We start from the raw sequence: 56,394 nt of genomic DNA on the forward strand, positions 1-56,394 counted from the left end.
CAACGGGCTGTCCTCCGCCGCGATCATCCACCCCGGCCAGACCCTCAAGCTCTCCAGCGCGGCCGGCCAGGGGGCGGCACCCGGCAACGACCTCGTGCCGAGCACATTCCTCCACTACACCTACCCGGACCATGTGGTGTCCTCGGCCAACGCGAACAAGCGCGCCCTGCTGGGCGCCGGTGTTCCCTCACGGTCCCAGATGCAGGCGATCATCGCCGACACGGCGCGGCGGATGGGCGTGGACCCGAGCCTCGCGCTGGCGCACTCCTTCGCGGAGTCCAGCTTCAACCATGCCGCCGTCTCCCCCGCCAACGCCATCGGCGCCATGCAGGTCATCCCGTCCTCGGGCACCTGGGCCTCCGAGCTGGTGGGGCGCAAGCTCAACCTGCTGGACCCCTACGACAACGCCACCGCGGGTGTCGCCATCATCCGCCAGCTGCAGCGCAACGCCCCGTCGGTGGACATCGGCATCGCGGCGTACTACCAGGGGCTGGGCGGGGTGACGCGCAACGGCATGTACCCGGACACCAAGCGGTACGTGTCCAAGGTCAAGGGGTACATGCAGCGGTTCTGACCCCCGCGTCCCCGGTGCGTCCGGTCTCCCGGTCTACCCTGTAATGGTGAAGGAACGCCGCACCGACCCCCTGAACGGGACCGTTATCGAGGGACGGTACGAGATACGGTCCCGCCTGGCCCGGGGCGGGATGTCCACGGTGTACCTGGCGGTCGACCGGCGCCTGGACCGCGAGGTCGCCCTGAAGGTGCTGTATCCGCACCTGGCCGAGAACCCTGCGCTGGTGGAACGGTTCGAGCTCGAGGCCAAGACGGCGGCCAGGCTGTCCCACCCCCACGTCGTCAACGTCCTGGACCAGGGCGTGGACGAACGCCCCGACGGGGACCTCGCCTATCTGGTGATGGAGTACGTCCCCGGGTACACGCTCCGGACCGTGCTGCAGCGCCGCCGGGCGATGACCCCCCGGGTGGCCCTGGCCTACCTGGAGGCGATCGTGGACGGGCTCGCGGCAGCCCACCGGGCCGGACTGGTCCACCGGGACATGAAGCCGGAGAACGTCCTGGTGTCCCGCGACGGGCAGATCAAGGTGGCCGACTTCGGCCTCGCCCGGGCGACCACCGACTTCACGGGCATCGGTGCGGCCCTCGTGGGCACCGTGGCCTACATCTCCCCGGAGCTGGTGAGCGGATCCCCCGCCGACGAACGCAGCGACATCTACGCGGTCGGCATCATGGCCTACGAGATGCTCACCGGGCGGCAGCCGTTCGTCGGCTCCTCCCCCATCCAGGTCGCCTATCAGCACGTCAACAACGAGGTCCCGCCGCCCTCCGGCCGTATCCCCGGACTCGCGGACGCCCTCGACCGGTTCGTGTTGTGGTGCACCGCCCAGAACCCGCGGGACCGGCCGGCAGACGCCGGGGTCCTGCTCACCGAGATCCGGCACCTGCGCTCGACGATGGCGGACGCGGACCTCGATTTCGAGCCACCGGTCATCGCGGCCGGCATCGCCGGGGAAGGGTCCACGGAGGCGTTCGGGCGGGTCGGCGCGGATCCCGACGACGAGGCCCGGGCGGGGGGTCAGGCCACCGAGGCCTTCGGCGCCGTGCCCCCCGCGGTCAACGCGGGGGCTCCCGCCATGGACGACGCGTACCGGGACGCGGGATACGGGGTGGACGGGGGCCACGACGAGGACACGGACGAGGTCCCCGGGGATGCCACGGACGTGATCGGTGACGCCGGTGCCACGGAGGGCCTGGACCCGGGAGTCACCACGGTCCTTCCCGCACCGGGCACCCAACGCACCTCGGTCCTGCCCAGCCTGCCACCGGACCCGGGTCGCCGCCCCGGCGGTTCCGGGCACCCGGGCGCCGGTGCACCGACGGACCCGCCCCAGGATCGTGGCACCGTCCCCGGCCCACTGCTTCCCCGCTCCTCGGGCAGGTCCCCCAGGCCGCCCTCCACGCGGCAGCAGCGACGCCAGGCGATCCGGCGTGCCCGCACCCCCACTGAGGACCTGGGGCGGCGGAGCGGGACGCGGATGTGGATCTGGGCGGCGGTCGTGCTCATCCTGACCGCGGTCCTGGTCCTGGCCGGCTGGTTCTTCGGTTCAGGGCCGGGCGCCCTGGTGGTCGTCCCTGACGTGGAGGGGCACAGCAAGGCCGCGGCGGTGGAGGAGCTGCAGCAGACCGGGGTCGGTTACTCGCTGGCCAGCGTCCACCATGACGTGGTGGCCGAGGACAGCGTGATCTCCACGGATCCGGGTCCCGGTACCGAGCTGCGCAGGTTCAACACCGTGCTGGTCACCGTGTCTCTGGGACCGGAACTGTTCGACGTGCCGGACGTCACCGGCCTGGCACGCGAGGAGGCCGCACGGGCACTCGACGGGGCGGGTTTGAGCCTGGGCCGGGTCTCCACGGAGCACTCGGACACCGTGGACAAGGGGCTGGTGATCCGCCAGGAACCGGACGCCGGGGCGAGCCTGCGCGGCGGACGTCCGGTCGCCGTCGTGGTGTCGGACGGGCCGGCCTCCGTCACGGTGCCCGACGTCACCGGCCAGCCCACGGGACGTGCCCGCGGAATCCTCGAGGACGCCGGCTTCACCGTGGAGGAGACGCGGATCCTCGGGGAACTCTTCGGAGACCGGGAGGGCACTGTCCGCAGTCAGACCCCCGAGCCCGGCAGCCAGGCCCCTTCGGGCTCGACCGTGCGCATCGTCATCCTCTGAGGCGGCTGCGCCGGGGCGTCACGCGCGGACGCCCCGGCGGAGGGCAGCCGTCCGCCCGTTCAGACCCCGCGGCCGGACCGGGACAGTGCCTCCGTGACCAGGAAGGCCATCTCCAGGGACTGCTGGTGGTTCAGCCGGGGGTCCACGAGGGACTCGTAGCGATCGGCGAACGCGGACTCGTCGATCGGGTCGGAGCCACCGAGGCATTCGGCCACGTCGTCACCCGTCATCTCCACGTGCAGCCCGCCCGGGTAGGTTCCGGCGTCACGGTGGACCTCGAAGAAGCCGCGCACCTCGTTCATGACGTCGTCGAAGCGGCGGGTCTTGTAGCCGTTCGCCGCGGTCACGGTGTTGCCGTGCATCGGGTCGGTGACCCACAGCGGCGTGGCGTCCGAGTCCCGGACCGCCTCGACCAGCGGGGGCAGGTTCTCCCGGATCCTCTCCGCGCCCATGCGCGTGATGAACGTCAACCGTCCCGGCTCCCGCTCGGGATCCAGCTTGTCGATGAGTGCGAGGGCGTCCGCGGGCTTCGTGGTGGGCCCGAGCTTGACCCCGATCGGGTTGCGCACCTTGGAGAGGAACTCGACGTGGGCGCCGTCCAGGTCACGGGTCCGCTCGCCGATCCACAGGAAGTGCCCCGAGGTGGCGTACGGCAGTCCCGAGCGCGAGTCGATGCGGGTCAACGGACGTTCGTAGTCCAGCAGCAGGGCCTCGTGGGCGGTGAAGAAGTCGGTGCGGCGCAGGGCCTCGAAATCAGCGCCGGCGGCATCCATGAACCGGACGGCACGGTCGATCTCCTGGGCGAGTTCCTCGTAGCGGGAGTACGCCGGGTTCCGCATGAACCCCTGGTTCCAGGCGTGCACGGACCGGAGGTCCGCGAAGCCGCCCTGCGTGAAGGCGCGGACCAGGTTCAGGGTCGAGGCGGAGGTGTTGTAGGCCTGCACCATCCGTCGGGGATCGTGCCGGCGCGACTCGGGCGTGAAGTCGAAGCCGTTGACGATCTCACCACGGAAGGACGGCAGGGTCACGCCGTCGCGGGTCTCGGTGTCCGAGGAACGCGGCTTGGCGAACTGGCCGGCCATCCGGCCCATCTTCACCACCGGCAGGGAGGCGCCGTAGGTCAGAACCACGGCCATCTGCAGGATGGTCTTCACGCGGGCACTGATCTTGTTGGCCGTGGCGCCGGCGAAGGTCTCGGCGCAGTCACCACCCTGGAGCAGGAATGCCTCACCCCGTGCTGCCGCGGCCAACTGGGTCCGCAGCACGTCGACCTCACCGGCGAACACCAGCGGAGGGGCGGAGGACAGTTCCGTCATCACCTCGGCGAAGGCGTCCCGGTCCTCCCAGGTGGGCTGCTGGGTGATCGGCTTCTCCCGCCACGTGTCCAGGCCGGGATAGTCGGCGGCCCCGTTGGACTGGGCTGAGCCGAAGGCCGGGGTATCGGTGCGGGGATCAGAAATCATGCTCCAAGGGTACGGAACGGTTGCCGTTCCCACGTCCACGTGACGATCTCCTACCCCTTCGCCGGCGCGCGGCTCCCGGATGCCGGCCCGGTGGCACGCTCAACCGGCGTCGCGGCCGTCCGCCGGGGGCGCGTTCTTCACCGTGGCGGCGTACACGTCCACGTACTCCTGTCCCGACAGGCGCCGGATGGCCTCCATGATCTGGTCGGTGACCTGACGCTCCACGAAGCGGTCGCCGGCGCGGTCGTAGTACTCCGAGAAGTCGAGCGGGGGGCCGAAGATCATGCCCACGCGGCGGATGTTCGGAATGGTCCTGCCGATCGGCTGGACCTTGTCCGTGCCGATCATCGCGATGGGCACGACGGGGACCCGCGCCTTCAGGGCCAGCTTCGCCACGCCGAGCTTGCCCCGGTACAACCGGCCGTCCGGGCTGCGGGTGCCCTCCGGGTAGATCCCGAGCAGCTTCCCCTCCTGCAGCACCTCGAGCCCGGAGCGCAGGGAGTCCAGTGAGGCCTGGCCGCCGGCACGGTCCATCGGCAGCTGATGGGTGGCCTCGAAGAACTTCCGGGTCAGCCACCCCCTGACACCCTTGCCCGTGAAGTACTCCATCTTCGCCAGGAAGTGGACCTGCCGGCCGAGTTGGGACGGCATGAAGATCGAGTCGGAGACCGAGAGGTGGTTGCTGGCCAGGATCGCCCCACCCTCCTCGGGGACGTTGCCCAGGCCCTTCACCCAGGGCCGGAACACGAGGTTCGTCACGGGGGCCACCACGAAGGTCTTGGCGAACCAGTAGAACACGATGGTCTTCCTCTCAGGTGGTGGCGTGGACCGTTCCCAGTCTAGGGAGCGATCGCGGGGGGCGGGACGCTACGCTGGGGACATGATCGCCCACCAGCGGGCGCTGTCCCTCCACGGCGCCGACGACGGCCCCCTGGCCGCGTCCGCCGGGTCCGGGTCGACGGGGGTCGCCCTGTTCCACGGGTTCACCTCGGGTCCCGTCTCCGTGACCGGTTGGGCCCGCGCCCTGGCGTCGGCGGGTGCCTCCGTGGAGGTCCCGCTGTTGCCCGGCCACGGGACCCGGTGGCAGGACCTCCGGGTCGTCACGGCCGAGGAGTGGCGGGCCACCGCGCGGGACACGGTCGACCGCCTGTTCGCCCGGCACGACCGCGTGGTCGTCGCCGGTCTGTCCATGGGCGGCGCGCTCGCGCTCGATGCGGCCGCGCACCGGTCCGTGTCCGGCGTCGTCGTGGTGAATCCCGGGCTGCGCTTCGCCTCCCCGGCCGCTCCCCTGGCGAGGGTGCTCAAGTACGCCGTCCGCAGCGTGGCACCGATCGCCAACGACGCCGCGCGCCCCGGGGTGGACGAACAGGCCTACCCGCGCACCCCGGTGGCCGCCGTCCAGCAGGTCGGCGCCCTCCAGGCCGCCGCCCGGGCCGGACTGCCGGCGATCACGGCACCGGTCCTGGCGTTCCGGTCCACGACTGACCGCGTGGTGCCCCACTCCTCCATGGCCGCCCTCGCTCGCGGCCTGGCCCCCGGGCTGCTGACCGTCAGGCCGCTGTACAACAGCTTCCACGTGGCCACCCTGGACTGGGACGCGGGGGTCATCGAGGACGAGTCGGTCAGGTTCATCGCCGGGTTGGCATGTGGACGGGCCGACGTCCGTGGCTGAGCCCCTGGACCGCGACCACGAGGGCAGCGACCCCGAGCACCGGGACCCGGACGAGGTCGACCGCCGGTGGCAGGAGATCATCGCCGGGCTGGGCCCCCTGGACGCCGGTGCCCGGGATACCGCGTGGCCGGAGCCCACCGCGGCGGGATCGGCCGGACCGGATCCGGACGCACCGGACCGCGAGGAGCCCCCGGCCCCCGGCCGGGCGTGGGGTCCACGCGACTTCCCGGAGGACGAGGACGACGGGGACTTCATCCCGCCCGAGCCCCCCGCGCTCGGCTCCGGCAACCCGGTCGTCGTGCTGAGCTTGATCGGGGTGGCCGGCGCACCCGCGGCCCTGTTGCTCGCGGCGATCCTCTGGCCCTCGGTGCCCGGACTCGTGCTCGCGGTGCTGATCGCCTCGTTCGTGGCGGGCGCCGTGGGACTGTTCTTCGCACTCCCCCGGGACGCGGACCGGGACGGCCCCGGCGGCGACGGTGCGCAGGTCTGATCCGCGCGACCGGTCACCGGGCGGCGGTGGCCGACTCCCTCACGGACCAACCGGAGCGCTCCAGCGCCAGGCCCGCCGCGCCGAGCCAGCCGGCCCGGTTGCCCAGGCTGGCGACCATGACGGACGGGACCGGACGCCGTCGCCCGCCGGGGATGTGGCGGGCCAGTTCCGCCCGGGCCGGCTCGAGAAGGAGGTCACCGGCGACCGCCACTCCGCCGCCGATGACGAACCGGGAGGGGTCCAGCACGGCGGCCAGCGTGGCCAGGCCACGGCCCAGCCACCGGCCCGTCTCCTGCACGGCCCGCACGGCGCGCGGGTCCGCGGACAGGGCGTCGTCGAGGACCGACCGGGCGGAGGGACGTCCGGCGCGGGCAGCCAGGGCCTCGGCGGAGACGAGCAGTTCCCAGCATCCGGTGTTCCCGCAGGGGCACGGCAGCCCCGAGGGGTCCACGGTCATGTGCCCGAACTCCCCGGCCATGCCGTGCGCGCCGACGTCCACCACCCCCTCCTGGACCAGCGCGCCCCCGATGCCGGTGCCGATGGCGACCATGACCATCCGGTCCGGCCCGCGGACCGGGTCCGGACCCGCCGGCGGGGCAGCCGGGTCCCCCAGCCGCGCCTCCGCCCAGGCCGCCGCGTCCGCGTCATTGACGACCGCGGGCCAGGGGACGGTATCGCGGGACGGGCGGGCGGCTGCCTGAGCACTGGAAGGCCGTCCCGTCGCCTCCGACAGGGCAGCGCCCAGGTCCTGGGGCAGGGGCCGCTGGCGCCACCCCATCAGGTGCGGGCTGAAGACGGCGGTGCCGCTGCGCGGGTCGATCCAGGCGGCGGCGGAGACCCCCCACGGCACGGGCAGACCCGGCCAGCTGGCGTCCAGGGCCCCGAACAGCTCCAGCGCCGTGCGGGCGCACAGGGCGCTCAGGCCGGCCCCGTCCGCCTCGAGGTGGTGAGCGACCCGGATCTCCGTGAGCGCGGGCACCAGTCTGCCCCGGCCGTCCAGCAGGACCGCGCCGGCCTTGACCGCCCCGCCTCCGACGTCGAGCCCGATGGCCGCGGCGACGGGAGCCCCCGGGTGTGCAGATCCGCCCATCGTGCCGGCCACCGCCTTCCGGACCGTCGGTCCCACCGTTCCTGCTGACAACCGAAGTTACCCATGAGTAGAATATTTCCTGTGGCGCAGGACACACCGGTCCGACCCCTCCGGTAGGGTCAGAGGACACGGGGACCCCCGCCCCGGAGGGCCTGCACCCGGGACCACCACTCTGCCACGCAGGCGGCTACCGTCGATCACCAGGAGCGAACGTTGAAGGAATACACCTCCCCTCCCGTCGTGGACGTCCCCCGGGACATGAACATCACGGACCTGGTGGAGCAGCAGGTCCTGGCCGATCCGCGGCGCCCCCTGTTCGCCCGGCAGACCGCCCCGGCGCAGTGGACCGACGTCAGCGCGGAGGAGTTCCGCGAGGATGTCCGCACCCTCGCACGCGGCCTGGCCGCCGCCGGGCTGGAGCCGGGCGACCGGGTGGGGATCATGGCCCCCACCCGCTACGAGTGGACCCTGATGGACGTGGCCATCTGGTACGCCGGCGCCGTCACCGTCCCGATCTACGAGACGTCCTCCCCCAGCCAGGTCGCCTGGATCATCTCCGACGCCAACGTGCGGGCGGTGGTCTGTGACACGTCGCGGCACCAGGGCGTGGTGGACACCGCCATCCGCCAGGAGCAGCTGGATCCGCTGGTCTCCAGCTGGCTGATCGAGGACGACGGTCTCGACGAACTGCGCGCGCTGGCCGAGCGCGGACCGGACGAGACCACCATGGAGTCCCGCCGTTCCGCCGCCACCCTGTCCGACCTGGCGACCATCATCTACACCTCGGGCACGACCGGCAAGCCGAAGGGTTGCGAACTGACCCACGGCAACTTCGCCGAGCTGAGCCTGCAGACCCTCGGGACGAACCTGGGCGAGGTCGTCAACCCGCAGGCCAGCACCGTGATGTTCATCCCCTTGGCCCACGTGTTCGCCCGTTTCATCTCCGTGCTGGCGCTGGCGGCGGGCACCAAGGTGGGCCACACCTCCGACCTCAAGCAACTGGTCCCCGACCTGCAGTCCTTCCGGCCCACCTTCCTGCTGGCCGTGCCCCGGGTCTTCGAGAAGGTCTACAACTCCGCGCAGCTCAAGGCGGAGACCGGGGGCAAGGGCAAGGTCTTCGCGGCCGGCGCCCAGGCCGCCATCGACTACTCCACGGCGAAGAGTGCCGGCAGGGTGCCCCTGGTGCTGCGCGTCAAGCACGCGGTGTTCGAGAAGCTGCTCTACGGCAAGATCCGCGAGGCCATGGGCGGGCAGGTCACCCACGCGGTGTCCGGCGGCGGCCCACTGGGTGCACGCCTGGGCCACTTCTTCCACGGCATCGGCGTCAACATCATGGAGGGCTACGGCCTGACCGAGACCACGGCACCGGTCACGGTCAACGTCCCGCACGGGGTGAAGATCGGCACCGTCGGCCCTCCGATCCCGGGCAACGGGGTGCGCATCGCCGAGGACGGCGAGATCCTGGCCAGGGGTGTCTGCGTGATGCGCGGCTATCACAACCGTCCGGACCTGACCGAGAAGGATTTGGTGGACGGCTGGCTGCACACCGGGGACATCGGGGACCTGGACGACGAGGGGTACCTCACCATCACCGGTCGGAAGAAGGACATCATCGTCACGGCGTCCGGGAAGAACGTGGTGCCGGCGCTGCTGGAGGACCAGATCCGGGCCGACGCGGTGGTCTCCCAGTGCGTCGTGGTGGGTGACCAGCGGCCGTTCGTCTCCGCCCTCGTCACCCTGGACGCGGACATCCTGCCGCGCTGGCTGGGCCAGCACGGTGTCCCGGCGGACACGCCGATGGACCAGCTCGCCACGCACCCCGTGGTCCTCGACCACGTCCAGTCGGTGATCGACAGGGCCAACGAGACGGTGTCCAAGGCGGAGTCGATCCGGGCGTTCCGGATCGTCCCCGTGGACTTCTCCATCGAGTCCGGCCAGATGACGCCGTCCCTGAAGATCAAGCGCAACGTGGTCCTGGAGGACTTCGAGTCCCTCGTCGAGGAGATCTACGGGGCGCCGAAGCCGGTCTCGTCCTAGAGGCGGCCGCTGTCCGGGACGTCGAGTCCGAGCAGCGCGTTCTCCACGACCTCCGTGAGTGCCGGGTGGATCCAGTACTGGCCGCGGGCCATCGCGTGGGCGTCCAGGCCCATGCTCATGGCCTGCACCAGGGGCTGGATGAGATTCGGCGCGTCCCGTCCGATCAGGTGGGCCCCGAGGAGCAGGCCCGTCTGGCGGTCGGCGATGACCTTGCACAGGGAGGTGCCGTCCTCCATGGCCCAGCCGTACGCCACGTCGCCGTAGTTCTGCTCCTTGACGGTGATCCTCTCCGCGCCGTACTGCTCGACGGCCTCCGCCTCGGTGAGACCGACCGCGGCGACCTGAGGCCGGGAGAAGACCGCCGAGGGCACCGGACCCAGCGTGTTCGGCCGCAGGTCATCCGGGTGCTCCAGGTTGTGGCTGACCACGCGCTGGTCGTGGTTCGCCACGTGCTTGAGCTGGTGGGGACTGGAGACGTCACCCAGGGCCCACAGCCCGGGCACCGGCTCACCGCCGGAGAGCAGCCGCTGGTACTCGTCGACGGCGAGCCGCCCGTCGGGATGCAGGTCCAGCCCGGCGGCGGCCGGGTCGAGCCGGTCGCTGTTGGGGACCCGGCCATAGGCGATGAGCACGGCGTCGGCGTCCACCTCCCAGGTGGTGTTGGTGGGCCCGTCGAGATGCACGGTCACCCACCCGTCCAGCCCCTCCTCGATCCGGGACAGGGTCCAGCCGGTCTCGACCCGCCACTGGGTCGAGGCCATCTCGGTGAACCGCTCGGAGATGGTCGCATCGTGATGGCGCAGCAGTCGCGGTGAGCGGTTCACCTGGACCACGGAGGACCCCAGGCCGGAGAAGATCGAGGCGAACTCGGCGGCGATGTACCCCCCGCCCAGCACCACGATCCGCTGGGGCAGCCGGGGCAGGCGCATCACGGTGTCCGAGGTGTGGACCTGGGGCAGGTCGCTGCCGGGGACGGAGGGGACGACCGCCCTCGAGCCCGCGGCGACCACGATGTCCTGGGCCTCCAGGACCCGCCCGCTGGCCGTGGTCAGCTGGCGGGTCCCGGTGAACCGCGTCTCCTCCGGGATGACCGTGGTGTTCTGCAACTCGACGTCCCGGTAGTGCAGGCCCCCGGCGGAGATGGCGTCGATGCGCGAGAAGATCCGGTCCCGGATCCCGGGCCAGTCGGTCCCGCCGATCCCCAGGTCCACGCCGAGCCGGCTGGCCTCCTCCGGCACCACGGCCAGCGACGCCGGGTAGGCGAACATCTTGGTGGGGATGCAGCCGACGTTGAGGCAGGTGCCCCCGAACGTGCCGGAGTCGATGATGGCCACGCGCTTGTCGTCCCAGTACGGGGTGACCAGCGAGTTGCCGGAGCCGGAGCCGATGATGGCGAGGTCGTAGGTTTCGGTGCCCATGGCTCTCAGCCTAAGGCTCCGCGGGCACCGCCCCGGTCACTCGCCCAGTGTCAGCAGCAGGTCACCACCCTCGACCGCCGTGGTGCCGCCCAGCACCACGCGGGTCACGGTGCCGGAGGCATGGGCCGTGATGGCGGCCTCCATCTTCATGGCCTCGATGGTGGCCACCGTGTCCCCGGCCTCCACGGTGTCACCCTCGGCCACGGTCACGGAGACGACCCCGGCGAAGGGCGCGGCCACGTGCCCCTTGTTGGCGGGGTCGGCCTTCTCGGCCGCCCGGGCGGTCGACTCGACGGAGCGGTCGCGCACGGTGATCTGCCGCGCCTGGCCGTTGAGGGTCACCATCACGGGCCGCATGCCCTTGGCATCGGGCTCGCCGATCGCCTGCAGCGTGGTCAGCAGGCGCACGCCCTTGCCCAGGGAGATGACGTGCTCACGGCCCCGCACCAGCCCGTACAGCCAGTCCCGGGTGTGCAGGACGGAGGTGTCCCCGTAGGTCGCGCAGTTGGCCTCGTACTCCTGCGTCGGCCCCGGGAACAGGAGCCGGTTCAACGTCGCCTGGCGGGTGGCACCGGGTTGCTCCAACGCCGCGCGGTCCTCCGCGGAGAGCTCGGTCTCCGCGCGGCGACGGCCTCGGTTCTGCAGGGCCCGGGTCCGGAACGGCTCGGGCCAGCCTCCGGGCGGGTCCCCCAGCTCTCCGGAGAGGAAGCCGATCACGGAGTCCGGCAGGTCGAAGTCCTGGGGACTCTCCGCGAACTGGGCCGGGTCCACGTCCATGCCGACCAGCTGCAGGGCCAGGTCCCCGACCACCTTGGAGCTCGGGGTGACCTTGACGATGTTGCCGAGCATGTCGTTGGCGGCCTCGTACATCCGCTCGATCTGCTCGAAGCGGTCGCCCAGGCCCAGGGCGATGGCCTGCTGGCGGAGGTTGGACAGCTGGCCGCCCGGGATCTCGTGCCGGTAGACGCGTCCCGTCGGTGCCGACAGCCCGGACTCGAAGGGGCGGTAGACCTCACGGATGGTCTCCCAGTACGGTTCCAGCGCGGCGGCCTGGTCCAGCCCGAGACCGGTGTCCCGCTCGGTGTGCTCCAGGGCCGCCACCAGGGCGGACATCGGCACCTGACTGGTGGTCCCGGCCATGGACGCGACGGCCGTGTCCACCGCGTCCACCCCCGCCTCGGCGGCGGCGAGCAGGGTGCCCAGCTGACCACCGGCGGTGTCGTGGGTGTGCAGGTGGACGGGCAGGTCGAACTCGGCGCGCAGGGCACCGACCAGCTCCCGGGCAGCCTGCGGCCGCAACAGTCCGGCCATGTCCTTGATGGCCAGGACGTGGGCCCCGGCGTCGACCATCTGCCGGGCCAGGCCCAGGTAGTAGTCCAGCGTGTAGAGCTCCTCCGCGGGATCCAGCAGGTTGCCGGTGTAGCACAGGGCCGCCTCGGCCACCGCCGTCCCGGTGGCCCGGACCGCGTCGATGGCGGGGGCGATCTGCCGGACGTCGTTCAGCGCATCGAAGATCCGGAAGATGTCCACACCGGTCTGGGCGGCCTCGGCCACGAAGGCATTGGTCACCTCCACGGGGTAGGGCGTGTAGCCGACCGTGTTGCGCCCGCGCAGCAGCATCTGCAGCGGGATGTTCGGCAGTTCCTGGCGCAACCGGGCGAGCCGGTCCCAGGGGTCCTCACCGAGGAAGCGCAGGGCGACGTCGTAGGTGGCCCCACCCCAGGCCTCCACCGAGAACAGCCCGGGCAGGGTGTGCGCGACGGCCGGAGCGGCCGCCAGCAGATCACGTGTGCGCACCCGGGTGGCCAGCAGGGACTGGTGGGCATCACGGAAGGTCGTGTCCGTGACGGCCAGTTCCGTCCGGCCGCGCAATTCGGCCGCGAACCCCTCAGGGCCCTTCTCCAGCAGCACCTGGCGCCAGCCGGCGGGCGGCTGGTGCGGCGAGGGGCCGTCGAACGGGCTGCGATCCGGCTCCTGGGACTTGTCGCCCGGGAAGGCCGGCAGCTTGTCCCTGGGGTCGATCCCGTCCACCCGGGGCCCGTGGGGCTGGTTCACCGTGACGTCGGCGAGGTACTGCAGGGCCTTCGAACCACGGTCCTGGCTGCGGTTGACCTGGGCCAGCTCGGGGTGGGCGTCGATGAAGTCCGTGGCGACGTCGCCCGCCACGAACGTGGGGTCGTCCAGCACGTTCATCAGGAACGGGATGTTGGTGGCCACCCCGCGGACGCGGAACTCGGCCAGGGCGCGCCGTGCGCGCCGCACCGCCGTCGGGTAGTCCCGTCCACGGCAGGTCAGCTTCACCAGCATGGAGTCGAAGTGCGGACTGATCTCGGCACCGGTGTAGATGGTGCCACCGTCCAGGCGCACGCCGGAGCCGCCGGCGGACCGGTAGGCGGTGATGGCGCCGGTGTCCGGCCGGAAGCCGTTGGCAGGGTCCTCCGTGGTGATCCGGCACTGCAGGGCGGCGCCACGGATCCGCAGCTCGTCCTGGCGGATCCCGAGCTGCTCGAGCGTCTGGCCGGCGGCGATGCGCAGCTGGGAGGCGACCAGGTCGACGTCGGTGATCTCCTCGGTGACGGTGTGCTCGACCTGGATCCGGGGGTTCATCTCGATGAACACGTGCTGACCGGTACGGTCCCCCGCGGTGTCGACGAGGAACTCGACGGTGCCGGCGTTGACGTACCCCATGGCCTTGGCGAACTTGACGGCATCGGCGTAGAGCGCCTGGCGGATGGACTCGTCCAGCTGCGGGGCCGGGGCGATCTCGATGACCTTCTGGTGGCGGCGCTGCATGGAGCAGTCGCGCTCGAACAGGTGCACGGTCTCCCCCGTGCCGTCCGCCAGGACCTGGACCTCAATGTGCCGGGGCCGCAGCACGGCCTGCTCCAGGAACACCGTGGCGTCGCCGAAGGCGGTCTCGGCCTCGCGCATGGCCGCGTTCAGTGCGTCCGGCAGCTGGGCGGCGGTCTCGACCCGGCGCATGCCGCGGCCGCCGCCGCCGGCCACGGCCTTGACGAAGATGGGGAAGCCGATGTCCTCGGCCTGTGCGACGAGCCACTCGGCGTCGGAGCTGGGCTCGGAGGACTTCAGGGTGGGGATGCCCGCCGCCTTGGCGGCCCGCAGGGCCTCCACCTTGTTACCGGTCAGCTCCAACACGTCCGCGGGAGGACCGACGAACGCGATCCCGGCCTCCGCCGCGGCCCGGGCCAGCCCGGCGTTCTCCGACAGGAAGCCGTACCCCGGGTAGATGGCGTCACATCCTGACTCCTTGGCCACCCGGATGATCTCGTCCACGTCCAGGTAGGCGCGGATCGGGTGCCCCTCCTCCCCGATCCGGTAGGCCTCGTCCGCCTTCTGCCGGTGGATGGAGTTGCGGTCCTCATACGGGAAGACCGCCACGGTCCGGGCACCCAGCTCGTAGCAGGCACGGAAGGCGCGGACCGCGATCTCCCCTCGGTTGGCGACCAGCACCTTGGAGAACATTCCGTCGGTGGCGTTGGATGACATGGAGCCTCCTGGGCTGCCCGGCGGGTCTGCCGGGACACGATCAGGCGCGGTCAGCGCACGGTGGAGCCACTTCCTTGTGGCTTGCATCACCCGTCAGTGTCGCATACGACCCCGGCACCCACTACGTGAGACCCGTCACAGTGTCGTCAGCACTAGGATGGACCACGGTCCCGGGCCACCCACCCTCTGGTCGACAGTCAGGATTCCACCGCCGTGCAGATCATCTCCATCTCCAGCCTCAAGGGCGGGGTCGGCAAGACCTCGGTCACCCTCGGACTGGCCTCGGCGGCGCAGGCGCAGGGCATCCCCACCCTCGTGGTGGACATGGACCCCCATGCCGATGCCACGACCGGACTCGGGGTCCGGCAGGACGCCGGCACCGAGGACGTGGGCACCCTGCTCTCCCACCCCCGGCGGGTGTCCCTGACCGATCACGTGGTCGCCTCGGGCTGGACCGGGTCCACCGCGGCCCCGGCGGCCGACGGCGACGGCGCGGGCGGTCCCGACGGCGGCGCGCCCCGGATCCTCGACGTCGCGCGCGGCTCCTCGCGGACCTCGCTGTACGAGCGCCCGACGACCCGTCAGCGCGAGCTGCGCCGGCTCACCCAGCTGGTCGAGCCCGTGACGCGCTACGCACTGGTCCTCATCGACTGCCCCCCGGCCCTCAACGGCGTCACGCGGATGGCCTGGGCCGCCTCGACGGACGTGCTGCTGGTGGCCGAGCCGAGCCTGTTCTCCGTGGCCGGCACCGAACGCACCCTGCGGGCCCTGGACCTGTTCCGCAAGGAGTACGCCCAGGGCGTGACCTCCACCGGAGTGGTGGCCAACCGCGTCCGGCCGGCCAGCGTGGAGCACCAGTTCCGCCTGGGCGAGATGGAGCGGATGTACGGCGACCGGTTGCTGCCCGTGGCCATCCCGGAACAGGGTAACTGGCAGCAGATCCAGGGCGCAGCCTGGCCCGTCCACGCCTGGCCCGGCGAGATGGCCGCCCAGTCCGCGGCACTGTTCGATGAGCTGCTCTACGCCGTGCAGCGTCCATTGAAGGACCGCCGCAGCCAGCGCCGGCACTGAGGCGCGCCCCCCTGCCGGAGCACGATCGCCGTCAGACCGCGACGACCCCGTGCCTGCCGGCGGCAGGGACGGGGCCGTCGTCGGGAAGAGGCGGTGGGACGCCCCTCAGGAGGCGGACTTGCGCTGGGCGCGACGCTGGGAGAGTTCGTCCCCGGGGAAGTCGCCGGGGGTGTCATGCAGGCGCTCGGAGGGCAGCTGGGCGAGGGAGCCCTCGACCTCACGCCAGACCCGGCCGACGGCGATGCCGAAGACACCCTGCCCGCCCTGCACCAGGTCGATGACCTCGTCGGCCGACATGCACTCGTAGACCGAGGCACCGTCGCTCATCAGCGTGATCTGTGCCAGGTCGTCCACGCCGCGCTCGCGCAGGTGTTCCACGGCCGAACGGATCTGCTGCAGCGAGACCCCGGTGTCCAGCAGCCGCTTGACCACCTTGAGCACGAGGATGTCCCGGAAGGAGTACAACCGCTGTGTCCCCGAGCCGCTGGCTCCCCGGACGGTGGGCACCACGAGGCCCGTCCGGGCCCAGTAGTCCAACTGGCGGTAGGTGATCCCGGCCGCCTTGCACGCGGTGGGGCCGCGGTATCCGACGCCCTCGTCGAGCACCGGCAGGTCTTCGGTGAACAGCATGCCCTGCGCCGGGGTGCGCGCAGCGGCGGGATGCGTCACGTCCGGGGACTGCCCGGCCTCGCCCTTGGGACTCACTGGAACCCTCCTGGTCTCAGGTCCACACTGGGGAAGGAAGGAGCCGCCGGTCCGGACCAGCGGAGCGCGACGGGCATCGACCCGGCCCGGCACCGCTGACCGATGCGAATGGACCGGCAGGCAATGTGGAACCTCTGCTGACGACGGTAGGCCCGTGGAGGGCCACGGTCAAAGACCCAGTCGCTTTCGCCGCGAACGTGTCGTCTCCCGCGGAGGGCCGGGGCAGCCGGCCCGGTGACGTCCGGGGCGCTGTCAGGACTGTCCCGGACCGCCGTCGGCGAAGTCCTCGGGGTCCACGGAGTCGAGGAACTCGCGGAACTTACTCAGCTCGGCATCGCGGTCCGCGGACCGGGACACACCGGTGGCGGACTCGTCCGTTGTCTCCTCGTCCTCGTCCTCCAGCGCCTGCTCGGGGTCCACCCCGGCATCCTGGAGGACCTCCGCCGCGCACAGCACGGGCACCCCGGCACGCAGGGCGCAGGCGATGGCATCGGAGGCCCTGGCATCCACCCGGGCGCCGTTGTCCAGCACGAGCTCGGCGTGGAAGACGGCGTCCCGCACCGAGCTGATCCGGACGGACTCCAGGGCGGTGCCCGCCGCGGCGATGACGTCGACGAGCAGGTCGTGGGTCATGGGGCGCGGCGGGGTGATCCCCTGTTGCCACAGGGCGATGGCGCTGGCCTCCGGAGCCCCCACCCAGATCGGCACCAGGGTCCCGGTGCCGGGGTCCTGGAGGAGCACGAGCGGCTGGTTGCCGGGCAGCTCCACCCGGACTCCCAGCACCGTCATCTCCACGTCGGGCAGGGCCATGTCCGCCTCACGAATCCAGTTCGGCGACCGCGGCGCCCACCAGGGCGCTGTGCAGTCCCAGGCAGGCCTCGCTGATCTCCCGGGCGGTCTCGGCCACCCGGGCCCCGGCCGCGGAGTCGCGGCGGCTGGCCAGGGGGGCCGTCACCCGTTCGATGAGACCGAGCTCTCGGTCCGCTGCCGCCCGGAACGGACGCAGGTGCCGGGGCTCCAGTCCGTGGGCGGCCAGCACGACGGCGGACCGGGTGGCCTTGAGGCAGTGCTCGCTGTACCGCCCGTCCTCGTCGGCGGCGATCATGCCGTACTGCTCGAGCGAGTCCAGCAGGTCGGCGCTGGCACCGGAGATCCCCTGCAGTTCGGCCCGGGTCAGCGGCCGGGTGTGCCCCGCCAGTTCCTGGGCGAGCTGGTCCGAGACCGAGCGCGGGGTCAGCGTGAGGCCGCCCGGCAGCGACTCCGGATGGTCACCGCGGTCCACCGCGTCGAGGTAGTCCTTGATGACCTTCAGCGGCAGGTACTGGTCGCGCTGGAGTGCCAGGATGAAGCGCAGGCGGTCGACGTCCGCGTCCGTGTACTTCCGGTAGCCCGCGGCGGTCCGCCGGGGGGTGATCAGGCCCTTCTCCTCCAGGAAGCGGATCTTGGAGGCGCTGGCCTGGGGGAAGTCCTCCTTGAGCTCGCCGAGGACCTCACCGATGTTCATCACGGCGCGGCTCGCACCGGTCCTGGCGGTCGAGACGGTGCGGCGGGAGGCTGCTGCGGTCACGGAGGGTTCCTCGGGTCTTCTTTCGGTGGCGTTCGTCGGTCTGATCCGGCCCGGGTCAGGCGCTGAGCCGCTGGGTGCCGGCGTAGAACGTCAGCCTGAACTTGCCGATCTGCACTTCCATCCCCGAGCGCAGGGCCACCGAGTCCACCCGGTCGTGGTTGACGTAGGTGCCGTTGAGCGAACCGGAGTCGACGACGACGAAGCCCTCTCCCTGACGGCGGAACTCGGCGTGCTTGCGGGAGACGGTGACGTCATCGAGGAAGATGTCCGCGTTCGGGTGACGTCCCGTGGTGGTCACGTCCTGGTCCAGCAGGAACCGTGCCCCCTGGTTCGGGCCGGCGTGGGCCACCAGCAGGGCCGATCCGATGGGCAGGGCGTTGATCGCAGCGCGGTCCTCCGCGTCGAGCGCGCGATCGACCGGACCGCCGAGGTCAGGCAGTCCGATGCTGGTGGTCTGCGCCTCTGGCTCGGTACCCGGTTCCCTGCCGCCCGGGTGCTGGGTGCCTGACATTGCTCCTCCGAGGTGGTGTCCGACCCGCTCTGCGGCGGGCCGGACGTAGTGCTTCCGTGACCTGACTAGCCTACCTGCTGACGGTAGCCCTCTGCATCGAGCAGGGCCTCGACCTGCGCCGGGTCCTTCACCGAGACCTCCATGAGCCAGCCCTCGCCGTAGGGGTCGGCGTTGAGCTTGGCGGGATCGGCGTCGAGCTCCTCATTACGGGCCGTGACGGTCCCCGTGACGGGCGCGAACAGGTCGCTGACGGACTTGGTGGACTCCACCTCGCCCACGGTCGACTCCGCCTCGATCTCCGTGCCGACCTCCGGCAGGTCCACGTAGACCACGTCGCCGAGGGCGTCCTGGGCGAAGTCGGTGATGCCGATGCGGACCACGCCGTCCGCGTCGGGACCGGAGACCCACTCGTGCTCGGCACTGTAACGAAGCCCGTCGGGGATGTTGCTCATGATTCCTCCAGGTGATCGGGGACGCTGGACCGTCCTGAGCGGGTCCACGCGGTACAGCACTGAGACTACTGGGGTCCCGTGCCGGGCGCCAATGGCGTCCGGCCACCCTCGACGACGCGCCCCAACAGGGTCACCAGGCGCTCCCGCTCCCCTTCCGGCACCGGCGCCAGGATGCGCTCCTGGACGCGCAGGACCAAGGGGTCGACTCCCTCCAGGAGTGCTCGGCCGGCCGGGGTCAGCGCCACCTGGCGGGTCCGCCGGTCGAACGGATCGGCCGTCCGCTCCGTCCAGCCTCGCGCCTCCAGCCGGCCCAGCACGTCCGAGGCGCTGGAACGGTCGACCGCCGAGGCCTCGGCCAGCGCGCCCTGCCCCATCCCCCCGGCCCGCCGGAGCTCGTCCAGCACCGCGAACTGGGGACCGGTGAGCTGCCCGCCCACCTCCTCGGACCACAGCACCGAGTGCCGCTGCTGGGCCAGCCGGATCAGGTGACCGGGCCGGCGGTCCCGGCCCGACGGACCGACGTCGGCCACCAGCGCCAGTCGTGCCGTGAACCAGTCCCGGGCCCCGGACGGCAGGGGCTCCAGGAAGCGCGACTGGACACGTGCCACGGGCGCGGCGAGTCCCGCCAGCGCCGCGCCGGAGGGCGCGGTCAGCGTGATGACCTGCCGGCGGCCGTCGCGGGGGTCCCGGGACTGCCGGATCCACCCCTGGTCCCGGAGCCGTCGCACGATCCCCGCCGTGGTGGACCGGTCAAGCCCGGCCCGGAGGCCGATCGTGTTCTGGTCCAGGCCGTCGTCGGCTGCCGTGAGGGTGGCCAGGAGGGAGTACTGGGAGGGGGTGAGCGTCGAGCCGACCTCCTCGGACCACAGGACGTTGTGCACCTGCTGGCACCGGCGCAACAGGTGTCCGACGAGCGCCCCCCTCCCTGGGCCCCGGTCCCGCCCGTCCCCTTCCGTCGCCACCATGCACTGCCTTTCCGAGTAGGTTCCATCTGCCGCGTCCATGCGTAGGCGGACGATGCACCGCCGGGCGCCCGGACCTCGCCGGACGACGGGTGCGGATGCGACCGCCCCAGCATACTGTGGCTCCAGTCACGCGACTGCGTTATGATCGCCACGGAATCATTCAGCACACGGACGATTGGTGGGCACCCCGCCACGCACCTGTCCCCTCCGGCGAGAAGGAGCCTCATGCAATATCACCTGAACGGCTACCGCTACGGCGATCCCACCATCCAGCCCGCGGCCACCGGTCGTGAGGGAGGACAGGGCCCCCTGCCCGAGGAGGTGGACGTCCTCGTCGTGGGAACCGGGCCCGCCGGCACCGTCCTGGCCGCCCAGCTGGCCGAGTTCCCCGAGATCACCACGCGCGTGGTGGAACGCCGTCAGGGCCCGCTGCCGGTGGGCCAGGCCGACGGCGTGTCCTGCCGGACCGTCGAGATGTTCGACGCCTTCGGGCTCGCATCCACGCTGGTGAACGAGGCCTACTGGGTCAACGAGACCACCTTCTGGTCCCCCGACTCCGCGGACCGCACGGGCATCGCCCGCACCGGCCGGGTCCAGGACGTCGCCGACGGGCTGAGCGAGTACCCCCACGTCATCGTCAACCAGGCCCGGATGCAGGAGATGCTGCTGGAGAAGGCCGCCAAGTCCCCCTCCCGGCTCGAGGTCGACTACGGCTACAAGGCCCTGGGCGTCGAGGTCCCCGAGGACCCGGAGGCACTCGTCACCGTGACCCTCGAGGAGACGGACGAGCACGGCAAGGGCACCGGCGTGACCCGCACGGTCAGGGCGCGCTACGTGGTGGGCTGCGACGGCGCCCGCTCGGCGATCCGCACCTCGATCGGCCGCGCCCTGCACGGGGACGCCCAGAACCACGCCTGGGGCGTCATGGACATCCTGCCCGTGACCGACTTCCCGGACGTGCGCAAGAAGGCGGTCATGCAGTCCTCGAGCGGCGCGCTCCTCCAGATCCCCCGCGAGGGTGGGCACCTGGTGCGCTACTACGTGGACCTCGGCGACATCCCCGAGGGTGACCGCAGCATCCGGGACCGCACCACCTACGAGGACATCCTCTCGGCGGCGCAGAAGGCCATCCGTCCGTACACCCTGGACGCCCGCGACGTGGCGTGGTGGAGCGTCTACGAGGTGGGCCAGCGCGTCACGGACGGCTTCGACGACGTCACCGAGCCCGGCAGCCGCGACCCCCGCGTGTTCATCGCCGGCGACGCCTGCCACACCCACTCGGCCAAGGCCGGCCAGGGCATGAACGTCTCCATGCAGGACACCTACAACCTGGGCTGGAAGCTCGCCGCGGTCCTGCAGGGCCGGTCCCCGAGGTCGCTGCTCACCACCTACTCCGAGGAGCGCCAGACGATCGCCCAGGACCTCATCGACTTCGACAAGCGCTGGTCGAGGATGATGGGCTCCAAGGTCGCGGACCCCGACCACCCCGAGGCCGGCGGGGTGGCCGCCACGGACGTCGAGGCCCACTTCGTGGCCGGAGGCGTGTTCACCGCCGGCCTGTCCACCGTGTACCGCCAGTCCCTGCTGACCGGCGGGACGGCACACCAGGACCTCGCCACCGGGTTCGAGGTCGGGACCCGCTTCCACTCGGCCCCGGTCATCCGGGTAGCCGATGCCAAGCCCGAACAGCTGGGCCACGTGCACGAGGCCGACGGCCGGTGGCGCCTGTACGCCTTCGCCGACGCCGCCGACGCCGCGGACGCCGGGTCCGAGGGCTCGGCGCTGCGCGGGCTCATCACCTTCCTGGACGAGTCGGCCTCCTCCCCCGTCCGCCGCTTCACCCCGGCCGGCTGGGCCGACGACGCCGTGTTCGACGTCCGCGCGATCCTGCAGCAGGAGCACCTGGACGTCGACCTGAACGCCCTCCCGCAGTTCCTGCTCCCCGCGAAGGGGAGGTTCGGCCTGCGCGACTACGAGAAGGTGTTCTCGGCGGAGCGGACCAACGGCCGCCTGCTCGGTGACGTGCCCGGGCTGACGGCCACGCAGGACATCTACGACCTGCGCGGCATCGACCGCGAGCGCGGTGCCCTCGTGGTCGTCCGACCGGACCAGTACATCGCGCAGGTGATGCCGCTGGAGGCCCACGAGGAACTCGCCGGGTTCTTCGCGGCCTTCATGGTCGAGCAGTCCTGACCCCTTTCCGGCGTCACCCGTGAGGGCCGGCCCGCCCCGTGGCGGGCCGGCCCTCGGCGCACCCGCCCGGTGTCCACCGGCACGGGAGACGGCGCCGCGGGCTCAGTCGCCGTCCGGCATTCCCGCCACGTAGGCTGCCTGGCCCACGTGTTGGAGCGCATCGGCGAAGATGCTGACCAGGCGCGCCCCCCGCGTGACCGGCGGGTGCCAGCCCTCGTCGACGACCACGCCGAGGTCGTCGGACCGCAGCCGGCCCAGGTAACCCGTCGCGGCCCCCGTGACCGCGGCGAGGTAGTCCCGGAGCAGGCCCTTGTCCGTCACGACGACGGCGCGGGCCTCGGCCGACGAGTGACCGAAGCCGTGGCCCTCGGCCGGCACCGTCGGCCCGAAGCGGCCGGGCCAGTCCCCTGCGGTCCACGTCTCCTCGACGCCGGCGAGCGCGGCGACCTGGGCGTCGGTCTCGCGGCCGGCATGCCAGACGAGCCAGGCGATCGAGTTCGGGTGCCCACCGGGATGCGCATTGAGCCGGGTGGGGTGCACCTCACCCCAGAACAGGTCGAGCTGGTCGAGGGGCCTGCGGGCCAGGTCGGTGAGGATGTCGGTGGCGTCCATGGCGCCAGTCTGGTCCATGGGCGGGCTCCCCGTCAGGACCGGGCCGGCACGGGTCCGGCGTAGGCGGCCGAGATCCGGTGATAGGCCGGCGACCGCCACGCCACCCCCGCCGCGAGGACCATGACCAGTCCCGCGACGAGGAAGACGAGCGCGATCCCCCGGGCCGTCCCCGTGCCCAGCAGTGGTTCCAGGGCCGCGCCGCCCTCGGCACCCCGGGCGAAGGGGATGATCCAGACCTCCGCGATCGGGGCCACCACGAAGGCCGTCACGGGTGCCGCCGCCGACTCGACGGCCGCGGCGAACCCGAAGACCCGTCCCTGGCGGTGCAGCGGCACGACCTTCTGGATGACGGTCTGCTCCGCGGCCTCCACGGCCGGGATGCCGAGCATGTACAGCCAGATGCCCAGGACGTACAGCCACCCCCACTCCCGGATGGTGAACAGCGAACCGATCACCCCCATGATCGCGACGATGCCCAACAGGGTGCGGATGGGGTTGGGCCCCAGCCCGAGGCGTCCGACGAGGACCCCGCCGAGGATGAAGCCCGTGGCTCCGAGGGCGAACCAGGCGCCCCAGAGCTCGACCGTGAACAGTTCCAGGCCGTAGGGGTCCATCAGGGCCAGGTACACGCCGCCGATGAAGTTGTTGAACGTCGTGAACAGGATCAGCGCGACCATGCCCGGAATGTCCCGGATCGCGGACCAGGCGCCCGCGAGGTCGAACCCCCCGTGGGCGTCGGAGGGAGCCGGTGCGGCCTCCTCGGGCAGGCGCAGGATCGCCAGGTGGGCCAGGGCCAGGGCCGAGAGGACGACGGCGACCAGCACGGTCGGGCCCATCCCCAGCAACCCGATCGAGAGCCCGGACAGGACGGAGGTGGCGATGAAGGCCAGCCCCTGCACCATGCCCACGTAGCCGTTGGCGTTGGCCCGCCGGTCCTGGTCGATGAGCAGGGTGACGGTGGTCGACAGCGCGATGTTCCGCAGGTTCTCGACGACGGCCCCCGCCAGGACGGACAGGGCGAACGCCCAGAACCACGGGCGGTCCAGGGCGCTGCGCTCCTCGGCCGGTGCCACCAGGAACAACAGTCCGGCCACGGCGAACATCGCCAGCGTGACGGCTCCCGCGAACCGCATCACCGGAAGCTTGCGGAACCGGTCCACGTAGGTGCCGAAGCTGATCCCGGTGGCGGCCAGCAGCAGCATGTAGGCGCCGCCGATCACCCCCGTGGCGATCACGTTCCGCGTCTCGAGGTAGATCCAGAAGGTGATGGCGAACCACAGGTAGCTGGTGGTGAGGTTGGCCAGGGCAGTGTTGGCCAGGATGCCGGCGAAGGTGCGGTTGCGCTCCCCCGCCGTACGCACCGGGCGCGTCTGCATGCGCACAGCGTACGCCCACCGGTGGGCCGGGGGCGACGGGCCGACGTCGTGGTGCCGAGTCGGCAGAACCGGGCACGGAATCTCCGGAATCAGGTGTGCTTTCGGTCACACGTGGGTACCGTGTCCCCATGAGCATCGACATTCCCTCAGCAGAAGACTTCGCCGAGCTCACGCAGCACCGGCACGCCGCGAGCGTGTCGTTGTATGTTGCGTCGTCCGGGGCCGACGACGCCCGGGCGCCGATCGGCCGGAACCCCGAGGCGGCCCAGGTGGCCCTGCGCACGATGGCCACGGAGGCTCTGGCCACGCTGCCCGGGTCCGTGCCCGCCGAGGACCGGGAGCGCGTCAGCGCCGAGGTGGCCGCACTGGAGGAGGACCGGGACTTCTGGTCCACCCAGGCGCGCTCCATCGCGGTGTTCGTCTCGCCGTCGGGGTTGCGCGCCTTCCGGCTCATGAACAACCTGAACAGTCACTGCAGCGTCGGCGACCGGTTCGACGTCGGCCCCCTCATCCGGGCCACGACCTTCGCCCACAGCGGGTACGTGCTGGCACTGACGAAGGGATCGGTGCGGCTGCTGGCCCTGGAGGCCGACGCCTCCTGCCATGAGGTGCCGCTGACCGGGCTGCCCGACGACCTCGGCCTCGAACTGCAGACCGCCGACAACGAGGGCCGCATGGACCGCCAGCGCGCGGACGGGAACCAGCGGCCCAAGGTCCAGCGCCGTGACTACTGCTCGACCGTCCAGGAGGCGGTCCTGCGCCAGATCAACGGGTCCGCCCACCCGCTGGTGCTGGCGGCCAGCCCCGACCTGGAACCGGCCTACCGGGAGGTCAACACCTACCAGCGGCTCGTGGAGGAGGGCATCGGCGTCAACCCGGCCTCGCTGTCCCTGGAGGACCTGGGGAAGCGCGGCCGTGAGGTGCTGGACCGCAACTACGCCACCCAGCTGGCCGCCTGGCGCGAGCGCTTCGGCACGCAGCGCGCCCATGGCCGGGCCAGTGCCAAGCTGCGGGAGATCGCCAGGGCGGCGACCGCGGGCCGGGTGGACGTGCTGCTGTTCGATCTCGCGGCCGAACGCGAGGGCACCATCGACGAGTACGGCGAGGTGACTGTCGCGGAGGAGCCCAGCGCCCACACCTACGGCCTGGCGGACGAGGTCGCGGCCCGGGTACTGCGTACCGGCGGAACCGTCAAGGCCGTCCGCTCGGCAGACCTTCCCGACGGCGCCCTGATCGCGGCGACGTTCCGTTCACCGGCCTGAGCCGCGCCGAGGGCGGGTGCTGACCGGATCGTCCCGGTCGGCACCCGCCCTCCCCGCTCGGCAGGTCAGTGGACTCCGCGCATGGCCCGGTGCACCGGGCGGGAGATGACCAGCATGACCACGCCGATCGCGATGGTCACGGCACCGAGGATCCCGAAGTAGGTGCCCTCCGTCTCAGCGGTGTAGTAGCCGGCGAGCGCGCCGGACAGCGCGGTGCCCAGGGCCACCGAGAGGTTGTACAGGGCCACCATCATCACCGGGAACGCCGCGGGCGCGAGCTTGGTGGACAGGGACAGCCCCACCGGGGAGACCATGAGCTCACCCATGGTGGCCACCAGCATGATGAACCCGATCCACAGCACCGGTACCGCTCCCGTGCCGACCATCGGCAGGAACAGCAGGAAGGCGGCGCCCATCAGGGCGATGCCCACCCCGAACTTGACCGGGGTGTTGGGCTGGCGGCGGCCCAGCTTCGTCCACAGTGCGGCGAAGACGGGGGCCAGCAGGATGATGAAGAACGGGTTGAAGGACTGCACCCACGGGATCGGCATCTCCCAGTCGCCCAGCATGCGGTCGAGCCGCGTGTCCGAGTAGAGGGTGATGACGGTGAACTGCTGCTGGAACAGGGCGAAGAAGGCGGCCGAGCCGATGAACAGCGGAATGAAGGCCAGCACGCGACTGCGCTCCTCGCCGGTGGTCTTGGCCGACGTGAGGATGACCGCGAAGATCGCGATCGCGGCCACCACGGAGAGGACGACGACGACGTCGGCCAGGTTCGCGGCGTTGACGAGCCCGGTGGCCACGGCCACCGCGATCACCGCCAGGGCCACGACGGTGATGCCGATCCACCGGCCGTACTGGCTGCGCGGCAGCGGGCTGGGCACGTGGTGGACGTGCTCCGGCAGGCTCTTGCGGGTCAGCGCGTACTGGGTCAGGCCGATGGCCATGCCCACGGCCGCCAGTCCGAAGCCGACGTGGAAACCCCAGGTCTGGGCGGTCCAGCCGGTCAGCAGGGGCCCGACCAGGCCACCGATGTTGATGCCCATGTAGAAGATGGAGAACCCTGCGTCGCGCCGCGGATCGGCCCGCGTGTAGAGGTTGCCGACCAGGTTGGCGACGTTCGCCTTCAGCCCGCCCGAACCGAGCCCCACCAGGACCAGGCCCAGCGCGAGCCCGGGGACGCCCGGGACCAGGGCCAGCGCGATGTGCCCGCACATGATGAGCACCCCGCTGATGAACATCGTCCGTTCCGAGCCCAGCAGCCGGTCGGCCACCCAGCCGCCGATGATGCAGAACACGTAGACCATGCCGCCGTAGGCACCGACGATGCCGGTGGCCACCGCCTCGTCGATCCCCAGGCCGCCCTCGGCGACCGTGAAGTACATGTAGATGAGCAGGATGCCCTGCATCCCGTAGAACGAGAAGCGCTCCCACAACTCGACGCTGAACAGGTTGGCGAGCGGGCCCGGCTGGCCGAAGAACGTCCTGCCCGAGGGGTTCCGCTCAGCGGCGGTGGGTTCGATGGTTTCTGGAGAATGCACCCATACACTTTCCTCCTCTCCTCTGGCAAGTGCAAGTTCACCTGATGGACCCGCTGGACCTGACGGCCGGGGACGTTAGATTCGGGGCATGGACTTTCCGTTCTACACCGTCGGTCACTCGACCCGGACGCTGGAGGAGTTCCTGGACCTGCTGCGCTCGGTGGACGTCCGGTTGCTCGTGGACGTGCGGCGACTGCCCGGTTCGCGCCGCTACCCGCACTTCGACCAGGAGGTCCTCGCGGCATCCCTGTCCGGGACGGGCATCGAGTACCGGCGCCTGGCCTCCCTCGGCGGCCGGCGGTCACGCGACCGGTCCGTCCCGGAGGAGGTCAACGGCTTCTGGGAGAACCGCAGCTTCCACAACTATGCGGACCACGCCCTGTCGGAGGAGTTCAGGACGGGACTGGCCGAGCTGCGGGCGTGGGGTGCCGAGCGGACGGCGGCGGTGATGTGCTCGGAGGCGGTGTGGTGGCGGTGTCATCGCCGGATCATCGCCGACCACCTGCTCGCGGCGGGCGAGGCCGTGCACCACCTCATGGAACCGGGCAAGGCTCCCCCGGCCCAGCTCACCGCCGGTGCCGTGGTGGATCCCGACGGCGGCCGGGTCACCTACCCCGCGCGGTGAGCCGCCGGCGCCGGCGCGGCGAACCGGTCCACGAGGCGGACGCTCTCCGGGTGCGTGCTCGACCGCGCCACGCTCCGCGCCTCCGCGCGCAGGTGCTCCTCCCAGTCCGCCCCGTAGCGACCGGCGCGGAGCAGTGCCTTGGTGGGGCCGACCACGTGGTCCGCGTTGGCCGCGAACGCGTCCTCGGCCTCCGTCAGCCGGCGGGCGAAGCCGGCGGCCGGGACGGACTGGCTGGCCAGCCCCCACTCCACGGCCTCCGCCCCGCCCAGCCGGCGTCCACCCAGGGTCAGCTCAACCGCCCGGTGATATCCGACGGTACGCGGCAGCAGGTAGGACACCCCGGTGTCCGGGGTGAGCCCGACGCCGGCGAAGGCCCCGACGATCTTCGCCTCGTCGCTGGTCAGTACCCAGTCCGCGGCGAGCAGCAGGCCCAGGCCGGCCCCGGCCGTGGCGCCGTTGACCCCGGCGACCACCAGCAACCGCGTGCGGGACAGGGCGGTCATCAGGGTGCTCGTCGCCGTCGCCAGGGACAGCAGGAGCTCGTGCCGCTCCCCGGCCGGCACCGAGGCCATGGATCGGACGTCACCGCCAGCGCAGAAGAAGCGGTCGCGGCCCGTCACGGTCAGCACCTGGACCCGGGGATCTGCCTCGGCGCGTTCGAGTTCCGTGACCAGGGCCTCCGCGAGGGGCTCGTCGAGGGCGTTGCCGGCGGCGACGCGGTCCAGGACGAGCCGGACCACCCCCGAGCGGCGTTCGACCCGCAGCGGCGACGTCACGACTGCACCCTCGGCACCGGGGTCTCGGTGCGCTCGGCACGCAGTTCGCGCTTGAGGAGCTTGCCGGACTGGTTGCGGGGCAGTTCGGCGACGAAGTCCACGCGCTTGGGCACCTTGTAGTCGGCGATCCGGTCCCTGACGTGCGCTCGCACGGCCTCGGCGGTCAGGGCGGCACCGTCCTTGAGGACCACGACCGCGGTGATGGCCTCGATCCAGCGCTCGTCGGGCAGGCCGATGACGGCCACCTCGGCCACCTCGTCGAGCTCGTAGATGCAGTCCTCGACCTCCCGTGGAGCCACCATGACCCCGCCGGTGTTGATCACGTCCTTGATGCGGTCCACCACCTGGATGTACCCCTGGGCGTCCCGGGTGACCTGGTCCCCGGAGCGGAACCAGCCCTCGGAGAAGGCCTCGGCGGTGGCCTCGGGCTTGTTCCAGTACCCGTCCATCAGCTGGGGGGAGCGGTACTGGATCTCCCCGGGCTCGCCGGGTTCGGCCACGCGCCCCTCGGCGGTGACCACCCGGGCCTCGACGAGGTAGACCGGCCGCCCGCAGGAGGCCGGTCGGGCGTGGTGCTCCTCCGGGCGCAGCACGGTGCACAACGGGCCCAGCTCGGACTGGCCGAAACAGTTGTAGAACCCCAGTCCCGGGAACCGGGACCGCAGCCGGCCCAGCACGGTCACGGGTATGATCGAGGCCCCGTACTGGGCCTTCGTCAGGGAGGACAGGTCACGGGTGTCCAGCTCGGGATGGTTGGACAGCGGTACCCACACCGTGGGGGCCAGGAACAGGGAGCCGATGTGCTCCTCCTCCACGTAGCGCAGGATCTCCGGCACGTCCGGCTTGGCCAGCAGGCGCACCGTGGCCCCCAGGGAGAGATACGGCAACAGGAACACGTGCATGGCCGCCGAGTGGTACAACGGCATCGCCACCAGCGGCCGGTCCTCGGCCGTGAAGTCCAGGGCGATGACCGAGGAGACGTACTCGGCCATCAGCGCCCGGTGGGTCATCATCGCCCCCTTCGGGGCCGACGTCGTCCCCGAGGTGTACAGCAGCTGGAGCAGGTCCGTCTCGACCGGGCCCGTGCCGGGCTCCGCCCCCGCACCCGGGCCGGAGCCGGGTCCCTCGCCCTCAGCGGTCTCCAGGAGGGACTGCTGCCCCGTGCCGGAACCGGGGAACATCGGCAGGACGGTCTCGACGCCGGCCGCACGGCCCCCGTCCAGGACCTCGCGGACCAGCGGGGCCAGGGCGTTGTCCGCCACGATCAACCGCGCCCCGGAGTCCTCCAGGATGTAGGCGAGCTCACCGCCCTTGAGGGCGAAGTTCACCGGGACGTGGACCACGCCCGCCTGGGCGCAGGCCAGGAACAGCACGAGGTACGCGTCCGAGTTCACCCCGTAGGCCGCCACCCGGTCCCCCGGTGCGAGCCCGAGGTCCCTCAACCGGTGGCCCACGCGGTCCACGGCCGCCCCCAGGTCGCGGTAGCTCCAGTGACGGTCCTGGAACCGCAGCGCGACGGTGTCGCCGAAGGTGGACACGGCGCGGCGCACCAGGGCACCCACCGTGTTCTGCTGGGCCTGCTGGACGGCCGCCCCCACGCCCCTGCCGGTCTCGGTGTCGGTGTCGGTCGATGTCATGGTCAGAGCCTCTCGATGATGGTGACGTTGGCCTGGCCGCCGCCCTCGCACATGGTCTGCAGCCCGTAGCGGCCGCCGGTGCGTTCTAGTTCGTGCAGCATCGAGGTCATCAGCCGGGCCCCGGTGGCCCCGATCGGGTGGCCCAGGGCCATCGCCCCGCCGTTGACGTTCACCCGGGTCATGTCGGCCCCCGTCTCGTGGGCCCATGCCAGCACCACGGCGGCGAACGCCTCGTTGATCTCGATCACGTCCAGGTCATCGAGGCTCATCCCGGTCCGTTCCAGGGCGTGCCGGGTGGCACGGATCGGGGCCGAGAGCATCATCACCGGGTCATCGCCCCGGGCCGAGACGTGGTGGATCCTGGCCCGCGGGCTCAGACCGTACCGCTCCACGGCGGCCTCGGAGGCGATGAGCAGGGCCGCGGCCCCGTCGGACATCTGCGAGGCGGACGCGGCGGTGTGCAGCCCGCCGGGCACGATCGGCTCCAGCGAGGCCATCTTCGCCACGTCCGGGACCCGGGGACCCTCGTCCGCGGTGACCCCCGGCGCCTGGGGCACCGGGATGATCTCCCGCTCGAAGCGCCCCGCCGCCTGGGCGGCCAGGGCCCGCTCGTGCGAACTCACCGCCAGCCCCTCCAGCGCCTCACGGCTGAACCCCCACTGGGCGGCCATCATCTCCGCGCCCCGGAACTGGGAGATCTCCTGGCCCCCGTACCGGTCCGCCCAGCCCACGGACCCGGTGAACGGGTCCGGGAACCCCAACTCCGCGGCCGCCTGGTTGGCGTGGGACAGCGGGATCGTAGACATCGACTGCACCCCGCCGGCCACCACCAGGTCACTGGTGCCGGACATCACCGCCTGGGCGGCATAGTGCACCGCCTGCTGGCCGGAACCGCACTGGCGCTCCACCGTGGTCCCGGGCACCGCTTCGGAGCCCCCGGCCGCCAGCCAGGCGTTGCGGGCGATGTCCATCGCCTGCGGACCCAGCTGGTCGATACACCCCAGGATCACCTCGTCATACTCGGCCGAGTCGATCCCGGCCCGTCGGACGATCTCCGCGATCGGCGCGGCGGCCAGGTCCAGGGGGTGGACTTGCGCCAGGCCCTTCCCGCGCCGGCCCACCGGGGTCCGCACGGCATCGATGATGTAGGCCTCGGCCACGATTGCTCCTCCAGGTCAGGATGGTCGGCACGCAGTGGCGACGGGACTCACGACGTGTGATCCGACCCACGTGTATGAGGATGTCCAACCACTGGAGATCTGTCCAGAGCGAGGGAAGGAAAAGTTACCGGCCGGTTCGTGGGTGCGTCCCCGTCCGGTCGGCGGTGGCCCCCGACGTGGAGTTCGGGACGCTGAGGGTGAGCGCGGGTCAGCAGCAGGCGCTGGCCCGGACGGGCAGCAGCACCGGGACGGTCGCGGGTGTGGGCGGGATGTCGATGGATGCGGTCGTGGGGGCCGGAGTGCAACAGCCCTGATCGGCAGTGCCGGCGACGGGGGTCGGGACGTCACAGGACCCGCCCAGGTCGGTGGAGCACACCCCGGTCTCGGGCAGCTCCAGCTCCACGTGGTTGGCGGCGGCCTGGTCCCCGGCCAGGGAGGCGGCGATGGAGCGGACCTGTTCGTAGCCGGTGGCCATCAGGAAGGTCGGCGCCCGCCCATAGCTCTTCATGCCCACGATGTAGAACCCCGGCTCGGGATGGGCGAGCATCTTCTCCCCATGCGGCGCGACCGAACCGCAGGAGTGGAACTCCGGATCGATCAGCGGGCCCAGTCGCCTCGGGGCCTCCACGGCCGGGTCCAGGTCCAGGCGCAGCTCGGAGAGCATGCCCAGTGCGGGACGGAATCCGGTGGCCGGCACCACCACGTCCACCACCAGCCGTTCGTCTCCGGCCGGGGTGGAGGCCTGCACCATCATCCCCAGGCCGGTGGTGGTGAAGGCGGTGATGGTGAAGGACGGGTGCACCCGGATGGTCCCGGTCTCCACCAGGTGGCGCAGCCGGGTGCCCAGGGCCCCGCGGGCCGCCAGTTCGTCGCGGTCCTCGCCGCCATAGACCCGGGTGACGTCGGCCGAGCGGACCGCCCAGGAGATCCGGGTGCCCGGGGCGTCCTGGGCCAGGGCGCCGAGCTCGAGCAGGGTGTTGGCCGCCGAGTGCCCGGCCCCGACCACCAGCACGTGCTGACCGGCGAACCGGGCCCGGTCCCGGCCGGTGACGTCCGGCAGCGCGGTGGTGATCCGCCCTGCCGCGCGGGCAGCGGTCTCCCCGGGTGCCTCCAGTCCGGCCTGGCCCAAGGGGTTGGGCTGGCCCCAGGTGCCGGTGGCGTCGATCACCGCGGACGCGAACACGTCTTCCACGGTGCCGTCCGCGTGCTGGATGCGGACCAGGAAGGGTGTGTCCAGGCGGCCGGCGGTGCGGGTCTTGTCCATCCCGGCCCGGGACACCGCGATCACGCGGGCACCGGTGCGGATCCGGGGTGCCAGGGCCTCGGTGGCGGCCAACGGCTGAAGGTACTGCTCGACCAGTTCGGTCCCGGTGGGCAGGGCCTCCGGGTCCGGGGTGACCCATCCGGTGGGCTCGAGCAGGCGGGCCGCGGCGGCGTCGACGTTGTACCGCCACGGGGAGAACAGTCGGGTGTGGCCCCAGGCCCGGATGGCCGCCCCGACGTCTGGGCCAGCTTCCAGGACCAGTGGGTCCAGGCCGCGCTCGACCAGGTGGGCGGCGGCGGCCAGGCCCACCGGTCCGGCGCCGATGACCACGACCGGAAGCCCGGTGGGGTCCGCGCTGATGTCGGTCGTGCTGGAGCTGCTGGCTGTGGTGGTGGGGATGGTGGTGTCAGCCATGAGTGGGCTCCTCGACGAGTGCGGTGGCGATGGACTCGGCATCATTCAGGGCGGCCAGGTAGCGCTCGGCGTCCAGGGCCGCGGCGCAGCCGGTGCCGGCCGCGGTGATGGCCTGGCGGTAGCGGTGGTCCACCGCGTCCCCGCAGGCGAAGACCCCGGTCAGGTTGGTGTGGGTGGTGCGGGCGTCCACGACGATGTACCCCTCGGCGTCCAGCTCCAGCTGGTCGGCGACCAGTTCGGTGCGGGGCAGGTGGCCGATGGCCACGAACACCCCGGTCGCGGCGAGATCGCGGGTGTCCCCGGTGATGGTGTCGGTCAGGGTGACCCCGGTGACCTTGTCGGCGCCGTGGATCGCGGCGACACGGCTATTCCAGGCGAAGTGGATCTTGGGATTGTCCTTGGCGCGGGCGGCCATGATCTTCGAGGCCCGCAGGGCGTCCCGGCGGACCACGACGGTGACGGAGCGGGCGAAGCGGGTGAGGAACAGGGCCTCCTCCATGGCCGAGTCCCCGCCGCCGACGACGACGATGTCCTGGTCGCGGAAGAAGAACCCGTCACAGGTGGCGCACCAGGACACCCCGTGCCCGCTGAGGCTCTTCTCCTCGGGCAGGCCGAGCTCCTTGTAGGCCGAACCGGTGGCCACGATCACCGCCGGGGCCCGGTAGGTCATCCCGGTCAGGGTGGTGACCTCCTTCAGGTGCCGGGACAGGGACACGGACGCGGCGTCGTCGTACTCGATGATGGCCCCGAACCGGATGGCCTGCTCCGCCAGTCCGGCCATCAGCTCCGGGCCCTGGATCCCGCCGGGGAACCCGGGGAAATTCTCCACCTCGGTGGTGTTCATCAGCGCCCCGCCGTGGGTGACGGATCCGGCGATCACCCGCGGGGCCAACCCGGCCCTCGCGGCGTAGATCGCGGCGGTGTACCCGGCCGGACCCGAGCCGATGATGATCAGCTGGTCCGTGGCCTGCTCAGTGCTCGTGGTGTCCGTGGTCGTGGTGCTCATGGGATGGTTCGCCTTCAGTTCGCGGTGGACTCGGCCGGGAGCAACTCGGCGATGAGCTGCTCGATGCGGGTCTTGATCTCGTCGCGGATGGGGCGCACGCCCTCGACGCCCCGACCGGCCGGGTCGTCCAGCTTCCAGTCCTCATAGCGCTTGCCCGGGTAGAACGGGCAGGCGTCGCCGCAGCCCATGGTGATCACCACGTCGGAGTCCTGCACCGCCTCATAGGTGAGGACCTTGGGCTGGTTCGCGCTGATGTCGATGCCCTCCTCGGCCATGGCCTCCACGGCGGCCGGGTTGACCGACTCGGCGGGCGCGGAGCCGGCGGAGCGGACCTCGATCCGGCCCTCGGCCAGATGCTGCAGGTAGGCGGCGGCCATCTGGGACCGCCCGGCGTTGTGCACGCACACGAACAGCACCGACGGCTTCTGGGCGGTCGGGGTGGTCTCTGCAGTCATCGGGTCATCTCTTCTCGGTCGGTGGGTCACGGAGCAGTCGGTCATGAGGAGGTCAGGGGCCGGGGGTACCGGTGAGGTCGGTGAGCAGGGTGCGCACGCGGGCGTCGATATCGTCGCGGACCAGGCGCATCCGCTCGGCCCCTTCGATGCCGCGGGTGGAGGGCTCGTCGGTATGCCAGGTCTCGATGGTCCCTGCCATACCCTCCACCGGGTCGACCTTCGCCTCGTCCCCCAGGACGATGACCCGGTCCACGCGGGCCAGCAGGTCTACGTCGATGGGCTTGGGCTGGCCGCCGGACATGTCCGCCCCGACCTCGGCGACGACCTCGGCCGAGAGGACGTTGATCGCCTCGCCCGGTTTAGTTCCGGCGGAGTGGACTTCCACGCTGCCGGCGGCGTGGTGGTCCATCAGGGCCGCGGCCATCTGGGACTTGCCACCGTTCTTGGCACACACGAACAACACGGCCGGCCGGGACGCGGACTCTGAGGTGGTCATCTCTGGCTCTCCTGTCGGGGATGAGGGTTCAGGCGCGGGTCGCGGCGACGGTCTCGGCGCGGACCGGGACGGTGGGGTCCCCGGGGAACAGCCTGCGCCCGGCCCACAGGGACACGTAGACCAGCCCCACCAGCACGGGAACCTCGATCAGCGGGCCGACGACACCGGCCAGGGCCTGGCCGGAGGTCACCCCGAAGGTGCCGATGGCCACGGCGATGGCCAGCTCGAAGTTGTTGCCCGCGGCGGTGAAGGCCACCGTGGTGGACTTCGCGTAATTCAGCCCCACCGCCTTGGAGGCGATCAGGGCGATGCCGAACATCAGCACGAAATAGGCCAGCAGCGGCAGCGCGATCCGGGCCACGTCCCAGGGGTTGGAAGTGATCGCCTCGCCCTGCAGGGCGAACAGCAGCACGATGGTGAACAGCAGCCCGTACAGCGCCCAGGGCCCGATCTTGGGCAGGAACTCCTCCTCGTACCAGGTGCGCCCCTTGGCCCGCTCCCCCAGCACCCGGGTGAGGAAACCGGCCAGTAGCGGGATGCCCAGGAAGACCAGGACGCTGAGCACGATCGCCCAGACGGAGAAGTCGGCAGACGTGGTGGGCAGGCCCAGCCAGGAGGGCAGCACCTGGAGGTAGAACCACCCCAGAGCACCGAAGGCGATGACCTGGAAGACGGAATTGATGGCCACCAGCACGGCTGCGGCCTCCCGGTCCCCGCAGGCCAGGTCGTTCCAGATGAACACCATCGCGATGCACCGGGCCAGCCCGACGATGATCAGTCCGGTGCGGTACTCGGGCAGGTCCGGCAGCAGCAGCCAGGCCAGGGTGAACATCAGCGCCGGGCCCACGAGCCAGTTCAGCACCAGGGAGGTGACCATCAGCCGCTTGTCCCCGGCCACGCGGTGGGTCTCGTCGTAGCGGACCTTGGCCAGCACCGGGTACATCATCACCAGCAGCCCGATCGCGATCGGCAGGGAGACCTCCCCGATCTTCACCGCCTCCAGGGCGGTGTTGAGCCTGGGCACGAAGCGGCCCAGGGCCAGGCCGACGACCATGGCCAGCCCGATCCAGGCCGGCAGCCAGCGGTCCAGGAAGGACATCTCCTTCATCACGCCGTGCTGGGCGGCCGGCGGTGCGGTGGTGGGGACGCTCATGAAAGCCCATCTCTCGTATCGACCAATATCGATGCGAACCCTACCGGGACATATTGGCGTTCGTCAATGTAAGATGGGGTGATGGTCGCGACCACTACTCTTCCCGCCCTAGAGACCACCGGCCGCCGCGCCGAGGCCGCCGGCACGCCGGGGTCGGTGGCGTGTTGTTCCCTGTCCGATGGGCCGATCAGCGCCGAGCAGGCCCAGCGGGCCGCCGGGATGCTCAAGGCCCTGGCCGACCCGATGCGGTTGCGCCTGCTCTCCCACGTCGCCGCCCAGGGCTGCGAGGCCGTGTGCTCCTGCGACCTCACCGAGGAACTCGGCATCAGCCAGCCCACCGTGAGTCACCACATGAAGAAGCTCGTCGACGCGGGACTCCTCATCCGGGAACAGCGCGGGCGGTGGGCGCACTACACCGTGGTCCCAGCCGCCTTCGCCGAGCTGCGTCGGATGCTGGAGATGGGCTGACCCGCCCGCCCCGCCAGCCATGGGAACCATGAAGTCCGGCGAGGTCGACGTCCTGGTGGTCGGCGGGGGTCAGGCCGGACTGGCCGCCGGGTTCTACCTGCACCGTCTGGCCCGCGACGCCGCCCGGGGACGCGTCGGCCCCGCTCCCAGCTTCGCGATCCTGGATGCCAACGACCGCCCCGGTGGGGCATGGCAGTACTACTGGGACTCCCTGGAGCTGTTCTCCCCGGCTGCCTATAGCTCGCTGCCCGGTTACCAGATGCCACCCTGGGCCGGGGTGGGCAACCCCTCGGCCGCCCACGTGGTGTCCTACCTGCGCGCCTACGAGCAACGGTACGAGCTGCCGGTGCACCGGCCCGTCACCGTCCAGGCCGTCGAAGACGGCCCCGACGGGAATTACCTCACCCGCACCGACCGGGGCACCTGGACCAGCCGGGTGGTCATCAATGCCACGGGCTCCTGGCGCCGGCCCTTCATCCCCCGCGTCCCCGGGGCAGAGCAGTTCACCGGGAGCCAGTTGCACACCACCGGTTATCGCGGGCGGGAGCCCTTCGCCGGTCAGCGGGTGATGGTGGTCGGCGGGGGCAACTCCGGGGCGCAGATCGCCACCGACCTGCTGGACGCCGCCCAATCGGTGACCTGGGCGACCCGCCGGCCACCCCGGTACCTGCCCGACGACGTCGACGGCCGGGCCCTGTTCGCCGTGGCCACCGCCCACGTCCAGGCCGCCCGCCGGGGTGAACCCAGCCCCGGCGGGGTCGGATCCCTCGGAGACATCGTCGCCGTGCCCCCCGTCCGGGCAGCCCGGGACGCAGGGCGGCTGGAGGCCGCCTCGATGTTCTCGGCCTTCACCCCCACCGGCATACGGTGGGACAACGGCCGCCGGGCAGAGGTCGACGCGGTCATCTGGTGCACCGGCTTCCGCCCTGACCTGGGCCACCTGCGCCCTTTGGGCCTGAGCACGGAGTGCACCGTCCCGGCCACCACGGGCACCCCGCCCACGCGCTCCCGCGATCGGCCCGGGCTGTTCTTCCTCGGCTCCGGGGACTGGTGCGGCCCGGCCTCGGCCACCCTGATCGGTGTGGGAGCCCCCGCCCGTGCCACCGTCACTGTCGCGACCGACCACCTCACCGGCCCCCTGGAAGACAACCGGAAAGATTAGTCCCACGGTCTTGACCTTGGAGTGGACTCCAAGGTTTATCGTTGTCGCATGACGACCCAGACAGTGGTTCAACGCGGCATGCGGATCGGTGAACTCGCCGCAGCGACCAGCCTGAGCCCGGACACGATCCGGTACTACGAGAAGGCCGGCCTGCTACCCGACCCGGCCCGTACCCCGGCCGGGTACCGCGCCTACGGCCCCGAGGCCGTCGATCGGCTGCACTTCATCCAGGGCGCCCAGCGGCTCGGCCTGCGGCTCGAGGACATCCGCAACCTCCTGGCCATCCGGGACACCGGGAGCTGTCCGTGCGAACCGGCCGGCGACCTGCTGACCCGACGCCTGGCCGAACTGGACGAGAAGATCAGGCACCTCGAGGCCCTGCGCACCGAGATGGCCGCCATGCTCGATGCCCTGCCCACCGAGGACTGTCCCCAGCCCACCCCCGGCACGTGGCTGACACCGGAGAGGAGGTGCTGAGAGATGAACGACTGCTGTGACGACCCGACCTGCCCGCCAGAGTCCTGCGGCTGCGGCTGCTAGGCCACCGGCCCGGACCATCCCGGGAACGCCGACAGCCCGGACCCAATATTGGGTCCGGGCTGTCGGCGATCTCTTGAGAGATCACATGGTCGGGCTAGCGGGATTCGAACCCACGACCTCCTGACCCCCAGTCAGGCGCGCTACCAAGCTGCGCCATAGCCCGTGAGGAGAACGCCCACGGCGTTTTCCACCGGACCCACTCTACCCCATCGCGAGCGGTGCCGTGGACACGCCACGATTGCGTGAGCCGCGGCCGTGGGACCGGCCTCCGTCCGCCCCCGGATCAGGTGAGCCGGACGATCATCTTGCCCCGGTTCTCACCGCGCATCATGGCCAGGAACGCCTCGACGGTGCGGTCGAGACCGTCCATCACCGTCTCCTCGAAGACGACCTCCCCGGAGGACAACCACCCGGTCATCCGCTCCCGGAACTCCTCCACCGCCCCGGGGTGGGCGGCGGCCACCTCCGTGACGATGAAGCCCTGCATGCGCAGCCGACGGGTGAGGACGTGGCCGAGGTTGTCCGGCCCGGCCGGGCGCTGCGTGGCGTTGTACCCGGAGATCTGCCCGCACAGGGCGATCCTGCCGAAGTCGGCCATGACGTCCAGGGCCGCCTCGAGGTGGTCCCCGCCCACGTTGTCGAAGAACACGTCCACCCGGTCCTGGCCGACGGCCCCCGCCAGCTGCTCCCGGATCGGTGCGTCCTTGTAGTTGAGCGCCACGTCATAGCCGTACTGCTGGGTGAGGGCGGTCGTCTTCTCCGTCGTGCCGGCCGAGCCGACCACCCTGGCCGCCCCGAGCAACCGGGCGATCTGCCCCACGGCGGTGCCCACGGCACCGGCGGCGCCCGAGACCAGGACGGTGTCCCCTTCCCGAAGCCCGGCGATCCTGGTCAGGCCCAGGTACGCGGTCATGCCCGGCATGCCGAGGATGCCCAGATGGGCCGAGTGCGGCAGGCCCTCGAGCTCGGGGACGGGCCGGAAGTCCTCCGCCCCGGCCTGGACCCGGTCCGTCCAGCCGTGCTGGTGCAGCACCAGGGTGCCCGGGGGCAGGTGATCGGCCGCCGACTCCACCACGCGGCCCACCGCGCCCCCGGTGATGGTCTCCCCCACCTGGTACGGCGTGACATAGCTGCGTGCCGCGCTCATCCGGCCGCGCATGTACGGGTCCACGGAGAGGAACTCGTTGACCACGCGCACCTGCCCGGGCCGCAGGTCTGCGTACTCCACCGACTCCGTGGCGAAGTCCTCGGGCGTGGGCCATCCCTGCGGGCGGGCGGCCAGGCGGATCTGGGTACTGGTGAACGTGCTCATGGACTCACTCCTGGTGGCGTGTCGGTCGCTTCCGGCACCGACCCTACGCCCGGACCGGCACGCACCCCCGACGTGTCCGCGGCGCGCGGACACCTCGGTTCCCGCGGACGCCGAACAGGGTCCCCGAGGCGGGGCCCCGCGGTCAGAACGTGTACGTGCGCTCGCCCACCCGGAACTCGACGGTGTCCAGGTTCTGCACGCGTTCCTTGGCCTCGGCCGCGACCTGCTCCATGGTCTCCTGCAGCACGGCGGGATCGACCTCCGCGACCTGCTCCCCGTAGTGGACGACCAGCGTGCCCTCGTCCCCCTTGATCTCGAAGGACTCCATGTCCGGACCGGAGGGCATGGACCGGAAGAACTCGGTCACCCTGGAGTTGTCCCCCAGGAGGATGCCGTCGAACCCGGACAGGGAGGACCAGTCGAAGTCCCGGACCTGCTCCACCGTGAGGTCGCCCATCTGCCGCGCCTCGGTCCACAGCCGCTCGGCCTGGGCGGTGACCTCGCCGGCCTGGTTCGTGATCTCCTCGACCTGGGCACAGCCGGCCAGTGACATCATCAGCAGGACAGCCGCACCGGCGGCCCGACGTCTCGAGGTCTTCATCCCGGTATCTTCTCACGGCAGGATGTGACCATGAGCGGCACCTGTGTGGTCGTGGGCGGCGGGCCCGCGGGAATGGTCCTGGGCCTCCTGCTGGCCCGGGCCGGCATCGGGGTGACCGTGCTGGAGAAGCACGGCGACTTCCTCCGGGACTTCCGCGGCGACACCGTGCATCCCAGCACCCTGACCCTGCTCGAGGACCTGGGGCTGTTCGAGGCGTTCGACGCCCTGCCGCAGACCCGGCTGGATGGCGTCGGCTTCCCGGCCCCCGACGGCGGCTCGGTACGTCTGGTGACCCTCGGACGATTGCGGGTGCCCCATCCCTACATCGCGATGGTCCCGCAGTGGGACCTGCTGGACCTGTTGGCCCGGGCGGCCGGCGAGGAACCCACCTTCGCCCTGCGGATGAACACCGAGGCCGTGGACGTGCTGCGCGAGGGCGGTCGCGTCACCGGGGTCCGGTACCGGTCCTCGCAGGGGGCCGGGGAGCTGCGCGCCGACCTCGTCGTCGCCTGCGACGGCCGGGGGTCGGTCCTGCGGCGTGCGGCCGGGCTCCCCGTGCGGGAGTACCCGGTTCCCTTCGACGTGTGGTGGTTCCGGCTGCCCGCCCTCGGGGACCCGAGGACCTCCCTGCTCCCCCGGTTCCGCGCCGGCGCCGCCGTCGTCGCCATCCCGAGGCGGGGGTACTTCCAGGTCGCGTACCTGGGCCGGAAGGGCGGCGACGCCGGGCTGCGCCGCCGGGGCGTCGAGGCACTCCGCCGGGAACTGCACGGCCTGTTGCCCCCGGAGGCCGATGTCCGCGCCCTGACCTCGATGGACCAGGTCAAGCACCTGGACGTGCGGGTGGACCGGCTCCGGCGGTGGCACACCGCCGGCCTGCTGTGCATCGGGGACGCGGCGCACGCGATGTCCCCCGTCGGCGGGGTCGGGATCAACCTGGCCGTGCAGGACGCCGTCGCGACCGCCCGTCTGCTGGCCCCCGCGATCCGGACGGGCCGCGTGGGCCCCCGCGTGCTCGCCCGGGTGCGGCGTCGTCGACTGATGCCGACCGCCCTCATCCAGGCGGTGCAGCGGGTCGCGCACGCCCGGTTCGTCGAACCCGTCCTGGACGGCACGTGGACCGCTCCGTCACCACGGTTCGTCTCCCTGGTCCGCCGGTTCCCCGCGCTGACACTCCTGCCGGCCTACCTGATCGGCGTCGGCCCGTTGCCGGAGCGGGCCCCGGACTGGGCCCGCCGCCCGTCGCGGCCGCGGCCGGTGTCCCCGGCCCGCCGGGTGGCCGCGGACTAGTGCTTGCGGCCGCGCTTCTCGCGGACCCGCATCCCGAGTTCGATCGGGGTCCCCTCGAAGCCGAAGGTCTCCCGCAGCCGGCGGATGATGAACCGCCGGTAGCCCGGGTCCAGGAACCCGGTCGTGAACAGCACGATGCGCGGGGGCCGGGTGGAGGGCTGCGTGGCGAACAGGATCCGGGGCTGCTTGCCGCCGCGCACCGGGTGCGGGTGGGCTGCCACGAGCTCGCCCAGGAAGGCGTTCAGCTTGCCGGTGGGGATGCGCCGGTCCCAGGACTCCAGCGCGGTGTCCAGGGCGGGCACCAACCGGTCCTTGTGCCACCCGGTCTTGGCCGAGAGGTTCACTCGAGGGGCCCAGGCCACGTGGGCCAGGTCCTGCTCGATCTCCCGGTCCAGGTAGAAGCGGCGGTCCTCGTCCATGAGGTCCCACTTGTTGAAGGCCAGCACCAGTGCCCGGCCGGAGTCCACGACGGTCTGCAGGATGCGCACGTCCTGCTCGGACAGCACCTCGGAGGCCTCCAGCAGGACCACGGCCACCTCGGCCTTGTCCAGGGCGGACTGGGTCCGCAGGGAGGCGTAGTAGTCCGCACCGTGGGCCATGTGCTGGCGGCGGCGGATGCCGGCGGTGTCCACGAACCGCCAGAGCCGGCCACCGAGCTCGATCAGCTCGTCCACGGGATCACGGGTGGTGCCGGCGGTGTCGTCCACCACCACGCGGTCGGATCCGGCCAGCTTGTTCAGCAGCGAGGACTTGCCCACGTTGGGCCGTCCCAGCAGGGCCACGCGGCGCGGGCCACCGCGCGGGACGAGCCCGCCGTGGGCGGACTCCTCCGGCAGGACCGCCAGGGCCGCATCCAGCAGGTCACCGGTCCCCCGGCCGTGCACCGCGGAGACGGGGTGGGGCTCGCCGAGGCCGAGGCCCCACAGGGTGGCGGCGTCCGCCTCCTGGGTGATGTCGTCGACCTTGTTGGCCACGAGGATCACCGGCTTCTTCTTGCGCCGCAGCAGCCGGACGACGGCCTCGTCGGTCGAGGTCGCGCCGACGGTCGCGTCCACGACGAACAGCACGGCGTCGGCCACGTCCACGGCCAGCTCGGCCTGCTCGGCCACGCGCTGGTGGATGCCCTTGGCATCGTGCTCCCACCCGCCGGTGTCCACCACGGTGAACACCCGCCCGTTCCACTCGGCCTCGTAGCTGACGCGGTCCCGGGTCACCCCGGGCACGTCCTCCACCACTGCCTCGCGGCGGCCGATGATCCGGTTGACCAGGGTCGACTTGCCCACGTTGGGCCGGCCGACGATGGCCAGCACCGGGGGCACGGGCTCGTCCTCGGGTTCGGCGTCGCCCTCCTCCCAGCCCTGGAGCAGGGCGGCGTCCTCGTCGTCGAGCTCGTAGTCCTGCAGGCCGGCGCGCAGGGCCTCGGCCCGCTGGCGCGCGTCCTCGTCCGAGAGGGCGGCCAGCCGCTCGGCGACGTTGTCCTCGCCGGCGGGCACGTACTCGGCCCCGTCCTGCGGCCCGGTGCCGGTGGTGTTCTCGGTGCTCATGCGCGGTTCCCCTTCGGGGTCGTCGGTGCTGCGGTGTCTGGTGTGGTCACCGGTGCGGCGGTTCCGGCCGCCTCGGTGCCGGGGGCGTGGTGGGCGTCGCCGAAGACGCCCTGGCCGGACTGGCCGGCGATCTCGGCCAGGACGGCCTGCACGGTGGACTCGAGGTCGAGCTCGGAGGAGTCGACGAGACCCACCCCCGCGGCGGGGGTCATGAAGTCCACCACGGTGGAGTCCTTCGCGTCCCGGTCCACCACCTGGGCGGTCAGGTCCTGCCGGCCGACGGTGCCGCCGAGCTGCTCGCCGCGCCGGGCGAGACGGACCTCCGCGGAGGCGGTCAGCAGGATGCGGGCATCGGCGTCCGGGGCCACCACGGTGGTGATGTCCCGTCCCTCGGCCACGATCCGGCGGTGGGAGTCGATCAGCTCGCGCTGACGGGCCACGAGCAGCTCGCGGACGGCCCGGTTGGTGGCCACCACCGAGACGACGGCGGAGATGCCCGGTGCGCGGATGGCCTCGGTGATGTCATGGGTGCCCACCACCACGCGGTCGACGTCAGGGTCCACGGACAGCCCCAGGTCGATGTCCTGGACGGCACTGACGACGGCGTCGTCGTCCTCGAGCACCCCGGCCTCCCGGCAGTGCCAGGCCACGGCGCGGTACATCGCCCCGGTGTCGAGGTAGGCCGCGCCCAGCCGACGTGCGACCTCGCGGGACACGGAGGACTTCCCCGACCCCGAGGGACCGTCCACGGCCACCACGAGGCGACGCGATGCCGCCCCCGTCGTCTCGTCCACCATTCAGACCACCTTCCATCCCCGCGCGGTCAGCGCGTCCGTCAGTTCCTGCCGGCGTCCGGGCAGTACGGAGATCTCCAGCATGCCCACCTGGTACCCGGCCGAGTGGTCCATGCGCAGGTCCTCCACGTTGACGCCGGCGGCGCCGACGTCCTGCAGGACCGCCGAGATCTGGCCCGGGGTGTCGTCCACGATCACGGTGACCACGGCGAAGGCCTGCGGCGGACCGCCGTGCTTGCCCGGGATCCGGGCGTGCCCGGCGTTGCCCTCGGCGATCAGCTGCGCGATGTCCAGTCGTGCACCGGGCGCCGACGGGTCCTCCATCGTGCCGATCAGCCGGTCCAGGTCCTCGCGCACCCCGTAGAGGATCCGCAGGATCTCCGGCGCGTTCGCGGCGAGGATCTGCACCCACAGCTGGGGGTCGGAGGCGGCGATGCGCGTGGTGTCCCGCAGTCCGTTGCCGGCCAGGGCGAGCGAGGCCGCCGGGGTCTCCTGGAGCCGGGAGGACACCAGGGAGGCGGCGATCTGCGGCAGGTGCGAGATCAGCGCCACCGAGGCGTCGTGGTCCTCGGCGCTCATCCGGTGCACGGTGGCGCCCAGGCTGCGGGCGATCTCCTCGGCCGCCGCGACGGCGGACGGGTCGGTCGCCTCGGTCGCGCAGACCACCCAGGGGGCCGCGGTGAACAGCTGGCCGCGGGCCGCCACCGGGCCGGAACGCTCGGAACCGGCCATTGGGTGGGTGCCCACGTAGCGGGCCGCCTGGGCGGGGGCCAGGGTCCCGTCGGCGACGGCGGCCTGCACCTCCGCGGCGATCGCCCCCTTGACCGAGGCGATGTCCAGCACGACGGCCTCCGGGAACCGGCGCAGCGAATCGATCACGACCTGCCCGGTCACGTCCGGGGGCGAGGCCACCACGACGGTGCCCGGCTGCCGGACGTCCGGCGCGTCCGTGGCGCCGTCGGGCCCGGCCGGGAAGGGGTCGCCGGCGCCGATGTCCACGGCCACGGCCTGCGCGGAGGGCGACGGGTCGGCGAGCCAGACCTCGGCGCCCGCGGCACGCAGGCCCAGACCGATCGAGGCGCCCAGCAGTCCGGTGCCCCTGATGAGGACCGGTTCCGTCAGGACCCGGGATGTCAGCAGGGCCCGGGCCATCACAGTCCGACCGAGGCCATCAGGTGGCCCATCTCCTGCCGGCCCATCTGCCGGACCGTGCCCTGTTTCTGGTCGCCGAGGGCGATCGGCCCGAACTTCACGCGCACGAGCCGTTCGACCGGGTAGCCGACCTCCTTGAACATCCGGCGCACGATCCGGTTCTTCCCGGAGTGCAGCACGACCTCCACGAGCACGTGCCCCGGGGTGGAGTCCACCAGCTTGAAGGAGTCCACCTGCGCGAAGCCGTCCTCGAGGTGGATGCCCTCCTTGAGCTGGGCCCCGACGCCCTTGGCCATCGGCCCGGGCACCTGGACGAGATAGGTCTTCGGGACCTCGTAGCGGGGGTGGGTCAGCCGGTTGGCCAGCTCGCCGTCATTGGTCAGCAGCAGCAGCCCCTCGGTCTCGGTGTCGAGCCGGCCGACGTGGAACAGGCGCTCCTGGCCCTTCTTGAGGTAGTCGGAGATGCACGGGCGCCCCTCGGGGTCGTCCATGGTGGAGACCACGCCGCGGGGCTTGTTGAAGGCGAAGTAGCGCAGGGTGGTGTCCAGCTGCAGGCGGATGCCGTCCACGTGGATGACCGAGGTCTCGGGATCCACGCGGACACCGGTCTCGGTCACGACCTTGCCGTCCACCTCGACCCGTCCCTCGGCGATCAGGTCCTCGCAGACGCGCCGGGAGGCCACGCCGGCGGAGGCCATCAGCTTCTGGAGGCGCACCCCGGACGGGTCGTGGACCTCGGAGAAATTCTGCTCGCGCCGAGCGCGGTTCGGACGCTGCGGCTTGCGCGCGGCGCCCAGGTTGCGGTCGTATCCATCCCGCGAGTCGTCGCGGAACGGCCCGCCCTTCTGGCCCGGTTGCGGGGTGCGGCCACCGCCGCCGGCAGGGCCGCCGCGGGCAGCCCCCTTGCCGGAGTGCCCCTTGCCGGCCGATGCGCCGTAGCCTTTGCCGGGCTTACCGGTCTTGCCGGGCCTTCCGGGACGCGATGCGCCCTGGCCGCGGCGGCCGCCGGAGCCCTGGGGTCCGCCGGAGGAGTTCTGGTGTCCGGGGGTACGTGGAGTCATGATGTCCTTTCAGTGCCTCACGGCATGTGCAGGGGTCGGAGTGGGTGGGGATCACGGGACCTCGGGTCACCGGTCACGGCACCACGACCGTGCCCCACCGAACACTCCATCATAGTCCAGCCCTTCCCGCGCAAGGTCACGCGGGCGCGGTGATCTTGCGCACTGCCGAGGGCCCACCGGGTGGACGCGGCCGTGCTTCAGCCGCGGAAGCCCTCGTCCTGCTCGGCGAGGGCCGCGAGGTCGTCCAGGCCGGGCAGGTGCTCGGAGAGCCTGGGCAGCTCGTCGAGGCTTCCCACCCCGAGGGTCTCCAGCAGGTATCCGGTGGTCCGGTACAGCACCGCTCCGGTGTGGGGATCCGTTCCCGCCTCGGCCACCAGTCCCCGGCTGACCAGGGTGCGCATCACGGAGTCCGAGTTCACGCCGCGGATGCCGGCCACGCGGGACCGCGTCACCGGCTGGAGGTAGGCCACCACGGCCAGGGTCTCCAGGGCCGCCTGCGTGAGCCGGGCGGTCTGGCCCTCGACGACGAACCGCTCGACGACGTCGGCGAGGGCGGGCCGGGAGTAGATGCGCCAACCGCCGGCCAGCTCGCGCAATTCGAAACCGCGCCGGGGCCCGCCGGAGCGTCCGTCGTAGTCGTCCGCCAGGGCCGACAGGGTCGCGGCGACCCTCGCGGGCTCCGCGTCGGTCGCCTGGACCAGCTGTGCCACGGTCACCGGCTCGTCCACCACCATCAGCACGGCCTCGAGCTGCTCGCGCAGGTCCGCCGGGTCGTCACCGGCCGGGTGGGTGGGCAGGTGCGGCCCGGGCCCCTCCCGCTCGGCCGGGGGCGCCGGCGCGGGCCGTGGTCCCGGTTCACTCATGCGTCGTCTCCTCGTCCAGGTTCTCGTCGTGCTCCTCGTCCCACCCGGCGCCGGGATCCGCCAGCACGTCCGGGGCATCCGGGTCCCACACCACCACCAGCTCCCCCAGCGGCGTGTCCTGGTGGAACGTCACGGCCCGGTCCCGGTACATCTCCAACAGGGCCAGGAAGCGGGCCACCACCACCAGGGTGGTGCCGGCGTCGTGGACGATTTCACGGAAGGTGAGCCGGCCGGACGCCCGCAACCGGGCCGCCAGGATGCCGCTCTGCTCGCGCACCGAGACGGGCGGGGCGTGCAGGTGGCCGAGCCCGACGGCGTCGGGTTCGGCCGGGGTGCGGGAGAGGACCTGCTCTGCCAGCGCACCGAACTGCTCCGGGCTCACCGTCCACACCAGCGGGGGCAGGACGGAGGCGAACCGCGGGTCCAGCGTCGTCTGGCGTGGGAAGCGCCGGGACTCGGACTCCATGCGGCTGCGCATCAGGGCGGAGACGTCCCGGAACGCCTTGTACTGCAGTAGCCGGGCGAACAGCAGGTCGCGCGCCTCCAGCAGGGCCACGTCCTCCTCGGCGTCCGTGGTGCCGGCCGGCAGCAACCGGGCCGTCTTCAGGTCCAGCAACGTGGACGCCACCACGAGGAAGGCGCTGGACTCGTCCAGCGCCGCCAGGTCCGGGCGGCCGCGCTCGTCCTCGTCCCGTCCCCCGGGCTGCTGCCGCAGGGTGCCGATGTAGGCGATGAACTCGTCCGTGACCTCAGCCAGGGCGACCTCGGTGATGTCCATCCGGCGCCGGGCGATCAGGGAGAGCAGGAGGTCGAACGGGCCGGAGAAGTTCCGCAGGGTGACCGAGAAGCCGGACGGCGTCCCGTCCAGGCCGGCCTCGTCCAGGGCCGCCCGGGACGGGTCGGCCACGCCGGGGCCACCGTCGTCCGCGGCGAGACCGGCCATTCCGCCGGTCACCGCCGCGGACACTGGGCTCACGGCGCTCCGCCGCGCCAGATCAGCTCGCGGGCCAGTGTGCGGTAGGCCTTGGCACCCTCGTGCTTCTGGGCGAAGGCGGTGATCGGCTCGGCGGCGACGGTGGCGTCGGCGAACTTGATGGAGCGCTTGATCACGGTCTCGAAGACCCGGTCCCCGAAGGCCTCGACCAACCGGCCCACGACCTCCTTGGAGTGCAGGGTACGGGCGTCGAACATCGTGGCCAGCACGCCGTCGACCTGCAGGTCCGGGTTGATCCGGTCCTGGATCTTCTCGATGGTCTCCACCAGCAGGGCCACCGCGCGCAGGGCGAAGAACTCGGCCGTCAGCGGGATGATCACCCCGTGCGAGGCGGTCAGCGCGTTCACGGTGAGCAGCCCCAGGGACGGCTGGCAGTCGATGAGGATGACGTCGTAGTCGTCACGGACCTGGCGCAGGGACCGCTCGAGCACCTGCTCGCGGGCCACCTCGTTGACGAGCTGGACCTCCGCGGCGGAGAGGTCGATGTTGGCGGGCAAGAGGTCGATGTTCTCGAACTCGGTCTCCACGAGCGCGTCCCGCGCGGTGACGCTGCGCTCCATCATGACGTTGTAGATGGTCGTGTCCAGCTCGTGCGGGCTGACCCCGAGACCGGCGGACAGGGCGCCCTGGGGATCGAAGTCGACCATGAGGACCTTGCGGCCGTACCCGGCGAGCGCGGCGCCGAGGTTGATGGTGGAGGTGGTCTTGCCCACCCCGCCCTTCTGGTTGACCATCGAGATGATCCGGGCGGGGCCGTGCGAGGTCAGGGGGGCGGGCTCCGGGAACTCGTGCTTGGGCCGTCCCGTGGGCCCGATCACCGGATCCCCGGTGACCATGAGCACTGGCGTGGGCTCTTGCTGGTTCACGATGCTGCCGACTCCTGCCATCTGTCCGTCTGTCCGCCGTTCTGTGAGGTGCCTTCGCTGGATAACGCCGGCTGCTGCGGCATGGGTACACCCTAGTCCGGATCTCGGCCGGCCCGGAGAATTCACGCGGACCCGCGGCGAGCCTTGACGTTCAACCGCAGGGTGAAGGTGTATACGCCGGTCGGTTCCCGCCCACGTCGGCGGCCGGGCCCCGTGCAGGGGCCCGGCCGCGGTCGTGGGGTCCGTGGGACCCGGTCGGCGGACTACCGGCGGCTGCCGGCGGTGTCCAGGTCGCGGGTGACGTTCAGGCTGGACTCCGGGTGCCCCTCCACCGCCTGCTCGGCGATGGTCGGCGACTCGTACGGGTCGAAGCCGCGCCCCCGGGACTCCGCGTCGGCCTCCGTGGCCGGTGCGGCCTCGGCCGCGCCGTGTCCGGCCACCAGGGCCTCGTCGAACGCCAGCCGGCCGGAGAGCACCTGCCGTGCGCGGTCGGCGTCGAACTCACCGACCCACTTGCCGATCAGCATCGTCGCCACGGCGTTGCCGGTGAAGTTGGTCAGGGCCCGGGCCTCGGACATGAACTTGTCGATGCCCACGATCACGCCCATCCCGCCCAGCAGCGCCGGGCTGTGGGACTGCAGGCCGGCGGCCAGGGTGGCCAGGCCGGCGCCGGTCACGCCGGCGGCACCCTTGGAGGCGATGATCATGAAGACCAGCAGGCCGATCTGCTCGCCCAGGTTCATCTCCAGGCCCATGGCGTTGGAGACGAACAGGGCGGCCATGGTCAGGTAGATGGCGGTGCCGTCGAGGTTGAACGAGTACCCGGTCGGGACGGTCACCCCGACCACGGGCTTGGACACCCCGGCGTACTCCATCTTGGCGATCAGCCGCGGCAGGGCCGACTCGGAGGAGGAGGTGGCGAAGATCAGCAGGTACTCCCGTCCCAGGTACTTCATCAGGGAGAAGATGCTCATCCCGGTGACGATCTTCAGCAGGGTGCCGAGCACCAGGACGATGAACAGGATGCAGGTGGCGTAGAACGCACCCATCAGAAGCGCCATGGCCCCGATGGCGGACCAGCCGGTGGAGCCGACGACGGCGGCGATGGCACCGAAGGCGCCGATGGGGGCGACCCACATGATCATCATCAGGATCCGGAACACCACGCCCTGGACGAGGGAGAGGATGTTCAGCAGCGGCTTGCCTGCCTCGCCCATCTTCTGCAGGGCGAACCCGACGAGCAGGGCCACGAACAGGACCGGCAGCACCGGGACGGAGTCCGGGATGATCTCCAGCACGAACGCGACGGTCGGGTCGAGTTCGGCCTTGGCGGCCGGGTCGTAGGGGGTCAGCGCGAGACCCTCACCCGGGTGGATGAGGTTGCCCACGACCAGGCCGAGGCCCAGGGCGAAGGTGGACATGATGACGAAGTACAGCAGGGCCATGCCACCGACCTTGCCGACGGTGGCGGCCTTGGCGATGGAGCCGATGCCCAGCACGATGGTGCAGAAGATGACCGGGCCGATCATCATCTTGATCAGGGAGACGAAGCCGTCGCCGAGGGGCTTGAGGGACTTGCCGAACTCCGGGAACAGCAGGCCCACGGCGGCTCCCAGGACCACCGAGGCGATCACGGAGATGTAGAGCCAGTGGGTCCGGTCCTTGGTCTTCTTCGCCACGGAGCGCTCTGCGCGCGGGGCGGTGGTGGTCTCTGCCATGGTGGTCCTTGCTGCGATGGTGGATCGGGGTGTGATGATGGGGGCGGACGCCGGCGATGCCGGGGTGTGGCGCCACCGGGACTGCGGTCAGTGATGATCCTCGCCCCGTACTGTGGGGATCGTCACGGTTGCGGTCATAAAGTTCATGACGCCGCTCACAGATCCGGGAGGTGATCATGCGCCGGTGGAGCATCGCCCGGCGGCTCGCCGTGGCCCAGCTGGCGGGGCTGGTCGTCATCGCGGTCCTCGCGATCGGTGTGAGCTACCTGCAGACCCGGCAGACCTTCTACGCCCTGGAGCGTGAGCACGTGGTGGCCACCGCACAGCTGATCGCGGACGAGGGCACGGTCCGTGAGGGCTTCGCCGCGGCGGACCCCTCGGCGGCCCTGCAGCCCCTGACCCTGGAGCTGCCCGGCCCGGCCGACGTGGACTGGGTGACGTTCTTCGGCACGGACGCCACGCGCGTGGCCCACCGGAATCCGGCTCTGCAGGGCACGCACTTCCCCGGGGACCTCTCGCAGGTCCGGGCTGGAAGGGTCAGCGTGGACACCGTCGCGACGGGCCCGGCCGGCCTGTCGTTGCGTGCCCTGGCCCCGGTCCTGTCCGCGGACGACGAGACGGTCATCGGGGTCGTCGGCGTCGGCCAGCGTGTTCCGGAGCTGGACATCGCCGTGTCCGCCCAGATTCCCCGGATCCTGGTGATCACCGGGGTGCTGGCCGCGCTGGCGCTGTCCGGATCGGCGATCCTGGGCCGCTACATCTCCCGGACCACCCACGGGCTGGGTCCCGAGGAGCTGGCCGCACGCTTCGCGGTGCTGGACACGGCACTGCACAACGTCTCGGAGGGCATGGTCCTGATCTCGCCGACGAGGCACCTGACGCTGTACAACGACCGCGCCGCCGAGCTGCTGGACCTGCCCCCGTCCCGGGAGGCCGGGGTGATCGGCGATCGACCGCTGCACGTGAGGGAGCTCGGCCTGCCTGCGCCGCTCGCCGACCTGCTGGGCGCGGGACGGCAGGCCCGGGACGAGCTCTATGCGGTGGGCGAGCGGATCCTCGTGGTGAACCAGCGGCCCGCCCGCCCGGGGACCACGCCGACGGCACGGCCCTGGACCCGGTCGCGGCGGCGGTCGTCCGAGATCCCGGCGCCGGGCCCGGGAACGGTGGTCACGCTGTACGACCGCACCGAGGTCCAGGAGATGAACCGGGAGCTGGAGACCACCCGGTCCCTCACCGACGCCCTGCGCTCGCAGACCCACGAGCACGCCAACCGGCTGCACACCCTCTACTCCCTGCTCGAGCTGGGCCGCCCCGAGCAGGCCCGCGAGCTGATCGAGCAGTCCCTGGACGCCCGGGGCACCGGCGCGGACCTCGCCACGACCGCGGAGGCCGAGCCCGCGCTGGACGCGCTGTTGATCGCCAAGGCCTCCCAGGCCCGCGAGCGCGGGGTCACGATGGACCACCGCAACGAGGTCGACTCCCCCACCGGCGTCCCGGCCCAGGACCTGGTCACCCTCATGGGCAACCTGCTGGACAACGCGATCGACGCGGCCGCCGACCCGGCCCGGGACCCGGAGGATCGCTGGGTGGACGCCGAGGCGCGCCTCGAGGGGCGCTGGCTGGTCCTCCAGGTGGCCGACGGTGGGCCGGGACCCTCTGCGGAGGACCGTGAGCGGATCTTCGAGCTGGGCTGGTCCACGAAACCGGCCGGGCCCGCCGGCCGTGGGGTGGGACTGGCCCTGGTCCGCCAGACGGCCCGACGGCTGGGCGGGACCGTGGACCTGGCCCAGGACTCCGGGACCGTGTTCACCGTCGAGCTGCCCCTGGGTGCCGCGGACCGGGGCCTGCCGGACCCGGTGGACGCAGGGCACCCGGAGAGGATCGACGGGCATGCGTGACTACCGGGTGCTGATCCTCGAGGACGAGCAGGTCACGGCCGAGACCTACGTGGAGTACCTGGCCCGCACCGGCGGCTTCGAGGTGGTCCATGTCTCGCCCACCGCCCGGGACGCGCTGGGCTTCCTGGCCGAGCAGATGCGCCGGGGCGGTTCCTTCGGCGTCGACGTGGTCCTGCTGGACATGAACCTGCCGGACGGCCACGGGCTCGACGTGCTGCGGCAGATGCGCTCGGCCGGCTTCACCGGCGGGGTGCTGGCGCTGACCGCCTCGACGGAACTGCACACCATCCGCCGGGCGGTGGCCCTGGGCGTGGTGCAGTACCTGGTCAAGCCGTTCGGCTACCAGCAGTTCGCGGAGCGGATGCGCGCGTTCCGCGAGCTGGCGGCCGAGTTCGCCGGCACCGGCACCGCACCGGGCCAGGACGCGGTGGACCGGGCCTTCCCGCGCTCCCGGCCCGCCGGTCCCCCGGAACTGCCCAAGGGGCTGACGGAGCGGACCCTGGACACCGTCGTCGCGCTGCTGCGGGGCGCCGCCGCGGACGCGCTGAGCGCGGGCGAGGTGGGCCACGCCGTCGGGACGTCCCGGGTCACCGCGCGACGGTACCTGGAGCACCTCTACCGGGTGGGCATGGTGGAGCGGTCCCCGCGATACGGCACGCCGGGCCGGCCGGAGAACGAGTACCGCTGGACGGGGCCGGCGGGCTGAGCCTGCCCCGGTCCGCTCACCCGGCGGCGTCCGCGATCAGACCGGCCAGTTCCCGGGGTCGGGACCACATCGGCCAGTGCCCGGTCGGCAGGTCCACGTAGCGCAGGTTGCGGTAGTACGGCAGGGCGGCCAGGAAGGGGACGCCCTGTCCGGCGTAGGAGCGGTACTCCTCGCCGCTGTACTCCGTGCAGACCACGGTGGAGGCCACGTCGTGGCGCCGGTCGTCCGAGAGCCGGACGGCAGTGGTCAGCACGGTCGCCGCCTCCGGGACGGCGCGCTCGCGGAAGGTCTGCAGTTGCCGGTCCGTCAGGTCGCGCAGCGCGCCACCCTCCAGTTCCCTCGCCCACGCGTCCTCCAACCGGTACCACTCGGCCGTGAGACCGGGGTCCATGGCGTACCCGTCGGGCACCGGGGCGGTGTCGACCCACACGGCGTGGTCCACCAGTCCGGGGTGCTGGTCGATCACCAGGGTCCCGGCGATGGCCGCCCCGCTGTGCACCACGAGCACGCGGCGTCCGGTCGTGCGGTCCAGGGCCGCCAGGATCGCGTCGGCCTGGTCCTGCGGCCCGTCGGCCCTGGTCCCGCGCCCGGGCAGGGTCGGGGTCGCCACCGCGAGGCCCCGTCCGTCCAGGTCCGCCCGGACCTCGTCCCACGCCCAGCCGCCCAGCCAGAACCCCGGCACCAGCACGATCTGCGGCGGACTCGTCATGGGCGCAGTCTGGCACGGCCCCGGCCCCGGCGCCACGGTGGGGGCACGCGCGCGGACTCCGGACGTCCCGGTCAGGCGCGCAGCTGGTCCGCGATCCGGTCCAGCACGGAACGGTCCTCGATCGTGGAGGGCACCACGTAGTCCTCCCCGTCCGCGATCTGGCGCATCGTCTTGCGCAGGATCTTGCCGGAACGGGTCTTCGGCAGGGCCTCCACGACGGTGACCTGGCGGAAGTCGGCGACCGCGCCGATGGTCCCCCGCACCGTGGACCGCAGCTCCGCCAGCAATTCCTCGGGGTCCTCGGGCACCTCGACCCCGGACTTCAGCACCACGTATCCCGCGGCCCGCTGGCCCTTGAGCGGGTCGGCCAGGCCGATCACCGCGCATTCGGCCACCGCCGGATGGGCGGCGAGCGCCTGCTCCAGCGCCCCCGTGGACAACCGGTGACCGGCCACGTTGATGACGTCGTCGGTGCGGCCCATCACGAACAGGTAGCCGTCCTCGTCGATGAGGCCGGAGTCCCCCGTCGCGTAGTACCCGGGGAAGGCGCTGAGATAGGAGTCTATGAAGCGCTGGTCGTTGCCCCACAGGGTGGCCAGCGTGCCCGGGGGCAGCGGCAGGCGCAGGCAGATGTTGCCCTCGGTCCCGGCCGGCACCGGTTCGCCCGCACCGTCCAGGACCTCCACGGCGTATCCCGGCGAGGGCCGGGTGCAGGAACCGATCTTCACGGGCAGTTCCTGCAGTCCGACCGGGTTCGCCCCGATCGGCCACCCGGTCTCGGTCTGCCACCAGTTGTCGATGACGGGGACCCCCAGCAGGTCCCCGATCCAGCGCTGGGTCTCCGGGTCCAGCCGCTCCCCGGCGGCGAACAGGACCTTCAGCCCGGACAGGTCGTGGTCGGCGGCCAGGGCTCCCTCCGGGTCCACCTTGCGGATGGCGCGCAGCGCGGTGGGGGCGGTGAACAGCGAGCGCACGCCGTGCTGCGCGGCCACCCGCCAGAAGGCACCCGCGTCCGGGGTGCCCACCGGCTTGCCCTCGTAGAGCACCGAGGTGGCCCCCACGAGCAGGGGGGCGTAGACGATGTAGGAGTGCCCGACGACCCAGCCGACGTCGGAGGCGGTGAACATCACCTGGCCGGGGCCGACGTCGTAGATGTTGGCCATGGTCCAGGCCAGGGCGACCGCGTGCCCGCCGTGGTCCCGCACCACGCCCTTCGGCGAACCGGTGGTGCCCGAGGTGTACAGGACGTACAGCGGATCCGTGGCGGCGACCTCCACCGGCCCGGCGGGCAGCGCGGTGGACACCGCCTCGTCCCAGTCCACCCAGCGGGTGCCCGCGGTCCCGGACGCGACGTCGGCCGGGTCCGTGGCGAATCCGTCCCGGCGCCGCGCGACGACGGCGTCCACCCGGTGGCCGGCCAGGGACAGGGCCTCGGCGACGGCCGGCAGGTACTCGACCCTGCGGCTGGGCTCGATGCCGCCGGAGGAGGTGACGATGACCTTTGGCCGGGCGTCGTCGATGCGGGTGGCCAGTTCCTTGGGCGCGAAGCCGCCGAACACCACGGAGTGCACCGCTCCGAGCCGGGCACACGCCAGCATGGCGACCGGGGCCTCGGGCGTCATCGGCAGGTAGATCACCACCCGGTCCCCCCGGCCGACGCCCAGCTGCCGCAGCACGCCGGCGAAGGTGGCCACCCGGTCGGTGAGCTCGGCGTAGCTGATGTGCTCCACGGTGCCGAGCACCGCGGAATCGTAGATGATGGCGGTCCGGTCCCCGTGGCCGGCGGCCACGTGCCGGTCCAGGCAGTTCGCCGCGGTGTTGAGGGTGCCGTCCGGGAACCATCGGTACATCGGGGCCGCGGCGCCGTCCAGCGCCCGGGTGGGGGGACGGGTCCAGTCGATGGCGCGGGCGGCCTCGAGCCAGAAGCCCTCGGGATCGTCGATGGATCGTCGGTAGACCTCGGCGTAGTCGTGGTCCGGCCCGGTGGTGGCGTGCGCTGCTGGGGTCATGGGCACAAGATATGGCCCGGGTCACGCCCCCGTCTAGGGTCTGTATACGCAAAATTCCGGATACGGGGAATTTCCGGGCGAAGATGCCCTGGATGGACTTCTTGTGTATACACTGACCCTGTGCGAGCCAGTGAACGTGCGTACCAGGCCTTGCGGCAGGACATCATCGATGGACACCTGCCGCCCGGGGCCGTGCTCGGCGAGGTCGAGCAGTCCGAACGCCTCGGGCTCTCCCGCACGCCCCTGCGCGAGGCCATCGGACGGCTGGTGGCCGAGGGACTGGCAGAGCCCTCCACCGGCCGCGGTGTCGTCGTCACGAAGGTCTCGCTCGCGGAGGCCGGCCTGCTCTTCGACCTCAGGACCGCCCTCGAGGGCCTGGCCGCCCGCCGCGCGGCGGAGCATGCCGACGCCGCGCTCTTCGTGGACCTGGCCGATCGCTTCGAGGCGGCGACGGAACCGTTGCGCGGCGGGGCCGACCCCACGGAGTACTACGCCCTCACCGAGGAACTCGACGCCGCCGTCGACGACGCCTGCGCCAACCCCTACCTGGCGCAGCACCTGCGCGGCCTGCGGGTGCACCTGACGCGCCTGCGCCGGTTCTCCCGCAAGGACCCCGCGCGGCTGGCCGCCTCCGCCACGGAGCACGCCGCGATCGCCCACGCCCTGGCCGCACGCAACCCGGAACTGGCCGCGGCCACCACCACCATGCACCTGCAGCACGCACTGGCCCACCTGCAGTCACACCAGGAGGGCGCCGGACCGGCGCGCTCGGACCCCCGGCCCGGCACCCCGCCGGGACACGAGACCCAGCACGACCATGACACCGTCACGACCTGAGGAGAGAACCCCATGATCAACCACGACGTCCGCGTCTACCGTTCCGAGGAGAACCTGGACCGCAAGGACCAGCTGGCCTGGAAGATGGCCGAGGTCGCCACCGACCCGGTCGGCATCGACCCCGAGGTCGAGGAGATGGTCATCAACCGGATCATCGACAACGCCTCCGTGGCGATCGCCTCGCTGAACCGCGGTCCGATCGTCGCGGCCCGGGCCC

At 71.8% G+C, this 56,394-nt stretch carries 51 protein-coding genes and 1 tRNA gene (1 of these 52 only partly in view); 17 read left to right on the forward strand and 35 right to left on the reverse strand.

Annotated features, from left to right (window positions below):
- Both Q0283_RS09315 and Q0283_RS09320 read left to right on the forward strand, forming a co-directional pair.
- Positions 1-574: lytic transglycosylase domain-containing protein (locus Q0283_RS09315; RefSeq protein ID WP_298044316.1), on the forward strand; the 574-nt coding region annotated here is incomplete at its 5' end.
- A gap of 43 nt (positions 575-617) precedes the next feature.
- Entirely contained in the window at positions 618-2,738 is a 2,121-nt protein-coding gene (locus Q0283_RS09320; RefSeq protein WP_183526611.1) for a protein kinase domain-containing protein, read from the forward strand.
- A gap of 59 nt (positions 2,739-2,797) precedes the next feature.
- On the opposite strand, the gene Q0283_RS09325 is transcribed toward Q0283_RS09320, so the two are convergent.
- Together Q0283_RS09325 and Q0283_RS09330 are read right to left on the reverse strand one after the other, a co-directional pair.
- Positions 2,798-4,201, reverse strand: a complete 1,404-nt coding sequence (locus Q0283_RS09325; RefSeq protein WP_183526615.1) for a class II 3-deoxy-7-phosphoheptulonate synthase — start codon at positions 4,199-4,201, stop codon at positions 2,798-2,800.
- A gap of 99 nt (positions 4,202-4,300) precedes the next feature.
- On the reverse strand, positions 4,301-4,999 hold the full coding sequence (locus Q0283_RS09330) for a 1-acyl-sn-glycerol-3-phosphate acyltransferase (protein ID WP_183526616.1): 699 nt from the start codon (positions 4,997-4,999) through the stop codon (positions 4,301-4,303).
- Between the two features lie 82 nt (positions 5,000-5,081).
- Between Q0283_RS09330 and Q0283_RS09335 the strand changes: the two genes are divergently transcribed.
- Both Q0283_RS09335 and Q0283_RS09340 read left to right on the forward strand, forming a co-directional pair.
- Positions 5,082-5,873: a carboxylesterase gene (locus Q0283_RS09335; RefSeq protein ID WP_183526618.1), complete on the forward strand. Its 792-nt coding sequence runs from the start codon at positions 5,082-5,084 to the stop codon at positions 5,871-5,873.
- Positions 5,866-6,363 carry a hypothetical protein gene (locus tag Q0283_RS09340; RefSeq protein ID WP_298044318.1) on the forward strand — a complete coding sequence of 166 codons (498 nt, stop codon included), beginning with the start codon at positions 5,866-5,868 and terminating at the stop codon, positions 6,361-6,363. The genes Q0283_RS09335 and Q0283_RS09340 overlap by 8 nt, the downstream gene beginning before the upstream one ends.
- Positions 6,364-6,376: 13 nt before the next feature.
- On the opposite strand, the gene Q0283_RS09345 is transcribed toward Q0283_RS09340, so the two are convergent.
- The gene (locus Q0283_RS09345; RefSeq protein ID WP_183526623.1) at positions 6,377-7,453 is read right to left on the reverse strand and encodes an ROK family protein; all 1,077 of its coding nucleotides are present in this window, start codon (positions 7,451-7,453) and stop codon (positions 6,377-6,379) included.
- 213 nt (positions 7,454-7,666) lie between these two features.
- Between Q0283_RS09345 and Q0283_RS09350 the strand changes: the two genes are divergently transcribed.
- Positions 7,667-9,490 carry a long-chain fatty acid--CoA ligase gene (locus Q0283_RS09350; protein ID WP_183526625.1) on the forward strand — a complete coding sequence of 608 codons (1,824 nt, stop codon included), beginning with the start codon at positions 7,667-7,669 and terminating at the stop codon, positions 9,488-9,490.
- Here the strand turns inward: Q0283_RS09350 and Q0283_RS09355 are convergent.
- Complete coding sequence (locus tag Q0283_RS09355; RefSeq protein WP_183526627.1) at positions 9,487-10,908, reverse strand: mycothione reductase; 1,422 nt, start codon at positions 10,906-10,908, stop codon at positions 9,487-9,489. The genes Q0283_RS09350 and Q0283_RS09355 overlap by 4 nt on opposite strands.
- 36 nt (positions 10,909-10,944) lie before the next feature.
- Positions 10,945-14,391 (reverse strand): pyruvate carboxylase, encoded by a 3,447-nt coding sequence (locus tag Q0283_RS09360; RefSeq protein ID WP_183528412.1) that lies wholly within the window; start codon positions 14,389-14,391, stop codon positions 10,945-10,947.
- 237 nt (positions 14,392-14,628) lie between these two features.
- Here Q0283_RS09360 and Q0283_RS09365 point away from each other — a divergent pair, with 237 nt between their 5' ends.
- Entirely contained in the window at positions 14,629-15,486 is an 858-nt protein-coding gene (locus Q0283_RS09365) for a ParA family protein (protein WP_298044321.1), read from the forward strand.
- 105 nt (positions 15,487-15,591) lie between these two features.
- Here Q0283_RS09365 and Q0283_RS09370 read toward each other — a convergent pair whose 3' ends face one another.
- From Q0283_RS09370 to Q0283_RS09395, 6 genes are all read right to left on the reverse strand, one after another.
- Positions 15,592-16,191 (reverse strand): MerR family transcriptional regulator, encoded by a 600-nt coding sequence (locus Q0283_RS09370; RefSeq protein ID WP_183526631.1) that lies wholly within the window; start codon positions 16,189-16,191, stop codon positions 15,592-15,594.
- A gap of 252 nt (positions 16,192-16,443) precedes the next feature.
- Positions 16,444-17,001, reverse strand: a complete 558-nt coding sequence (locus tag Q0283_RS09375; RefSeq protein WP_183526633.1) for a bifunctional nuclease family protein — start codon at positions 16,999-17,001, stop codon at positions 16,444-16,446.
- Between the two features lie 7 nt (positions 17,002-17,008).
- Positions 17,009-17,695, reverse strand: coding sequence for a MerR family transcriptional regulator (locus tag Q0283_RS09380; RefSeq protein ID WP_298044359.1), 687 nt, complete (start codon positions 17,693-17,695; stop codon positions 17,009-17,011).
- Positions 17,696-17,813: 118 nt separating this feature from the next.
- Positions 17,814-18,269 carry an FHA domain-containing protein gene (locus Q0283_RS09385; protein ID WP_010143415.1) on the reverse strand — a complete coding sequence of 152 codons (456 nt, stop codon included), beginning with the start codon at positions 18,267-18,269 and terminating at the stop codon, positions 17,814-17,816.
- Between the two features lie 65 nt (positions 18,270-18,334).
- Entirely contained in the window at positions 18,335-18,721 is a 387-nt protein-coding gene (gene gcvH, locus Q0283_RS09390; RefSeq protein ID WP_010143416.1) for a glycine cleavage system protein GcvH, read from the reverse strand.
- A gap of 65 nt (positions 18,722-18,786) precedes the next feature.
- The gene (locus tag Q0283_RS09395; protein WP_298044328.1) at positions 18,787-19,686 is read right to left on the reverse strand and encodes a MarR family winged helix-turn-helix transcriptional regulator; all 900 of its coding nucleotides are present in this window, start codon (positions 19,684-19,686) and stop codon (positions 18,787-18,789) included.
- A gap of 225 nt (positions 19,687-19,911) precedes the next feature.
- Between Q0283_RS09395 and Q0283_RS09400 the strand changes: the two genes are divergently transcribed.
- Positions 19,912-21,879 (forward strand): FAD-dependent monooxygenase, encoded by a 1,968-nt coding sequence (locus Q0283_RS09400; protein WP_298044329.1) that lies wholly within the window; start codon positions 19,912-19,914, stop codon positions 21,877-21,879.
- Between the two features lie 102 nt (positions 21,880-21,981).
- Here Q0283_RS09400 and Q0283_RS09405 read toward each other — a convergent pair whose 3' ends face one another.
- Positions 21,982-22,509 carry a mycothiol transferase gene (locus Q0283_RS09405; protein ID WP_255459445.1) on the reverse strand — a complete coding sequence of 176 codons (528 nt, stop codon included), beginning with the start codon at positions 22,507-22,509 and terminating at the stop codon, positions 21,982-21,984.
- 14 nt (positions 22,510-22,523) lie between these two features.
- Positions 22,524-23,867 (reverse strand): MFS transporter, encoded by a 1,344-nt coding sequence (locus Q0283_RS09410; protein ID WP_298044330.1) that lies wholly within the window; start codon positions 23,865-23,867, stop codon positions 22,524-22,526.
- Positions 23,868-23,995: 128 nt separating this feature from the next.
- Between Q0283_RS09410 and Q0283_RS09415 the strand changes: the two genes are divergently transcribed.
- Positions 23,996-25,129 carry a hypothetical protein gene (locus tag Q0283_RS09415; protein WP_255459446.1) on the forward strand — a complete coding sequence of 378 codons (1,134 nt, stop codon included), beginning with the start codon at positions 23,996-23,998 and terminating at the stop codon, positions 25,127-25,129.
- 65 nt (positions 25,130-25,194) lie between these two features.
- Here the strand turns inward: Q0283_RS09415 and Q0283_RS09420 are convergent, their stop codons facing one another.
- Positions 25,195-26,670 (reverse strand): peptide MFS transporter, encoded by a 1,476-nt coding sequence (locus tag Q0283_RS09420; RefSeq protein WP_183526640.1) that lies wholly within the window; start codon positions 26,668-26,670, stop codon positions 25,195-25,197.
- An 88-nt stretch (positions 26,671-26,758) separates the two neighbouring features.
- Here Q0283_RS09420 and Q0283_RS09425 point away from each other — a divergent pair, with 88 nt between their 5' ends.
- A complete protein-coding gene (locus Q0283_RS09425) occupies positions 26,759-27,295 on the forward strand; it encodes a DUF488 family protein (RefSeq protein WP_183526642.1) in 537 nt (178 codons plus the stop codon).
- Here Q0283_RS09425 and Q0283_RS09430 read toward each other — a convergent pair.
- The 8 genes from Q0283_RS09430 to arsB all read right to left on the reverse strand — a co-directional run bounded on the left by Q0283_RS09430 (position 27,280) and on the right by arsB (position 35,656).
- Positions 27,280-28,071 carry an enoyl-CoA hydratase/isomerase family protein gene (locus tag Q0283_RS09430; RefSeq protein WP_183526644.1) on the reverse strand — a complete coding sequence of 264 codons (792 nt, stop codon included), beginning with the start codon at positions 28,069-28,071 and terminating at the stop codon, positions 27,280-27,282. The two genes, Q0283_RS09425 and Q0283_RS09430, sit on opposite strands and share 16 nt — an antisense overlap.
- Positions 28,068-29,708, reverse strand: a complete 1,641-nt coding sequence (locus tag Q0283_RS09435; protein WP_298044334.1) for a fatty acyl-CoA synthetase — start codon at positions 29,706-29,708, stop codon at positions 28,068-28,070. Before Q0283_RS09435 ends, Q0283_RS09430 begins: the two co-directional genes overlap by 4 nt.
- A gap of 2 nt (positions 29,709-29,710) precedes the next feature.
- A complete protein-coding gene (locus tag Q0283_RS09440) occupies positions 29,711-30,868 on the reverse strand; it encodes an acetyl-CoA C-acetyltransferase (RefSeq protein WP_183526650.1) in 1,158 nt (385 codons plus the stop codon).
- A 208-nt stretch (positions 30,869-31,076) separates the two neighbouring features.
- A complete protein-coding gene (locus Q0283_RS09445) occupies positions 31,077-32,546 on the reverse strand; it encodes an FAD-dependent oxidoreductase (RefSeq protein ID WP_298044337.1) in 1,470 nt (489 codons plus the stop codon).
- Positions 32,539-33,552 carry a thioredoxin-disulfide reductase gene (gene trxB / locus Q0283_RS09450; RefSeq protein WP_183526652.1) on the reverse strand — a complete coding sequence of 338 codons (1,014 nt, stop codon included), beginning with the start codon at positions 33,550-33,552 and terminating at the stop codon, positions 32,539-32,541. The genes Q0283_RS09445 and trxB overlap by 8 nt, the downstream gene beginning before the upstream one ends.
- Positions 33,553-33,566: 14 nt before the next feature.
- Positions 33,567-34,007 (reverse strand): arsenate reductase ArsC, encoded by a 441-nt coding sequence (locus Q0283_RS09455; protein ID WP_183526655.1) that lies wholly within the window; start codon positions 34,005-34,007, stop codon positions 33,567-33,569.
- 52 nt (positions 34,008-34,059) lie between these two features.
- On the reverse strand, positions 34,060-34,503 hold the full coding sequence (locus tag Q0283_RS09460; RefSeq protein WP_183526657.1) for a low molecular weight phosphatase family protein: 444 nt from the start codon (positions 34,501-34,503) through the stop codon (positions 34,060-34,062).
- 28 nt (positions 34,504-34,531) lie between these two features.
- Positions 34,532-35,656 carry an ACR3 family arsenite efflux transporter gene (gene arsB, locus Q0283_RS09465; protein WP_298044340.1) on the reverse strand — a complete coding sequence of 375 codons (1,125 nt, stop codon included), beginning with the start codon at positions 35,654-35,656 and terminating at the stop codon, positions 34,532-34,534.
- A gap of 81 nt (positions 35,657-35,737) precedes the next feature.
- Between arsB and Q0283_RS09470 the strand changes: the two genes are divergently transcribed.
- Genes Q0283_RS09470 through Q0283_RS09480 form a run of 3 tightly spaced genes read left to right on the forward strand, consistent with a single transcriptional unit; the run spans position 35,738 to position 37,763 of the window.
- Entirely contained in the window at positions 35,738-36,124 is a 387-nt protein-coding gene (locus Q0283_RS09470; RefSeq protein ID WP_298044341.1) for a helix-turn-helix transcriptional regulator, read from the forward strand.
- Positions 36,125-36,152: 28 nt separating this feature from the next.
- Entirely contained in the window at positions 36,153-37,286 is a 1,134-nt protein-coding gene (locus Q0283_RS09475; protein WP_183526661.1) for an ArsO family NAD(P)H-dependent flavin-containing monooxygenase, read from the forward strand.
- Between the two features lie 48 nt (positions 37,287-37,334).
- The gene (locus Q0283_RS09480) at positions 37,335-37,763 is read left to right on the forward strand and encodes a heavy metal-responsive transcriptional regulator (protein ID WP_255459448.1); all 429 of its coding nucleotides are present in this window, start codon (positions 37,335-37,337) and stop codon (positions 37,761-37,763) included.
- A 149-nt stretch (positions 37,764-37,912) separates the two neighbouring features.
- Here the strand turns inward: Q0283_RS09480 and Q0283_RS09485 are convergent.
- The 3 genes from Q0283_RS09485 to Q0283_RS09495 form a co-directional block, all read right to left on the reverse strand.
- Positions 37,913-37,989: transfer RNA gene (locus Q0283_RS09485), tRNA-Pro, on the reverse strand.
- A 120-nt stretch (positions 37,990-38,109) separates the two neighbouring features.
- Entirely contained in the window at positions 38,110-39,138 is a 1,029-nt protein-coding gene (locus tag Q0283_RS09490) for an NADP-dependent oxidoreductase (protein WP_183526663.1), read from the reverse strand.
- A 142-nt stretch (positions 39,139-39,280) separates the two neighbouring features.
- Entirely contained in the window at positions 39,281-39,739 is a 459-nt protein-coding gene (locus Q0283_RS09495) for a DUF4825 domain-containing protein (RefSeq protein WP_183526666.1), read from the reverse strand.
- Positions 39,740-39,769: 30 nt separating this feature from the next.
- On the opposite strand from Q0283_RS09495, the gene Q0283_RS09500 reads away from it, so the two are divergent.
- Positions 39,770-41,026 carry an FAD-dependent oxidoreductase gene (locus Q0283_RS09500; RefSeq protein ID WP_221243364.1) on the forward strand — a complete coding sequence of 419 codons (1,257 nt, stop codon included), beginning with the start codon at positions 39,770-39,772 and terminating at the stop codon, positions 41,024-41,026.
- On the opposite strand, the gene der is transcribed toward Q0283_RS09500, so the two are convergent.
- From der to Q0283_RS09540, 8 genes are all read right to left on the reverse strand, one after another.
- A complete protein-coding gene (gene der, locus Q0283_RS09505; RefSeq protein WP_183526672.1) occupies positions 41,023-42,570 on the reverse strand; it encodes a ribosome biogenesis GTPase Der in 1,548 nt (515 codons plus the stop codon). The genes Q0283_RS09500 and der overlap by 4 nt on opposite strands.
- Entirely contained in the window at positions 42,567-43,367 is an 801-nt protein-coding gene (cmk, locus tag Q0283_RS09510) for a (d)CMP kinase (RefSeq protein ID WP_183526675.1), read from the reverse strand. Before cmk ends, der begins: the two co-directional genes overlap by 4 nt.
- Positions 43,368-44,516 carry a prephenate dehydrogenase gene (locus Q0283_RS09515; protein ID WP_183526677.1) on the reverse strand — a complete coding sequence of 383 codons (1,149 nt, stop codon included), beginning with the start codon at positions 44,514-44,516 and terminating at the stop codon, positions 43,368-43,370. It abuts the gene before it with no gap.
- Entirely contained in the window at positions 44,516-45,577 is a 1,062-nt protein-coding gene (locus tag Q0283_RS09520; RefSeq protein WP_183526679.1) for a pseudouridine synthase, read from the reverse strand. Before Q0283_RS09520 ends, Q0283_RS09515 begins: the two co-directional genes overlap by 1 nt.
- Positions 45,578-45,774: 197 nt before the next feature.
- The gene (scpB, locus tag Q0283_RS09525) at positions 45,775-46,440 is read right to left on the reverse strand and encodes an SMC-Scp complex subunit ScpB (protein WP_183526681.1); all 666 of its coding nucleotides are present in this window, start codon (positions 46,438-46,440) and stop codon (positions 45,775-45,777) included.
- Positions 46,433-47,395, reverse strand: a complete 963-nt coding sequence (locus Q0283_RS09530; protein ID WP_183528428.1) for a ScpA family protein — start codon at positions 47,393-47,395, stop codon at positions 46,433-46,435. Before Q0283_RS09530 ends, scpB begins: the two co-directional genes overlap by 8 nt.
- A gap of 17 nt (positions 47,396-47,412) precedes the next feature.
- A complete protein-coding gene (locus Q0283_RS09535) occupies positions 47,413-48,270 on the reverse strand; it encodes a ParA family protein (RefSeq protein WP_183528430.1) in 858 nt (285 codons plus the stop codon).
- A gap of 293 nt (positions 48,271-48,563) precedes the next feature.
- Positions 48,564-50,018: a cation:dicarboxylate symporter family transporter gene (locus tag Q0283_RS09540; protein WP_298044343.1), complete on the reverse strand. Its 1,455-nt coding sequence runs from the start codon at positions 50,016-50,018 to the stop codon at positions 48,564-48,566.
- Between the two features lie 176 nt (positions 50,019-50,194).
- Here Q0283_RS09540 and Q0283_RS09545 point away from each other — a divergent pair, with 176 nt between their 5' ends.
- Together Q0283_RS09545 and Q0283_RS09550 are read left to right on the forward strand one after the other, a co-directional pair.
- A complete protein-coding gene (locus Q0283_RS09545) occupies positions 50,195-51,916 on the forward strand; it encodes an ATP-binding protein (RefSeq protein ID WP_298044344.1) in 1,722 nt (573 codons plus the stop codon).
- Positions 51,909-52,622: a response regulator gene (locus tag Q0283_RS09550; protein ID WP_183526687.1), complete on the forward strand. Its 714-nt coding sequence runs from the start codon at positions 51,909-51,911 to the stop codon at positions 52,620-52,622. The genes Q0283_RS09545 and Q0283_RS09550 overlap by 8 nt, the downstream gene beginning before the upstream one ends.
- Before the next feature lie 16 nt (positions 52,623-52,638).
- On the opposite strand, the gene Q0283_RS09555 is transcribed toward Q0283_RS09550, so the two are convergent.
- A complete protein-coding gene (locus tag Q0283_RS09555) occupies positions 52,639-53,331 on the reverse strand; it encodes an alpha/beta fold hydrolase (protein ID WP_221243365.1) in 693 nt (230 codons plus the stop codon).
- Positions 53,332-53,402: 71 nt separating this feature from the next.
- Complete coding sequence (locus Q0283_RS09560) at positions 53,403-55,340, reverse strand: AMP-binding protein (RefSeq protein WP_183526689.1); 1,938 nt, start codon at positions 55,338-55,340, stop codon at positions 53,403-53,405.
- Between the two features lie 120 nt (positions 55,341-55,460).
- On the opposite strand from Q0283_RS09560, the gene Q0283_RS09565 reads away from it, so the two are divergent.
- Positions 55,461-56,177, forward strand: a complete 717-nt coding sequence (locus tag Q0283_RS09565; RefSeq protein WP_183526691.1) for a GntR family transcriptional regulator — start codon at positions 55,461-55,463, stop codon at positions 56,175-56,177.
- Between the two features lie 12 nt (positions 56,178-56,189).
- Positions 56,190-56,394: the 5' portion of an MmgE/PrpD family protein gene (locus tag Q0283_RS09570; RefSeq protein ID WP_298044347.1), read on the forward strand. 1,313 nt of this gene lie beyond the right edge of the window; the window shows 205 of its 1,518 coding nt (coding positions 1-205); the start codon lies at positions 56,190-56,192; its stop codon lies beyond the right edge, outside the window.

It is taken from the genome of uncultured Citricoccus sp., from assembly GCF_937871995.1.
Lineage (GTDB): Bacteria > Actinomycetota > Actinomycetes > Actinomycetales > Micrococcaceae > Citricoccus.

What these genes read in the sequence shown, in the direction of transcription:
- Q0283_RS09320 (WP_183526611.1), top strand. Translation starts at nt 618, where the DNA reads ATGGTGAAGGAACGCCGCACCGACCCCCTGAACGGGACCGTTATCGAG.
- Q0283_RS09325 (WP_183526615.1), bottom strand. Translation starts at nt 4,201, where the DNA reads ATGATTTCTGATCCCCGCACCGATACCCCGGCCTTCGGCTCAGCCCAG.
- Q0283_RS09335 (WP_183526618.1), top strand. Translation starts at nt 5,082, where the DNA reads ATGATCGCCCACCAGCGGGCGCTGTCCCTCCACGGCGCCGACGACGGC.
- Q0283_RS09345 (WP_183526623.1), bottom strand. Translation starts at nt 7,453, where the DNA reads ATGGGCGGATCTGCACACCCGGGGGCTCCCGTCGCCGCGGCCATCGGG.
- Q0283_RS09355 (WP_183526627.1), bottom strand. Translation starts at nt 10,908, where the DNA reads ATGGGCACCGAAACCTACGACCTCGCCATCATCGGCTCCGGCTCCGGC.
- Q0283_RS09360 (WP_183528412.1), bottom strand. Translation starts at nt 14,391, where the DNA reads ATGTTCTCCAAGGTGCTGGTCGCCAACCGAGGGGAGATCGCGGTCCGC.
- Q0283_RS09375 (WP_183526633.1), bottom strand. Translation starts at nt 17,001, where the DNA reads ATGGCCCTGCCCGACGTGGAGATGACGGTGCTGGGAGTCCGGGTGGAG.
- Q0283_RS09380 (WP_298044359.1), bottom strand. Translation starts at nt 17,695, where the DNA reads ATGAACATCGGTGAGGTCCTCGGCGAGCTCAAGGAGGACTTCCCCCAG.
- Q0283_RS09385 (WP_010143415.1), bottom strand. Translation starts at nt 18,269, where the DNA reads ATGTCAGGCACCCAGCACCCGGGCGGCAGGGAACCGGGTACCGAGCCA.
- gcvH (WP_010143416.1), bottom strand. Translation starts at nt 18,721, where the DNA reads ATGAGCAACATCCCCGACGGGCTTCGTTACAGTGCCGAGCACGAGTGG.
- Q0283_RS09395 (WP_298044328.1), bottom strand. Translation starts at nt 19,686, where the DNA reads ATGGTGGCGACGGAAGGGGACGGGCGGGACCGGGGCCCAGGGAGGGGG.
- Q0283_RS09400 (WP_298044329.1), top strand. Translation starts at nt 19,912, where the DNA reads ATGCAATATCACCTGAACGGCTACCGCTACGGCGATCCCACCATCCAG.
- Q0283_RS09405 (WP_255459445.1), bottom strand. Translation starts at nt 22,509, where the DNA reads ATGGACCAGACTGGCGCCATGGACGCCACCGACATCCTCACCGACCTG.
- Q0283_RS09410 (WP_298044330.1), bottom strand. Translation starts at nt 23,867, where the DNA reads ATGCAGACGCGCCCGGTGCGTACGGCGGGGGAGCGCAACCGCACCTTC.
- Q0283_RS09415 (WP_255459446.1), top strand. Translation starts at nt 23,996, where the DNA reads ATGAGCATCGACATTCCCTCAGCAGAAGACTTCGCCGAGCTCACGCAG.
- Q0283_RS09425 (WP_183526642.1), top strand. Translation starts at nt 26,759, where the DNA reads ATGGACTTTCCGTTCTACACCGTCGGTCACTCGACCCGGACGCTGGAG.
- Q0283_RS09435 (WP_298044334.1), bottom strand. Translation starts at nt 29,708, where the DNA reads ATGACATCGACCGACACCGACACCGAGACCGGCAGGGGCGTGGGGGCG.
- Q0283_RS09445 (WP_298044337.1), bottom strand. Translation starts at nt 32,546, where the DNA reads ATGGCTGACACCACCATCCCCACCACCACAGCCAGCAGCTCCAGCACG.
- trxB (WP_183526652.1), bottom strand. Translation starts at nt 33,552, where the DNA reads ATGAGCACCACGACCACGGACACCACGAGCACTGAGCAGGCCACGGAC.
- Q0283_RS09455 (WP_183526655.1), bottom strand. Translation starts at nt 34,007, where the DNA reads ATGACTGCAGAGACCACCCCGACCGCCCAGAAGCCGTCGGTGCTGTTC.
- Q0283_RS09460 (WP_183526657.1), bottom strand. Translation starts at nt 34,503, where the DNA reads ATGACCACCTCAGAGTCCGCGTCCCGGCCGGCCGTGTTGTTCGTGTGT.
- arsB (WP_298044340.1), bottom strand. Translation starts at nt 35,656, where the DNA reads ATGAGCGTCCCCACCACCGCACCGCCGGCCGCCCAGCACGGCGTGATG.
- Q0283_RS09470 (WP_298044341.1), top strand. Translation starts at nt 35,738, where the DNA reads ATGGTCGCGACCACTACTCTTCCCGCCCTAGAGACCACCGGCCGCCGC.
- Q0283_RS09475 (WP_183526661.1), top strand. Translation starts at nt 36,153, where the DNA reads ATGAAGTCCGGCGAGGTCGACGTCCTGGTGGTCGGCGGGGGTCAGGCC.
- Q0283_RS09480 (WP_255459448.1), top strand. Translation starts at nt 37,335, where the DNA reads ATGACGACCCAGACAGTGGTTCAACGCGGCATGCGGATCGGTGAACTC.
- Q0283_RS09490 (WP_183526663.1), bottom strand. Translation starts at nt 39,138, where the DNA reads ATGAGCACGTTCACCAGTACCCAGATCCGCCTGGCCGCCCGCCCGCAG.
- Q0283_RS09495 (WP_183526666.1), bottom strand. Translation starts at nt 39,739, where the DNA reads ATGAAGACCTCGAGACGTCGGGCCGCCGGTGCGGCTGTCCTGCTGATG.
- Q0283_RS09500 (WP_221243364.1), top strand. Translation starts at nt 39,770, where the DNA reads ATGAGCGGCACCTGTGTGGTCGTGGGCGGCGGGCCCGCGGGAATGGTC.
- der (WP_183526672.1), bottom strand. Translation starts at nt 42,570, where the DNA reads ATGAGCACCGAGAACACCACCGGCACCGGGCCGCAGGACGGGGCCGAG.
- cmk (WP_183526675.1), bottom strand. Translation starts at nt 43,367, where the DNA reads ATGGTGGACGAGACGACGGGGGCGGCATCGCGTCGCCTCGTGGTGGCC.
- Q0283_RS09515 (WP_183526677.1), bottom strand. Translation starts at nt 44,516, where the DNA reads ATGGCCCGGGCCCTGCTGACATCCCGGGTCCTGACGGAACCGGTCCTC.
- Q0283_RS09520 (WP_183526679.1), bottom strand. Translation starts at nt 45,577, where the DNA reads ATGACTCCACGTACCCCCGGACACCAGAACTCCTCCGGCGGACCCCAG.
- scpB (WP_183526681.1), bottom strand. Translation starts at nt 46,440, where the DNA reads ATGAGTGAACCGGGACCACGGCCCGCGCCGGCGCCCCCGGCCGAGCGG.
- Q0283_RS09535 (WP_183528430.1), bottom strand. Translation starts at nt 48,270, where the DNA reads ATGGTCACCGGGGATCCGGTGATCGGGCCCACGGGACGGCCCAAGCAC.
- Q0283_RS09540 (WP_298044343.1), bottom strand. Translation starts at nt 50,018, where the DNA reads ATGGCAGAGACCACCACCGCCCCGCGCGCAGAGCGCTCCGTGGCGAAG.
- Q0283_RS09545 (WP_298044344.1), top strand. Translation starts at nt 50,195, where the DNA reads ATGCGCCGGTGGAGCATCGCCCGGCGGCTCGCCGTGGCCCAGCTGGCG.
- Q0283_RS09550 (WP_183526687.1), top strand. Translation starts at nt 51,909, where the DNA reads ATGCGTGACTACCGGGTGCTGATCCTCGAGGACGAGCAGGTCACGGCC.
- Q0283_RS09555 (WP_221243365.1), bottom strand. Translation starts at nt 53,331, where the DNA reads ATGACGAGTCCGCCGCAGATCGTGCTGGTGCCGGGGTTCTGGCTGGGC.
- Q0283_RS09560 (WP_183526689.1), bottom strand. Translation starts at nt 55,340, where the DNA reads ATGACCCCAGCAGCGCACGCCACCACCGGGCCGGACCACGACTACGCC.